The 57,671-nt window shown below is 56.8% G+C and carries 52 protein-coding genes (1 of these 52 running past the window's edge); 33 read left to right on the top strand and 19 right to left on the bottom strand.

Annotated elements, in window-relative coordinates; genetic code table 11:
* The 6 genes from L881_RS0111115 to L881_RS0111090 form a co-directional block, all read right to left on the bottom strand.
* On the bottom strand, positions 1 to 494 hold the 5' portion of the coding sequence (locus L881_RS0111115; RefSeq protein ID WP_025733770.1) for an alpha-ketoglutarate-dependent dioxygenase AlkB family protein. It extends 157 nt beyond the left edge of the window; the window shows 494 of its 651 coding nt (coding positions 1-494); its start codon is at positions 492 to 494; the stop codon falls past the left edge of the window.
* A 12-nt stretch (positions 495 to 506) separates the two neighbouring features.
* Positions 507 to 1,067 carry a phosphatase PAP2 family protein gene (locus tag L881_RS0111110; RefSeq protein WP_025733769.1) on the bottom strand — a complete coding sequence of 187 codons (561 nt, stop codon included), beginning with the start codon at positions 1,065 to 1,067 and terminating at the stop codon, positions 507 to 509.
* A complete protein-coding gene (locus L881_RS0111105) occupies positions 1,060 to 2,265 on the bottom strand; it encodes a glycosyltransferase family 4 protein (protein WP_025733768.1) in 1,206 nt (401 codons plus the stop codon). The genes L881_RS0111110 and L881_RS0111105 overlap by 8 nt, the downstream gene beginning before the upstream one ends.
* Positions 2,265 to 3,200: a M23 family metallopeptidase gene (locus tag L881_RS13265; RefSeq protein WP_025733767.1), complete on the bottom strand. Its 936-nt coding sequence runs from the start codon at positions 3,198 to 3,200 to the stop codon at positions 2,265 to 2,267. The genes L881_RS0111105 and L881_RS13265 overlap by 1 nt, the downstream gene beginning before the upstream one ends.
* A 435-nt stretch (positions 3,201 to 3,635) precedes the next feature.
* The gene (locus tag L881_RS0111095; RefSeq protein WP_025733766.1) at positions 3,636 to 4,172 is read right to left on the bottom strand and encodes a response regulator transcription factor; all 537 of its coding nucleotides are present in this window, start codon (positions 4,170 to 4,172) and stop codon (positions 3,636 to 3,638) included.
* Positions 4,173 to 4,520: 348 nt separating this feature from the next.
* Entirely contained in the window at positions 4,521 to 5,789 is a 1,269-nt protein-coding gene (locus L881_RS0111090) for an ATP-binding protein (RefSeq protein ID WP_025733765.1), read from the bottom strand.
* 768 nt (positions 5,790 to 6,557) lie between these two features.
* On the opposite strand from L881_RS0111090, the gene L881_RS0111080 reads away from it, so the two are divergent.
* The 3 genes from L881_RS0111080 (at position 6,558) to L881_RS0111065 (ending at position 9,988) form a co-directional block, all read left to right on the top strand.
* On the top strand, positions 6,558 to 8,144 hold the full coding sequence (locus L881_RS0111080; RefSeq protein ID WP_025733764.1) for a peptide chain release factor 3: 1,587 nt from the start codon (positions 6,558 to 6,560) through the stop codon (positions 8,142 to 8,144).
* 346 nt (positions 8,145 to 8,490) lie between these two features.
* Complete coding sequence (gene mscL / locus L881_RS0111075; RefSeq protein WP_025733763.1) at positions 8,491 to 8,961, top strand: large conductance mechanosensitive channel protein MscL; 471 nt, start codon at positions 8,491 to 8,493, stop codon at positions 8,959 to 8,961.
* A 262-nt stretch (positions 8,962 to 9,223) separates the two neighbouring features.
* Positions 9,224 to 9,988, top strand: a complete 765-nt coding sequence (locus L881_RS0111065) for a TatD family hydrolase (RefSeq protein ID WP_025733762.1) — start codon at positions 9,224 to 9,226, stop codon at positions 9,986 to 9,988.
* A 42-nt stretch (positions 9,989 to 10,030) separates the two neighbouring features.
* Here L881_RS0111065 and ygfZ read toward each other — a convergent pair whose 3' ends face one another.
* Entirely contained in the window at positions 10,031 to 10,972 is a 942-nt protein-coding gene (gene ygfZ, locus L881_RS0111060; RefSeq protein WP_025733761.1) for a CAF17-like 4Fe-4S cluster assembly/insertion protein YgfZ, read from the bottom strand.
* Between the two features lie 156 nt (positions 10,973 to 11,128).
* Between ygfZ and L881_RS0111055 the strand changes: the two genes are divergently transcribed.
* The 5 genes from L881_RS0111055 (at position 11,129) to L881_RS0111035 (ending at position 17,216) form a co-directional block, all read left to right on the top strand.
* Complete coding sequence (locus L881_RS0111055) at positions 11,129 to 11,317, top strand: heavy-metal-associated domain-containing protein (RefSeq protein WP_025733760.1); 189 nt, start codon at positions 11,129 to 11,131, stop codon at positions 11,315 to 11,317.
* Between the two features lie 160 nt (positions 11,318 to 11,477).
* Entirely contained in the window at positions 11,478 to 13,508 is a 2,031-nt protein-coding gene (uvrB, locus tag L881_RS0111050) for an excinuclease ABC subunit UvrB (RefSeq protein ID WP_025733759.1), read from the top strand.
* Positions 13,508 to 14,326, top strand: a complete 819-nt coding sequence (gene nei / locus L881_RS0111045; protein ID WP_025733758.1) for an endonuclease VIII — start codon at positions 13,508 to 13,510, stop codon at positions 14,324 to 14,326. Before uvrB ends, nei begins: the two co-directional genes overlap by 1 nt.
* A 280-nt stretch (positions 14,327 to 14,606) precedes the next feature.
* Positions 14,607 to 16,031: a cardiolipin synthase gene (gene cls, locus L881_RS0111040; protein WP_025733757.1), complete on the top strand. Its 1,425-nt coding sequence runs from the start codon at positions 14,607 to 14,609 to the stop codon at positions 16,029 to 16,031.
* Between the two features lie 264 nt (positions 16,032 to 16,295).
* Positions 16,296 to 17,216 (top strand): LysR substrate-binding domain-containing protein, encoded by a 921-nt coding sequence (locus tag L881_RS0111035; RefSeq protein ID WP_025733756.1) that lies wholly within the window; start codon positions 16,296 to 16,298, stop codon positions 17,214 to 17,216.
* A gap of 92 nt (positions 17,217 to 17,308) precedes the next feature.
* Here L881_RS0111035 and L881_RS0111030 read toward each other — a convergent pair whose 3' ends face one another.
* The 5 genes from L881_RS0111030 to L881_RS0111010 form a co-directional block, all read right to left on the bottom strand.
* Complete coding sequence (locus tag L881_RS0111030; protein WP_025733755.1) at positions 17,309 to 18,253, bottom strand: nucleoside hydrolase; 945 nt, start codon at positions 18,251 to 18,253, stop codon at positions 17,309 to 17,311.
* 88 nt (positions 18,254 to 18,341) lie between these two features.
* Entirely contained in the window at positions 18,342 to 19,259 is a 918-nt protein-coding gene (locus tag L881_RS0111025; protein WP_025733754.1) for a ribokinase, read from the bottom strand.
* Positions 19,260 to 19,500: 241 nt separating this feature from the next.
* A complete protein-coding gene (locus L881_RS0111020) occupies positions 19,501 to 20,097 on the bottom strand; it encodes a phosphatase PAP2 family protein (protein WP_025733753.1) in 597 nt (198 codons plus the stop codon).
* Positions 20,098 to 20,250: 153 nt separating this feature from the next.
* Positions 20,251 to 21,594 carry a magnesium transporter gene (gene mgtE, locus L881_RS0111015; protein ID WP_025733752.1) on the bottom strand — a complete coding sequence of 448 codons (1,344 nt, stop codon included), beginning with the start codon at positions 21,592 to 21,594 and terminating at the stop codon, positions 20,251 to 20,253.
* 340 nt (positions 21,595 to 21,934) lie between these two features.
* Positions 21,935 to 22,873: a D-2-hydroxyacid dehydrogenase gene (locus L881_RS0111010; protein WP_025733751.1), complete on the bottom strand. Its 939-nt coding sequence runs from the start codon at positions 22,871 to 22,873 to the stop codon at positions 21,935 to 21,937.
* A gap of 390 nt (positions 22,874 to 23,263) precedes the next feature.
* Between L881_RS0111010 and L881_RS0111005 the strand changes: the two genes are divergently transcribed.
* From L881_RS0111005 to L881_RS0110940, 14 genes are all read left to right on the top strand, one after another.
* Entirely contained in the window at positions 23,264 to 23,506 is a 243-nt protein-coding gene (locus L881_RS0111005; RefSeq protein WP_025733750.1) for an FmdB family zinc ribbon protein, read from the top strand.
* 234 nt (positions 23,507 to 23,740) lie between these two features.
* The gene (gene aspS, locus L881_RS0111000; protein WP_025733749.1) at positions 23,741 to 25,507 is read left to right on the top strand and encodes an aspartate--tRNA ligase; all 1,767 of its coding nucleotides are present in this window, start codon (positions 23,741 to 23,743) and stop codon (positions 25,505 to 25,507) included.
* Between the two features lie 173 nt (positions 25,508 to 25,680).
* Complete coding sequence (locus tag L881_RS0110995) at positions 25,681 to 26,430, top strand: YebC/PmpR family DNA-binding transcriptional regulator (RefSeq protein WP_025733748.1); 750 nt, start codon at positions 25,681 to 25,683, stop codon at positions 26,428 to 26,430.
* Complete coding sequence (gene ruvC / locus L881_RS0110990; RefSeq protein WP_025733747.1) at positions 26,427 to 26,972, top strand: crossover junction endodeoxyribonuclease RuvC; 546 nt, start codon at positions 26,427 to 26,429, stop codon at positions 26,970 to 26,972. The genes L881_RS0110995 and ruvC overlap by 4 nt, the downstream gene beginning before the upstream one ends.
* A 155-nt stretch (positions 26,973 to 27,127) precedes the next feature.
* The gene (ruvA, locus tag L881_RS0110985) at positions 27,128 to 27,784 is read left to right on the top strand and encodes a Holliday junction branch migration protein RuvA (RefSeq protein WP_025733746.1); all 657 of its coding nucleotides are present in this window, start codon (positions 27,128 to 27,130) and stop codon (positions 27,782 to 27,784) included.
* Complete coding sequence (ruvB, locus tag L881_RS0110980) at positions 27,781 to 28,812, top strand: Holliday junction branch migration DNA helicase RuvB (RefSeq protein ID WP_025733745.1); 1,032 nt, start codon at positions 27,781 to 27,783, stop codon at positions 28,810 to 28,812. Before ruvA ends, ruvB begins: the two co-directional genes overlap by 4 nt.
* Entirely contained in the window at positions 28,813 to 29,220 is a 408-nt protein-coding gene (ybgC, locus tag L881_RS0110975; protein ID WP_025733744.1) for a tol-pal system-associated acyl-CoA thioesterase, read from the top strand.
* Between the two features lie 91 nt (positions 29,221 to 29,311).
* Positions 29,312 to 30,019: a protein TolQ gene (gene tolQ / locus L881_RS0110970; protein ID WP_034579482.1), complete on the top strand. Its 708-nt coding sequence runs from the start codon at positions 29,312 to 29,314 to the stop codon at positions 30,017 to 30,019.
* A 54-nt stretch (positions 30,020 to 30,073) separates the two neighbouring features.
* A complete protein-coding gene (gene tolA, locus L881_RS0110965; RefSeq protein WP_025733742.1) occupies positions 30,074 to 31,162 on the top strand; it encodes a cell envelope integrity protein TolA in 1,089 nt (362 codons plus the stop codon).
* The gene (gene tolB, locus L881_RS0110960; protein WP_025733741.1) at positions 31,162 to 32,451 is read left to right on the top strand and encodes a Tol-Pal system beta propeller repeat protein TolB; all 1,290 of its coding nucleotides are present in this window, start codon (positions 31,162 to 31,164) and stop codon (positions 32,449 to 32,451) included. Before tolA ends, tolB begins: the two co-directional genes overlap by 1 nt.
* A gap of 51 nt (positions 32,452 to 32,502) precedes the next feature.
* Positions 32,503 to 33,030, top strand: a complete 528-nt coding sequence (pal, locus tag L881_RS0110955; RefSeq protein ID WP_025733740.1) for a peptidoglycan-associated lipoprotein Pal — start codon at positions 32,503 to 32,505, stop codon at positions 33,028 to 33,030.
* Positions 33,031 to 33,045: 15 nt separating this feature from the next.
* The gene (gene ybgF / locus L881_RS0110950) at positions 33,046 to 33,831 is read left to right on the top strand and encodes a tol-pal system protein YbgF (protein WP_025733739.1); all 786 of its coding nucleotides are present in this window, start codon (positions 33,046 to 33,048) and stop codon (positions 33,829 to 33,831) included.
* A 481-nt stretch (positions 33,832 to 34,312) separates the two neighbouring features.
* Positions 34,313 to 35,728, top strand: a complete 1,416-nt coding sequence (locus L881_RS0110945; protein WP_025733738.1) for an aminotransferase-like domain-containing protein — start codon at positions 34,313 to 34,315, stop codon at positions 35,726 to 35,728.
* A gap of 68 nt (positions 35,729 to 35,796) precedes the next feature.
* Positions 35,797 to 36,144 (top strand): hypothetical protein, encoded by a 348-nt coding sequence (locus L881_RS0110940; RefSeq protein WP_025733737.1) that lies wholly within the window; start codon positions 35,797 to 35,799, stop codon positions 36,142 to 36,144.
* Positions 36,145 to 36,283: 139 nt separating this feature from the next.
* Here L881_RS0110940 and L881_RS0110935 read toward each other — a convergent pair whose 3' ends face one another.
* Positions 36,284 to 37,009, bottom strand: a complete 726-nt coding sequence (locus L881_RS0110935) for an HAD family hydrolase (RefSeq protein ID WP_025733736.1) — start codon at positions 37,007 to 37,009, stop codon at positions 36,284 to 36,286.
* Positions 37,006 to 37,761 carry a bifunctional 2-polyprenyl-6-hydroxyphenol methylase/3-demethylubiquinol 3-O-methyltransferase UbiG gene (gene ubiG, locus L881_RS0110930; RefSeq protein WP_025733735.1) on the bottom strand — a complete coding sequence of 252 codons (756 nt, stop codon included), beginning with the start codon at positions 37,759 to 37,761 and terminating at the stop codon, positions 37,006 to 37,008. Before ubiG ends, L881_RS0110935 begins: the two co-directional genes overlap by 4 nt.
* A gap of 264 nt (positions 37,762 to 38,025) precedes the next feature.
* Here ubiG and L881_RS0110925 point away from each other — a divergent pair, with 264 nt between their 5' ends.
* The 8 genes from L881_RS0110925 (at position 38,026) to L881_RS0110890 (ending at position 49,330) form a co-directional block, all read left to right on the top strand.
* The gene (locus L881_RS0110925) at positions 38,026 to 38,595 is read left to right on the top strand and encodes a hypothetical protein (RefSeq protein ID WP_025733734.1); all 570 of its coding nucleotides are present in this window, start codon (positions 38,026 to 38,028) and stop codon (positions 38,593 to 38,595) included.
* A 2-nt stretch (positions 38,596 to 38,597) separates the two neighbouring features.
* A complete protein-coding gene (gene tamA, locus L881_RS0110920) occupies positions 38,598 to 40,439 on the top strand; it encodes an autotransporter assembly complex protein TamA (RefSeq protein WP_025733733.1) in 1,842 nt (613 codons plus the stop codon).
* A complete protein-coding gene (gene tamB / locus L881_RS0110915; protein ID WP_025733732.1) occupies positions 40,439 to 44,557 on the top strand; it encodes an autotransporter assembly complex protein TamB in 4,119 nt (1,372 codons plus the stop codon). Before tamA ends, tamB begins: the two co-directional genes overlap by 1 nt.
* A 31-nt stretch (positions 44,558 to 44,588) precedes the next feature.
* Entirely contained in the window at positions 44,589 to 45,215 is a 627-nt protein-coding gene (gene msrA / locus L881_RS0110910) for a peptide-methionine (S)-S-oxide reductase MsrA (protein WP_025733731.1), read from the top strand.
* Between the two features lie 156 nt (positions 45,216 to 45,371).
* Positions 45,372 to 45,566, top strand: coding sequence for a hypothetical protein (locus tag L881_RS13480; protein WP_025733730.1), 195 nt, complete (start codon positions 45,372 to 45,374; stop codon positions 45,564 to 45,566).
* Positions 45,567 to 45,915: 349 nt separating this feature from the next.
* The gene (gene rbsK / locus L881_RS0110900) at positions 45,916 to 46,878 is read left to right on the top strand and encodes a ribokinase (protein WP_025733729.1); all 963 of its coding nucleotides are present in this window, start codon (positions 45,916 to 45,918) and stop codon (positions 46,876 to 46,878) included.
* A 4-nt stretch (positions 46,879 to 46,882) separates the two neighbouring features.
* Positions 46,883 to 48,250 (top strand): L-fucose:H+ symporter permease, encoded by a 1,368-nt coding sequence (gene fucP, locus L881_RS0110895; RefSeq protein WP_025733728.1) that lies wholly within the window; start codon positions 46,883 to 46,885, stop codon positions 48,248 to 48,250.
* 3 nt (positions 48,251 to 48,253) lie between these two features.
* The gene (locus tag L881_RS0110890; protein WP_025733727.1) at positions 48,254 to 49,330 is read left to right on the top strand and encodes an aldose 1-epimerase family protein; all 1,077 of its coding nucleotides are present in this window, start codon (positions 48,254 to 48,256) and stop codon (positions 49,328 to 49,330) included.
* Between the two features lie 2 nt (positions 49,331 to 49,332).
* Here the strand turns inward: L881_RS0110890 and deoR are convergent, their stop codons facing one another.
* Positions 49,333 to 50,115: a DNA-binding transcriptional repressor DeoR gene (gene deoR, locus L881_RS0110885; protein ID WP_034579529.1), complete on the bottom strand. Its 783-nt coding sequence runs from the start codon at positions 50,113 to 50,115 to the stop codon at positions 49,333 to 49,335.
* A 117-nt stretch (positions 50,116 to 50,232) separates the two neighbouring features.
* On the opposite strand from deoR, the gene deoC reads away from it, so the two are divergent.
* A complete protein-coding gene (deoC, locus tag L881_RS0110880; protein ID WP_025733725.1) occupies positions 50,233 to 50,922 on the top strand; it encodes a deoxyribose-phosphate aldolase in 690 nt (229 codons plus the stop codon).
* 499 nt (positions 50,923 to 51,421) lie between these two features.
* Here deoC and L881_RS0110870 read toward each other — a convergent pair whose 3' ends face one another.
* Both L881_RS0110870 and L881_RS0110865 read right to left on the bottom strand, forming a co-directional pair.
* The gene (locus tag L881_RS0110870; RefSeq protein ID WP_025733724.1) at positions 51,422 to 52,438 is read right to left on the bottom strand and encodes a hydrolase; all 1,017 of its coding nucleotides are present in this window, start codon (positions 52,436 to 52,438) and stop codon (positions 51,422 to 51,424) included.
* A gap of 163 nt (positions 52,439 to 52,601) precedes the next feature.
* Positions 52,602 to 53,255, bottom strand: coding sequence for a carbonic anhydrase (locus L881_RS0110865; RefSeq protein ID WP_025733723.1), 654 nt, complete (start codon positions 53,253 to 53,255; stop codon positions 52,602 to 52,604).
* 210 nt (positions 53,256 to 53,465) lie between these two features.
* On the opposite strand from L881_RS0110865, the gene gorA reads away from it, so the two are divergent.
* The gene (gene gorA, locus L881_RS0110860; RefSeq protein ID WP_025733722.1) at positions 53,466 to 54,821 is read left to right on the top strand and encodes a glutathione-disulfide reductase; all 1,356 of its coding nucleotides are present in this window, start codon (positions 53,466 to 53,468) and stop codon (positions 54,819 to 54,821) included.
* A 392-nt stretch (positions 54,822 to 55,213) separates the two neighbouring features.
* Here gorA and L881_RS13475 read toward each other — a convergent pair whose 3' ends face one another.
* Positions 55,214 to 55,663: a DUF1161 domain-containing protein gene (locus tag L881_RS13475; protein ID WP_025733721.1), complete on the bottom strand. Its 450-nt coding sequence runs from the start codon at positions 55,661 to 55,663 to the stop codon at positions 55,214 to 55,216.
* A 193-nt stretch (positions 55,664 to 55,856) separates the two neighbouring features.
* On the opposite strand from L881_RS13475, the gene L881_RS0110850 reads away from it, so the two are divergent.
* The gene (locus L881_RS0110850) at positions 55,857 to 56,738 is read left to right on the top strand and encodes a hypothetical protein (protein WP_025733720.1); all 882 of its coding nucleotides are present in this window, start codon (positions 55,857 to 55,859) and stop codon (positions 56,736 to 56,738) included.
* 646 nt (positions 56,739 to 57,384) lie between these two features.
* On the opposite strand, the gene L881_RS13635 is transcribed toward L881_RS0110850, so the two are convergent.
* Positions 57,385 to 57,671: integrase core domain-containing protein (locus L881_RS13635; RefSeq protein ID WP_156926553.1), on the bottom strand; the 287-nt coding region annotated here is incomplete at its 5' end.

The raw sequence follows: 57,671 nt of genomic DNA, 5'->3' as shown, positions 1-57,671 counted from the left end.
TTGACGGGCTTGAAGCGCATATCGCGCGCTTCTCCCAGACTAAGCGACCAGATCACAGGGTTCGGGCCGAGTTCAGGTTCATTGTCGCGATGAAATCCCATCTTGTGCTTGCCGTCCTGATAGCGGTTCAGCAGCACGCTATTCAGCGCTGGCAATGTGTGCCAGCCCTGGCGCTGGGCGACTTCCTGCTGAATTGCCTCCAGCCGTTGACGAAGCGCCAATAGCTGGGGCGTCCAGGGTTCAGGCTCAAAGTGGGTGCCGGAGTAGCGATAAGCGCTGCCAGCATCACCTACCCACACCTGATGGCGAGGTATCGGATGCTGTTTGCCGTAAAGGGTGATGGAGGGCTGCTGCCATGGCAGCTCACGGTCGAATTGCGCCAGCAGTTGGTCGGCGTCTGTGGCGGGTAGCCATTGAGGGAGAAACCACAACGGCCAGGGAGCCAAGGCCGTTTGCGTGGTAAGAGCGCAGGCATCCTGCTGCGGTGTGTTCATCAGGCTGGCAGATCAGAACCAGCCGACAAATGCCGAATCAATGGCATAGATGCCAAGATGGGCGATAGCGAAGCCCAGTAGAGCACCGGCAGCCACGTCAGTGAGATAGTGCAAGCCAAGCACTACCCGTGATGCCATGACGATAACGGCGAAGGGAGCCACAATCGGCAGCAGATGCGGCACGTAGTTATGTGTCAGGGTCAGGAACATCACCGCATGCAGCGTATGGCCGCTGGGAAAGCTGTAGCGATCAAGCGGCGGCATGGTGCAGGGGATGACGTTGTATGAAATATACGGGCGTTCGCGCGCCAGCAGGTTTTTCAGGAAGCGGTATACAAGCCCGCCGAAGGCGGCGCACAGCCCCCAGCCAACCGCCAAAGCCCAATAGCGGGTGCCATAAATCATGGGCAGAGTGACACACAGCGCAATCCAGGCCGGATAGTCACCCAACCAACTGGCCTTGCGCAGAATCCACAGCAAGGGTTTGTATGCGCCGAGGCGGGCTATGCGGTTACAGGCTCGCCACTCAAGCATGTCAAGGCGCTTGAACAAGGGATACATCTTTTCACGCATCCTTCACCTCCTGAGCCTCATGTAAGTAGTGCGTAAATAATACACCAATTTTCTCCCAACTGAGTTCCAGTACTCTCTGGCGAGCACGCTGCCCTTGCAAGCGTACTGCTTCCGGATCAGCGGCGAGCTGTGTCGCTCTTTCGATGAACTCAGCGTTATTGTCGAGCGGGATCGTTACGCCATTGTGACCGTCACTGATCAGTTCACCGGCGGCGGCATAGTGGAAGGCAACGGTTGCCAGACCGCTTGCCATCGCTTCGATCACGACATTGCCGTAGGTCTCTGAACGAGACGGGAAGAGAAACATGTCGGCACTCGCGTAATAGCGCGCCAATTGTTCGTCACGCTTGAAACCGGCAAAGTGCGCCCACGGCAAGCGTTTCTCCATCTCCGCACGCAGCGGGCCATCGCCCACGATCACCGCAATCTGATGAGGGTGAGCTGCTTTCAGCGCTTCCAGCGTACCAATCAGTACTTCAACGTTTTTCTCTACCGCCAGACGGCCTACGTGTAGCGCAACACACTCATCGTCACCGGCGTGCCACTCCTGGCGCAGCGAGGATGAACGGAATTCAGGCGAAAAGCGCGTTGGATCAAGGCCGCGCCCCATCACTTCGACACGTTGAAAGCCGTTATCGTGCATCCGCGTTGCCTGTCTCTGCGTAGGCACCAGGGTAATGGCTGTCTTGTTATGAAAGCGGCGCAAAAAGCTGCGCACAAAAGGCCGTACCATGCGCAGCAGAATGTAATGCTGGCTATAGAAGTCAAAATTGGTATGGAAGCCGCTGACCATCGGAATGCCAAGCTGCCGTGCCGCACGCACTGCCACCATGCCAAGCGGGCCTTCAGTAGCGATGTAAAGCACATCAGGCCGGTGCGCACGCCAGAACTCGCGCAGCGTACCGGGCATAACTCCTCCCATGTGCACGCCATCGTAATCGAAGACCGGCAGGGCGCGAACGTGCAGCTCATGCTCCATGCGTGCGTCGTGACTGCCATCATCCGGGGTCGGGCGCACCAGTTGCAGCGGATAGCCGTGACGATGAAGGTGCTCGACCAGTTGCGACAGCGTATGGGTAACGCCATTGATTTCGGGGTGCCAGGTTTCGCTGACAAAGCACACGTCAAGCACCGCCGCTGGCGTGGTATCTGTCACCGCTGGGCCGGGTGTCTGTCCAGTACCAGTATGAGCAGCCATTACTTTTTCAGCACTCTACGTGGGTCGACGGGTTTGCCTGCGTGACGCACATCGAACAGTAGCTGGCCCGAATAGCTGCCGCTGCTGCCGATGGAACATACCGGCGCGCCCTGGCGTATCTTCTGGCCAACCGACACCTGCAAGGTATCGCACTGCGCATAGACACTCTGCATGTTATTGGCGTGGTGAATAATGACCACGTTGCCGAGCTGACGCATGCTGGCCGCAAATCTGACGGTGCCGGTGTCGGCAGCCTTGACGCGATAGTCAGAAGTGGCACTGAGCAGCATCGGCTCCAGCGTACCGCTGCCATTGACACCGAATTCGCGCACCACTCGGGCATTGGTCAGCGGCCATTGCCAGTTTTTCACTGCGGCAGGAATAGGCGCAGCGGGTGCTGCCCGTGATGCCGCAATCTGACGCTGACGGGCGGCGGAGGCGCCGGTGCCACTGCTGACCCCATGCTGTGGAATCCAGATCAATCGGCCAACGCTCAAATTACTGGCACTGAGGCCCCGGTTGGCACTCTGGATCGAAGAGACCGATGAAGAGAATTGCTGGCTGAGGCCGGCAAGGGTATCGCCCTGGCGAATGCGATAGCGATAGGCACCGCTGCCCGGGGTACGCTCCTCGCTATCAGGCAATCTGATGCGCTGTCCCACTTCCAGACGATCAGGGTGAACGCTGGGGTTCATGCGCGTAAGCCGTAGCGCTGGAATGTTATTGCGGCGCGCGATCGTGCCCATGGTGTCGCCACGTTCAACACTGTACCAGCCACCAGGCCCCTGACCGCCGCCGGACGTTGCACAGGCCCCCAGGGTGAGCAGGGTCACTAATGCAACCGCCGCTGTCAGAGGGCGAACGAGGCGCTGAGTAGCAGTAGTCAAGGCATTACCCGGCAAAGCAGTACGGTAGCGAGGCGAAGCGTAGTTCATGCGGTAACGTCGATCCTTGATGTGGTATGCGCAGTGAGGGCAGTACGCAATATCGTGCTGTTGGTAATGTGGAAGACTAATCAAGCGAGTGTAGTAGCAAAATCGCCACCTGTACGCTGGGCGGCGCATTATTTGGGTTGCCCACCGGCCGGCTTGCCTGCATCCATGCACGAATAACCTGCCTTGACCCATTGATGGCCCTCAGGATAGCCAACAATTGTCGCATAAGCAGAGTTTTCCTTCATTACTGAATCTCGCCACTGGCGGTCGTAGCCAGTGTCTGGAGATATCACAGTAACGGCATGATAGCGCGCAGGCACTCACTCAATCGTCGCGTTTTCCACGCTGGTTATTGTGCTCGCTCACTTCGACAGCGCTACACCGAGTGTCGGGCACAGTGGCCGCTTGTCTGCCGCGACGCGAGAAAACGTTTTTCTAACGCTTGACGGGCCGTTTCTGCAATTTTCGCTGCAATGTGCGGCGGTGCATGCCCAGACTGCGCGCTGCTGCCGAGATATTGCCGTCGTTCTCTTGCAGGACGCGCTGAATATGCTCCCAGGTCAGACGGTTGACGGAAGGAGGGTGGCTGGCGATTTCTGTATCGGGGTCAGGATCGACCTGCAACAGCGAATTCAGTACATCTTCCGCGTCTACTGGCTTGCACAGGTAATTGACAGCGCCCAGCTTGATGGCTTCCACAGCGGTGGAAATGCTTGAGTAACCGGTCAGAATCACTGCCTTGCAGTAGGGGCTGATGCGCAGCAGTTCAGGCAGAAGTTTAAGCCCTGAGCTGCGCTCCAGCTTGAGATCGACCGTGGCGTAGGCAGGAGGATGCCGGTTGGCTAACAGAAGCGCGTCGTCGGCGGTATGGGCGACCTGAACCTCAAAGCCACGCCGCTTGATGGAGCGCTCCAGTACGCGACAGAACAGTTCATCGTCATCGACGATCAGAAAGGTGTTTTCCGGTGCCATTACAGTCATCCTTGTATTGCCAGCCCGTTTACGGTGTAGGTGCACGGCGTGCTGCCGGTGCTTGCTGAAAACTCATACGGTGGAAGAGTAATCGTTCGGTTAGCGTCGTGTGTCGCTCGACTGTTTCACTCACGTGTGAAAGATAACGTCTCCTCGCGTTAGCCAGAAGCAGTTAATCGTAATAGTGGCGTTGCCATTTGTTACGCAGCTGCTCAACGGTGGATGAACTGCCGTGATCCTTCGAACCTGTTCAACGTCTGTTGCGCGTCGGCCCTACTGCGTCAGAAAAAGGCGCTGACCGCACGATGGCCGCCGAGCGAAGTAATGAGTATACGCTTGATGGCACCGCTATAGGGCCGAGTATGCCACCGGCAGTCTCACCTCGGTCAGGGTACCGCCGCCTTCGTGATTATAAAGCCTGACGCTGCCGCCGAAACGATCCAGCGTAGAGTGGGTGAGAAAGAGGCCGATGCCCATCCCTTTCGAATGGGTAGAGATAAAGGTATCCCCCAACTGATCGGCGATCTCCAGCGGCACGCCGGCCCCGTGATCGCGAATATCAAAGATGACTTCCTGATTTTCCCAGTAAAGCTGTATCTCGATATTGCTTGGATCGGCATCGGCAGCGTTGTTGAGCAGATTCATCATGGCCTGCTCAAGCGTGGCATCCACCTCGATCTGCGGGGCGCGCCCCTTGGCGATATCGAGCTGAAACTCCATATCGTGGCGCATTACGGTCCAGCGATTGATGACGCGCTTGAACCACTCACTGACATCAGCCTCTTCCATACTGCCTGCCTGCCGTCGCGCGCTATCGGCAAGGGTGCGTAAATGCGCCTTGCAGGTATCCACCTGCTGCTTTATCAAGCGGATATCTTCCTGCAACTGGGGTTGCCCTTCGGCGTCTTCCAGCATGTCGCTGACAATCACCGAGATGGTCGAGAGCGGCGTTCCCAGCTCGTGCGCCGTGCCGGCCGCTTGACTGGCCACCGCCAGAATCTGTTCGCTTCTGAGTGCCGCTTCGCGTGTGCGTGCGAGGGTACGATCACGCACGCGCAGTGCCAGTGCCATTTTGGAGATAAAGAAGATCACCAGCGCGGTGCTCAGCAGGAAGGTAATGCCCATGCCGATAACGTGCAGATTGAACGGTAGATTGGGAAGCTGGCGGGACAGCTCCGGCACTGGCACGTAGTAAAACATCAGCAGCAGATAGCTGAGAATCGCTACAGCCGCGATCAAAAGAGCGCTGCGCCAACGCAGGGTAGCGGCTGCAATGGTCACTGGCACCAGCAAATAGCTGATAGCGGGATTGGTCGCGCCTCCTGTCAGGGCGAACAGCAGCGTCAACCCCGCGATATCGACCAGCAGGTGCAGCTCATACTCTTGATCGCTGACCGCACTGGGCCTGCCCAGACGCCACCAGGTCAGCAGATTGATAATTCCCATCGCCATGATGCAAGTAATCACCAGCAGCACATTAAGGTGGAACTGCAACACATTGATGCCGAAGGTGATCACCAGCAGAAAGCCTGTCCAGGTGATGCCGCGCATCATGGTCAAGCGCACCAGGTTTTGATTGGGCGTTGAAAGGGCAATGGGCGGAGAGATGTGCGGCATGATGATCTCGACACTGACAAGGGGTTAACACTGGTCACGCAGCGTGGGGAAGGGCGCGAGCGAAGGGAGCAGTGTAGAGACTATTGCATCATGCGGCTATGCAAGAAGGGGTAATGCCAGTGTTCATGGCATCAAGGCGTGGTGTTCAATGTGTGGCGTGAAGAATAAATGGTCACGGTGTTGTAATAAAACAACACTGCCTGAGCGGTCGTCTATCTATGCCCTGTTCCCGCTTTCCATGATCGCGGTGGAGAGACCATCAAAAAAAAGCCGACCTCCAATGAGATCGGCTTTTGAATATTCTGTGGCACTGCCAGGTAGTAGTAACAAGGCTGCGCTGTGCAAGAACGCTTGTGTTATGCGGCCTTGGCCGTTGCAGTACCTTCTCTGGCAGCTTTTTCAGCCGCGCGAAGTTCGCGCATACGCTGATCTTCTTTGAGCATTACTTCGTGAGCGCATCTCATGATAGGCAGCCTCGCGTGGGTGATGTGTGATGATGGGTGTCATATTAGACTAAGGTAGTGCTCTTGTAAATTTGTTACGTACTTTTATTTCGCGGCAAAGTGTCGCGCATTGGCGCGGGTATGTTTGCTGATAGAGAAGGGCTGGACGCATGTGGGAAAATCAGTAGCCTTGGCCGGAAGCCCTCAATGCGAACCGTGCCTGGCTCGTATCCTTGCTGTACAATTTCCGCCATTCCTCGCCCCGGCACTCATGTCGATGGGCTATTTCCGATTTTTTGGCATACGCACGGTACCTACATCATCAATGGCTGATTTAACTCAGGCGCATGAAGCCTCCATACGTCGCACGTTCGCTATCATTTCACACCCTGACGCCGGTAAAACCACGTTGACCGAGAAACTGCTGCTGTTTGGTAATGCCATTCAGGTAGCGGGCGCGGTCAAAAGCAAAAAGGAAGATCGCCACGCCACTTCTGACTGGATGAAGATGGAGCAGGAGCGCGGCATCTCGGTGACCACCTCGGTCATGCAGTTTCCCTACCGCGACCGTATCGTCAATCTGCTTGATACTCCCGGGCACGAGGATTTCTCGGAGGATACCTACCGCACCCTGACCGCGGTCGATTCGGCGCTGATGGTGGTGGATGCCGCCAAGGGTGTTGAGGATCGCACCATCAAGCTGATGGAAGTGTGCCGGCTGCGGGATACGCCGATTCTTACCTTCATCAACAAGATGGATCGTGAAACCCGTGATCCTATCGAAGTGATGGATGAGATCGAGACGGTGCTGTCGATCCAGTGCGCGCCAGTGACCTGGCCGGTGGGAATGGGCAAAGCTTTCAAGGGGGTGTATCACCTGCTTGAAGATCGCGTCTATCTCTACACCCAGGGGCAGGGCAATCGTATTCCTGATGAAAAATTCATCGAAGGGCTTGCCAGCAGTGAGCTGGATGATGTGTTGGGCAGCTATGCAGCAGAAGAGCTGCGCGATGAAATCGAGCTGGTGCGCGGTGCGTCCAACGAGTTTGATCTGGACGCCTATCGGCGTGGCGAGCTGACCCCTGTGTTTTTCGGTACGGCCATGGGCAATTTTGGCGTTCGCGAAATGCTCAACGGCTTTGTCGAATATGCTCCGGCGCCGCAGGTGTATCACACCGATGCGCGTGAAGTGCGGGCAGAGGATGAGCAGTTCAGCGGATTCGTGTTCAAGATTCAGGCCAATATGGACCCGCGCCACCGCGACCGCGTGGCCTTCCTGCGCGTCTGTTCCGGGCGTTACACCCGCAATATGAAGATGCGCCATGTGCGTATCGGCAAGGATGTGAAAATTGCCGACGCGCTCACCTTTATGGCTTCTGACCGCTCCCATGTGGAAGAAGCGTGGCCGGGCGACATTATTGGTCTGCACAACCACGGCACCATTCAGATCGGTGATACCTTCAGCGATGGCGAGGATATGCGCTTCACCGGTATTCCTCACTTTGCGCCGGAGCTGTTCCGCCGCGTGCGTCTCAAGGACCCGCTGAAGACCAAGGCGCTGCACAAGGGGCTACAGCAGCTCTCCGAAGAGGGCGCTACCCAGATGTTCATGCCGCTCAACAATAACGACCTGATTGTCGGTGCCGTCGGCATGTTGCAGTTTGATGTGGTGGCTCACCGCTTGCTCAATGAGTACAAGGTGGAGTGCATTTACGAGCCGGTCAATGTGCACACGGCGCGCTGGTTGCAGGCTGATAGCCGCAAGCTTGACGAATTGAAGCGTAAGTCGAGTGAGAACCTTGCCATCGACGGCGGGGGCTTCCTCACGTATCTGGCACCTACGCGCGTCAATTTGCAATTGATGGAAGAGCGCTGGCCTGACGTTAACTTCCGCGCTACCCGAGAGCATTGACAGGCTATTTGCCACGGCATGCGTCTCGCGATTAGAGGGGGCGAGCGAATGCGTTTGCCGTGGGGTGACTGTGGTTGAAGTGAAGACGCTCTACGTTTTTGGCTGCACAAGGGGAAGTGCGCTGTTTCTTCGCTGAAGGTTAAGATGCGTGGAAATAGTGTGTAAACTTCAGGTATCGGTGTTTCCCGTTCCTGGATAGGGAAAGGAGCGGGGTTCACAGCGACATACCGTTTTTCCAGTGTTTTCGGGTCAAATGAACGGCATCCCGGCATGAGAAAAACGGGTGAAAATCCCCGGTAACAACTAAAACGAAAGAGTGTCTTCCACATCACCTTGAGGAGCAGCCATGAAAGGTTTTTTGAAAGATTTCCGCGAGTTTGCGGTCAAGGGCAACGTCATCGACATGGCGATTGGTATCGTGATCGGTGCCGCCTTCACAGCCATCGTCAATAATCTGGTCAAGAACATTCTGACCCCCTTTATTGGGCTGTTGACCGGCGGTATCGACTTCACCAACCTCTTCATTACCCTGAAAGAGGGCGCGACAGCAGGCCCCTACCCGACCCTGGAAGCTGCTCAGCAGGCGGGCGCGGTGACCATTAACCTGGGGCTTTTCATCAACTCGGTCATCTCCTTTGTGATCGTGGCATTTGTCTGCTTCCTGCTGGTGCGCGGTATTGCCAAGCTGCACCGTGAGAAAGCTGCGGAAGTCGCCGCTGCCGAACCAACCACCAAGGTGTGCGGCTATTGCTTTACCGATGTGCCGATCAAAGCGACTCGCTGCCCGCACTGCACTTCCGAGCTTGGCACGGCCTAGTTTCCGCTACTATTCAGGCGAGTACCTCACTCGCTGATAAGCGCGCAGTAACCAACAACGCCGCAGGGATTCATCTCTCTGCGGCTTTTATATGGATGAAGCAAAAGTGGAAGGAAGCGCTGATGTTGCCCTGTCGCTGACAATCATGGGGAGCAGCGTCACTGGCATGTGGTGCATTGCGCCTGCCAATGGTGGGTGTGTAAAAGGTTCTGATAGGCTGGCAGCCTGATGGATCATTTGCCTGGCGCGTTAGGAGCTGCACATGTTGATTGATGCACACTGCCACCTTACTGCCTTTGCCGATACCAGCGCGGTGTTGGCCGAATCGCGGGCAGCGGGCGTTTCGGCATTTGTGTCGGCGGCTACTGACAGGGCCAGTTGGAAACCGCTTGTGACGCTGAGGAATCAGGCTCCGAACGTCGCTATCGCCCTTGGCTTGCATCCATTGTTCGAGCATCGCCTGATCGGGGCTGATCACGATCTCGATGCGTTGGAAGCGCTGTTGGATTCGACTCCTTCACCCATGGTTGCGGTGGGGGAATGTGGGGTAGACAAGCGTTTTGAAAGCGATGCCCAGTGGCGGTTGTTTGATGCCCAGCTAGGGTTGGCCGAGCAGTATGGGGTGCCGATAGTGGTGCACTGCGTCCAGCTTAACGATCAGGTAGCCAAGCTGCTGCGCGCCCATCCTCGGCTGGTGGGCGGGCTGATTCATGGCTTCAGCGGCAGCCCCGTGCAGGCGCAGCGGTTCATTGATCAAGGCTACGTAATAGGCATTGGCGGTGCTGTTACCTTCGAGCGCGCCCAAAAGCTGAAGCGGGTGGTCAAGGCACTGCCCGAACACGGTTTCGTGCTGGAAACTGACGCTCCCGATATGCTGCCCGCCTCCCTGCGCGGGCGCGCCGAATATAATGTGCCCGCGAATCTGCGTATCGTAGCTAAAGAGGTGGCCGCGTTGCGCCAGATAACGCTGGAGCAACTGGGCGAATGCACAACTGCCAATGTGCGGCGTGTGTTTGGTGACTGGTAGGAAGAAGTCTCGCCACAGGGCTGGCGAGACATGCAGGGAAGGCTACTGTTCGTCGAGCGCCGCCACTCTGGTTTCGGGGTCGAGACGCTCGATGGCATAGGGCAGCGGTTGCTCGCTCAACAGAACATCTCCGACGTACAGCTCACGAGGCTCCTCGCTTAACGAAACCACTGCCAGCAGTTCGGTAATGCCCTGATAGTGTTGAGCCGCGACCACGCTACCTACCGAGCGCTGCCGAGCGTTATCCATCACGGCGGCATCGCGCTCAATGGCATCGCTGGCGGCACTGAAGCGCGCCAGACGCTTCTTGACCTGCCCACGATAGTGAGCGCGTGCGACCACTTCCTGCCCGGTATAACAGCCCTTTTTGAAGCTGATACCGCCCAGCGCCTCCCAGTTGATCATTTGCGGAAGCCAGGCATCGGATTGGCTGGCACCGATCCACACGAAGCCTGCGCGAATATCCTCAAACCACCAGTGGGCCTGAGCGCCATCGGTTTCAATCGGCGTTTCACTGATGATCAGCCAGCGCTGCGTGCCTAATGCTGCCAGCGCAATGCGGTGCTGCTCGGCTGTCATGGCGCCCGCCATTTCAGGCAGCTCCGTCATTCCCAGAGTGGTTTGCAACGCTTTTTGATCACCGCTGGCGCCTGCAATGTACAGATCGTTGCGCAGGCTCAGGGTGGCCTTGAAAAACACGCCGTACTTGGTCAGGTGGGCCTTGAGGGTTTCCGCGATACTGGCGTCGCACAGCAGCCAATAGCGCTCCGGCTCAGGCCGAATCAGTTGCACGTTCGCGATAACGCGGCCTTTCGGCGTGCAAAATACCCCCAGCGGAGCATAGTGCCCATTGGCGTGGGCAAGATTGGCACTGACCTGACCCTGCAAAAAGCGCTCGGCATCCTTGCCGGCGACTTCGACAATGCTTAAACCTGACAGCAAAGCGACTTCGTTCGCGTTAGAGATAGCGGTGGTATCGCTCATCGCGCTACGCACTCCTTGAAAGAAATAGTAGAAACATTGCGTCACACTATCAGGGCGCGGGCGGCCTATTTCAATCGCTCTGGAAGGAGAGGGGCGCTAAAATGGGCGGGTGCCTGCGGTGCGGGCGGTAACATTTTTGGCAAAGAGGACAATGGCATGGCGACAACGCTGACACTGGAAGGGCTGACCTCAGTAGCAGACGTGAACAAGGTAACGGCGGCGCTGATCGAACAGGATGGCGTTGATAACGTGGAAGTTGGGCGCGAGTGGGCGCAGGTAGAAGGGCAGGCGCGTCGCGATGCTCTGATAAAGGCAGTCCACAAGGCCGGTTTCAAGGCAAAGTAGTAAAGGCAGCCACCGACGGGTTGTAATTGGTCGTTTCGGCCTATATGTAGTGAGTCCTTCCCTATATTTGGTGCTTTTGGGTGCGGCATCCGCTTTGGCGGTGGGTGCCGCACATAAGTGACAGCACGCAAGTCTATCCCGTTTCGATTAGGAGAGAGCGATGAACAAGCCTTTCAGCATCCAGTCGCGTTACCAACCGGCCGGTGATCAGCCTGCGGCAATCGACGCTCTCGTCAATGGCATCGAAGCGGGGCTGGCGCACCAAACGCTTTTGGGGGTTACCGGTTCGGGCAAAACCTTCACCATGGCTAACGTGGTGGAGCGCTTGCAGCGTCCGACCATCGTGCTGGCGCCCAACAAAACGCTGGCCGCTCAGCTCTATGGCGAGTTCAAGTCGTTTTTCCCCGACAATGCGGTGGAATATTTCGTCTCCTACTACGACTACTATCAGCCGGAAGCCTATGTGCCGTCGTCGGATACCTTTATCGAAAAGGACGCTTCCATCAATGACCATATCGAGCAGATGCGGCTATCGGCCACCAAGGCGCTGCTGGAGCGTCGTGATGCGCTGATCGTGGTGTCGGTATCGGCCATTTATGGTCTGGGCGACCCTGACCAATATAAGCAGATGCGCCTGCACTTCAACCGTGGCGAGCAGATTGATCAGCGCACCTTCCTGCGCCGTCTGGCGGAGCTGCAATACACCCGCAACGATATGGATTTCAGCCGCGGTACCTACCGGGTACGCGGTGATGTGATCGACATCTTCCCCGCCGATGCCGAGGATGAAGCGGTGCGTGTCGAGCTGTTTGACGATGAGATCGACACCATTAGCCTGTTCGATCCGCTCACGGGCGAGGTTCGCAGCAAGGTGCCGCGCATGACGGTCTACCCGAAATCCCACTACGTGACGCCGCGCGAGACCATTCTTGGTGCCATTGATCACATCAAGGACGAATTGAAGGAGCGCCTCGAACAGCTGCGTGACAGCAATAAGCTGGTAGAAGCGCAGCGCCTTGAACAGCGTTCGCTCTACGATATCGAAATGATGCTGGAGCTGGGGTACTGCAACGGTATCGAAAACTACTCACGCTATCTGTCGGGGCGTCAGCCCGGTGAGGCGCCGCCTACCTTCTTCGATTATCTGCCCAATGATGCGCTGCTGTTTATTGATGAATCCCACGTCAGCGTGCCGCAGGTGGGGGGCATGTATCGCGGCGACCGCTCGCGCAAGGAGACGCTGGTGGAATATGGCTTCCGCCTGCCTTCCGCGCTGGATAACCGACCGATGAAGTTCGAGGAGTGGGAGGGCATTATTCCGCAGACCATCTTTGTCTCTGCAACGCCCGGTACCTATGAAGAGGAGCACGCGGGGCAGGTGGTCGAGCAGGTGGTAAGGCCCACCGGATTGCTTGACCCTGAAGTGGAGGTGCGTCCAGCCACGACCCAGGTCGATGATCTGCTCTCCGAGGCGCGTGCGCGCATTGAAGTCGGCGAGCGCGTGCTGGTGACCACGCTAACCAAGCGCATGGCCGAAGATCTCACCGAATATCTCGACGAGCACGATATTCGTGTCCGCTATCTGCACTCCGATATAGATACCGTTGAGCGCGTGGAGATTATCCGTGATCTGCGCCTCGGTAAATTTGACGTGCTGGTCGGGATTAACCTGCTGCGTGAAGGTCTGGATATTCCTGAAGTGTCGCTGGTCGCGATCCTTGATGCCGACAAGGAAGGTTTCCTGCGTGCGACTCGCTCGCTGATTCAGACCATCGGGCGTGCGGCGCGTAATGCTCACGGCAAGGCGATTCTTTACGGTGATCGCATCACTGACTCGATGCGGAGAGCGATGGATGAAACCGAGCGGCGTCGCGCCAAACAGATCGCCTTCAATGAAGAGCATGGCATCGTGCCTAAAACGGTGCACAAAAGTGTTGCGGATATCATGGAAGGAGCACGCGCACCCGGTACTCGAAGAGGCAAGAAACGCGGCGACAGCTCCAGCGCGGCAAGTGCCGAGCAGCAGCCGCTTGAAGCGATGTCACAGCAGCAGTTGGAGCGTGAGCGTAGTCGTCTTGAGGATGAAATGCGCAAGGCAGCCCAGCAGCTGGAGTTCGAACAGGCGGCCCAGCTTCGTGATCGCCTGCATCAGCTTAACGAGCGCATGCTCGCTGAAGGCGTTGCGCCCTGATGCCGGAAGGCCCCGAAATTCGGCGTCTTGCGGATCGTCTGGACAAGGTGCTGGCGAATTATCCGCTGGAGCGTGTGTGGTGCGCCTTTGAGGGCATTCAACGACGCGCTGCCCATCTGCAAGGACGGCGCATTCTGCGAATAGAGAGCCGTGGCAAGGCGCTGTTGACGCACTTTGATGAAGGCTCGGTGATCTATAGCCATAACCAGCTATACGGTGTGTGGCGCGTGGTGGCCCACGGTGCTGAAGTTATCGGCAAGCGCTCGCCGCGTCTGCTGCTGGCGACCCAGCGGCACGATGCCTGGCTGTTGAGTGCTTCGGATATTGAGCTGCTGGATGAGCGTGAGCTTTGCCAGCACCGCTTTATTGCAGCGCTTGGCCCCGATCCGCTCGCAGCCGACACCGATGCGGATCGTCTACTGGCGCATATGACCCAGCCGTGTTTTGCCTCGCGCCAGTTCGGCCCGCTGCTGCTGGAGCAGCGCTTTATCGCTGGTGTGGGCAACTATCTGCGCTCAGAGATCCTGTTTTTTGCCGGCTTGTTGCCCACTCATCGCATCAAGGAGCTTGTGCCGCAGCAGCAGCGTCAGTTGGCGGAGATTATCCTTACCGTCTGTCGGCGCGCCTATCGCCATGCCGGTGTCACCAATACTCAGGCGTGGCGTGAGCCGATGATCGCAGCAGGGCAGCCACGGCAACGCTGGCGTCATGCGGTCTTCAATCGTGCCGGTGAGCCGTGCCACGCCTGCGGCTCGCTCATTCAGCGCTGTAATGTCGCCACGCGGCGGCTGTACTACTGCCCGGCCTGCCAACGCTGACGAAGGGCATCGTCTTGTAAGTCGAGATCGGGAAAAAAGAGGGGTGTCGTTGGGCGGCGTTGAGCGATGGTAGCGTCGAAAGCATCCTGCCAAGGGCTATTCTCATACTCGGCGGTGAGAAAAATGTTTCCGGCCCGCGTTCGCCGCAATACGGAGCTGCGGCGAAGAATACCATCCTGTCCAGCGAATCAGGGTGATTCCATTCACCAGCTCGGTTATCCTCTAGCAATCTTTATTCGGCTGCTGTCAGTGCAGCGTGATTTACGGCGGCTGGAAGTGCATGACGGCGATTATCGGTGGGTTATTCATCCTTGTAGTGCATGTGCTGGGCGTTGCCTCAGCCATGCGTGCGCTTATGTCGAGCCGCACGTCTCAAGGCGCAATCGCGTGGATTATCTCGCTGATTACCTTCCCCTATATTGCACTTCCCGCGTTCTGGATTCTCGGACGGCCGCGCTTTTACGGTTACGTTAGCGCGCGTGAAGAGCGTGAGAATGAGCTGCGCGACGCACTTGAGGGGGTGGCCGAGCGCTTTACGCCGTTCCTGCCGCACCTGCATACCCACAATGGTCGGGTGAGAGCTGTAGAGCGTCTTGCCATGATGCCACTCACCAGCGGTAATCAGGTTGAACTGCTGATAGATGGCACCCCCGCCTTTGAGAGCATGTTTCAGGGCCTGGAAAATGCTCGGGAATATGTGCTGATTCAGTTTTTCATTATTCGCCATGATCGCCTCGGGCTAGCGCTACAGCAGCAAATGAAAGCCTGCGCCGAACGAGGGGTGCGGGTCTGTTTTATCTACGATGAGATTGGCAGCCACCAGATGCCGGAGCGCTTTTTCACCGAGCTGCGTTCGGCGGGCGTTGAAGTAACGCCATTTGGTTCGTCGCGAGGTTGGCGGCATCGCTTTCAGGTCAATTTCCGCAATCATCGCAAGCTGATGGTGGTCGATGGCCGTCAGGGCTGGGTAGGTGGTCTTAATGTAGGCGTTGAGTACCTGGGCGAAAAGCGTCGTGTTGGTGCGTGGCGCGATACCCATATGTCACTGCTTGGCCCTTCGGTACTGGGGTTGCAGGCAGCATTCTGGGAGGACTGGTACTGGGCCACCGGTGATGTTCTGCCGCTTGAATGGCAGCCGCAGGCCGCGCCGCAAAGCGATCAGCATGTGATTATTGTGCCTTCCGGGCCGGCGGATCGCATTGATACCGCGGGCCTGATGGTGCAGAACGCCATTCATACGGCCAAGCACCGTATCTGGATTACCAGCCCCTATTTCGTGCCGGATCAGAGCGTGCAGGATGCGCTTAAGCTGGCAGCGCTGCGTGGGGTTGAGGTGCGTATCATGATTCCTGAGCGCCCCGATCATCTGCTGGTCTATCTTTCAGCGTTCTCCTTTCTTGGTGACATGATTCGTGCAGGCGTGGGCATTTACCGCTATCAGCCGGGCTTTTTGCACCAGAAGGTGATGCTGATTGATGACCACACCGGTGCGGTCGGGACGGTCAACCTGGATAATCGTTCCTTCCGACTCAACTTCGAGATTACCGGTTATGTGATTGATCACCATTTTGCCGCTGAAGTAGAAGCGATGCTCAGCGAGGATTTTGCCAATAGTCGCCGCGTGGATATCAGTGAAATCTCGGAGCGCCCCATCTGGCGCAAGCTGATGTCGCGCGCGGCCTATTTGCTGGCGCCGGTACAGTAACGAATATAGCGGTGAAGAGAGGATCAGCTTGCCCCTGAGGCTTGTCGATGTTCGTGGAGCTTGCCGTAGCTGGCTTCAGCCAGTAGGGTGCGTCAGCCGCTGGTTCATAAACGGTTTAAGCCAGGTACGCCACCCTTTCCCGGTGCATGCGACCCACCCGAGCGGCAGTCAATAACAATAGTGAATGGCGGGAATGTGTCATTGTTACGCTTATTGTTGGCAGCGATACCATTTTTCAAGAAGCAGCGGTAAGCGAGTGAACAGATGAATTTGGAAACCAAGTGGCTGGAAGATCTAGTGGCACTCGCTGCTGCGCGCAGTTTCTCTGCGGCGGCGCGCAAGCGCTATGTCACTCAGCCCGCTTTCAGTCGCCGTATTCGCTCGCTGGAGCAGGCGGTGGGGGCCAGGCTGGTGGATCGCTCGACAACGCCCGTTAGCCTGACCGCCGAAGGCCAGCTGTTCTTGATTACGGCGCGCAATCTGGTCGGGCAGCTCAATGAGTGTATCCACCACTTGCATGGCCTTGAAAGTGCCAATGAAAAGCTGGATGTTGCCGCGGCGCACTCATTGGCGCTTGCGTTCTATCCGAAGTGGATTTCGCGCTTGCAGAAGGGGGTGGGCGAGCTGCCGACCCGCCTGCTGGCGATGAATGTAGGTGACGCCACGCGCCTGCTGCGTGAGGGCAATTGCGACCTGATGCTGGCGTATTACGATCCTGACGCCAATATGCAGCTTGATAGCGAGGTCTTTCCTTCCTTTTCGATCGGGCATGCGCGGATGATTCCCGTCTCAGCTCCCAGCGAAGAAGGAGCGCCGCTGTTCAGTCTGGAAGGCGATAAAACCGACGTGCCCTATCTTGCCTATACCAGCGACGCACTGTTGGGCCGCAGTGTTGCCACCATGCTCAAGAACAACCCCTTGCGCCGTCGGTTGCGTATTGTCTATGAGACCGCGATGGCGGAAGGGCTAAAGGCGATGGCGATACAGGGCAGTGGGGTTGCCTGGATACCCGATTTCAGCGCCCGCGATGATCTACAGGCGGGGCGTTTGGTGCGCGCAGGCGGCGATCAGTGGGATATTCCGCTGGAAGTGCGCCTCTATCGCTGCTCCCTGGTACACAAACCGGGGGTAGAGCAGCTTTGGCGTCGTTTGCAAAAGCTGCCCAGGGATATGCTGAAAGCCTGATCTCGGTGGGTAGAGTGCAAAAAACCGTGATCCCCAAGTATCGGAGATCACGGTTTTTTAGTGGGGCGAGATTGGTCGCTTTCCTGTGCGGTTTAACTCACCAGCACGCTCTCCATCCAGTCAACGGCAGCCTTGCCATCCACATCAACGCAAACATCAACCAACCCGCCTTGCTGCCAGCGTTGGTCAGGGGTGGGGCGATCCTCAGCGGCAAAGATGGTCTGGCCCTCTGCCGGCCCTTCGGTGACTACGCTCAGATAGCCTCGTTGGGTCTTGAACAGATCAGGGCGGCGTAGCCAGGTAACGGCGACGCTATCGTGAGGGCAGCAGCCATCAAGCTGAATGGCGTTGCGATAAAACTCAGCGTAGAAGTCGTAGCTGTGCTGCAACAGGGGGCCAAGCTTGCCCTGGCGGGCAGCAATGCGCTTCATGCGCTCGGGTTCGATCACGGTCTTCAGGGTAACATCCAGCCCTACCATGGTGAGCGGCCAGCCCGCCGTCAGCACTCGTGCTGCCGCGTGAGGGTCCGAGAATATATTGGCTTCGGCCACTGGTGTGACATTGCCGCCCTTGGCGACCGAGCCACCCATGATAACCACCTGTTTCACGCGATCCTTCACGCTGGGGTCGAGCTGTAGTGCGGTCGCCAGATTGCCCAGCGGCCCTACGGCGACCAGAGTGATTTCCCCTGGCCGTTTGCGGGTTTCGTCGATAATGAATTCAGCCGCTGTCTTGTCGACGGCGCGGCCAGTCACCTCAGGCAGCTCCTGGTTGCCCAGGCCATCGGCGCCGTGAATCCAGTCGGGTACTGGGAAGGGCTTCTTCAAAAGCGGGGCGGCAGCGCCCTGTGCGACGGGAATATCGTGTCCCGCCAGTTCGCTGAGCAGCAGCGCATTGCGCGTCGCGGTGTCGATATGCACGTTACCGAACGTCGTCGTCAGGCCGACCACCTCAATCTCGGGATCAGCCATGATAATCGCAATTGCTTGCGCATCATCAACGCCCGGGTCGGTATCAAAAATAATCGGTATAGACATGATGGCTCCCATATAAAGACCGCTTCATTATTGAAGCGGCTGGTCTCTTGTTGGCGGTAGTGATTGTTCTCAAGGGTAACCCAGTGGCCTACTGGTTGTGCTGCTCATGAAAACGATCAACGTCGTTGTATTTGGGAATACTGCTTGAAGCACCTTCCTTCTGCACACATAGCGCTGATGCTGCTCGGGCGCGGGTCAACGCGGCGGCGGCATCCAGCCCTGCTTCGCGGGCAGCCAGATAGTAGCCGACAAAGGTGTCACCGGCACCCGTGGTATCCCGGGCATTTACCTTGAAGATAGCTTGTTCGATATGGCAGTTGCCGTGACCATAGAGCACGCCGTCGCTGCCCAGGGTGAGGATGATTTCAGGTTCGGGGAAGCGCGCCATCAGCGCTGCCAGCAAGGCGTCGTTCGTGTCGGCGTCAGGCGTTGCGTTGAGGGCGCTCAGCAGAGCCACCGCCTCGCCACGGTTAACGCACAGTACAGACAAGCGATTGAGCGGCAGCGCCGCAATGGCATCATTCATGGGAGCTGGGTTCAGGGCGACCTTGAGGCCCTTGTCCAGCGCCTTGTCGAGCAGAGCGGAGAGATCGCCGCATTCATTCTGGGCCAGCAGCCAATCTCCCGCCTTCGCACTGCCCAGTGCCTCATCAATCACCCGCGAGGGGACAGCATGGTTGGCACCGGGATAGAGCACGATGCAGTTCTCGGCGTTATTATCGACCTGAATAAAGGTATGCCCACTGGCAACGTCATCCAGCAGGGCCAGATGGTCTGTGTTGACGCCGGATGCTTCAAGCAGTTCGCCTATCCAGCTATCGCCTTGTGCAATGGCACCGATGTGACTGACCTCTGCGCCAGCGCGGGCAATGGCGAGGCTCTGATTCGATCCCTTGCCGCCCAGAATCTGTGAATAGGAGAGGCTGGCGAGGGTTTCGCCCGGCGCTACCAAATGGGGCACACGGTACACGTTGTCGATATTGATCGAGCCGAAATTGTAAATCATCTTGCACAGTGCCCCTTCAGGAAATTACTGCGAAGAGTACCACGGCGACGCCGCTCTTCGGTATGTCACCGAACGATTAGTTAGCGTACTGATTGCCTCTTTCCGCCCGACTATCTGCCCAACGGCATTTGGCTCTTGGCATTATCGGGCGAGGCGGGCACGGAAGCGTTGCACTTAACAAAAACCGCTCGATGCGTCAGCAGTCGAGCGGTGTTCATGAGGAATGGCGCGGAGCAGCAGGTTAGCGGGATATCCAGCCACGCCGAATCAGCGCGGCAAACAGACGCCGGTGCACACCGCGCGCGAGCCGGTAGAGCGGCTTGATATAAAGCGGTTTGGTCAGGCGTGCCACGCTGGCACCAAACAGCGCCACCAGCATGCCGCCCATCATGTCGATAGGGAAATGCACGCCCAGATAGATGCGTGACCAGCCTACCGCGAGGGCAATGGCAAACATGAGCGCCCCCATGATGCGGGTTTCACGCGCCATCAAGAGACTGAGCGCGACGGTCATGGAGATGGTCATGTGGTCGCTGGGGAAGGAGGCGTCGGGGGAGTGATGCAGGAAGGTGTAGCCTACCGGCATCACGAAGGGGCGCGGGTGAAACCACAGCAGCCCGATCACACCGTTGATGGCGAGCGCTACGCCGCATCCCATCAGCGCAGCGAGCATCAAGCGGTGACGCTCCTCGTCGCGGCGCAGCCAGCCAATCACCATCACCAGCGGCACCAGAAAAATCGCATATACCGCCAGCATATTGGCGAGTCCCAGCAGCCACTGAGGGCTTTGGGGTGTCGCATTCATCATTGAAAAGAGGTAGAGGTTAAGCGCTTCCATTCGCAGCCCGCCGTCCGTCACATTGTGGATGATGTATAAGTGACACCAAAAGTGATCAGTTTACTTCATCAAGACGATTAAAATTACCAACACAAGGTAGCAGCAGGCGCTTTTGTCGCATCAACCACTGACCGTTGCATGACGTAGCAGTCATCACAGCGACAGTACCATCGAGGCGATGGAGAAATAGATCAGTACACCACAGCAGTCGCACAGGGTGGAGACGAGCGGGGCGCTGGCTGTCGCGGGATCGACCTTGAGGCGGTCAAGCAGGAAGGGCAGCGACATGCCCAAAAGGCTTCCGCACACCACGATCACCACCATGCTGATGGCGACCACTTCAGAGACGCCGAAGCCGCCGCGGAACGCGCTGATCGGGGAGATGGCGATCGCCATGGTGATACCCAGAAATGCAGAGACCAGCACTTCGCGGCTCAGCAGACGCGTCCAGTCGCGAATATTGACCTCACCTGTGCCCAGCCCTCGCACCATCAGAGTGGCCGCCTGGGAACCGGCATTGCCGCCACTGCCGATCAATAGCGGCAGGAAGAACACCAGCGCCACATGGGCGGAGATGGTGTCTTCGAAGTGCGCAATGCCCGCGCCTGAGAAGAGGTTGCCGAAGACCAGCAGTACCAACCAGAACACGCGGCTTCGGTAGAGATGGAACAGGCTGGAACGCCCGATGCCACGCACCAGCGAGCCAACACTCCCGGACTTGTGGAAGTCATCGGTGGTTTCGCGCTCGACAACATCCATCGCATCGTCATAGGTCACAATGCCCACCAGAACACGGTCCTGGTTGACCACTGGCAATGCCAGCAGGTCATAGCGGGAGATCGCCTTGGCGACATCTTCCTGCGGGGTATCGACGCCCATCGAGATCACATCAGAGATCATCACCGATTCAAGGGAAGCCTGCGGATCTGCCAGAATCAGCTGACGCAGCGACATGGTGCCGGTCAGGTGCAGGGCATCGTCAAGGAAATAGATCTGATAGATGGTTTCAGCGTCCGGGGCGGTCTGACGTACCCGGGAGAGGGCTTCCGATACGGTCAGGTGCTGCGGCACCGCCACATAATCGGTGGTCATCAACGCGCCCGCAGTGCCTTCATCATAGCTGGCGAGGTGGCGAATTTCTGCACGCTCACTGCTGGCGACGCGACGCAAAATGGCTTCACGGCGTACCGGCGGGAAGAAGTTCAGCACGTCGGCGATATCGTCGGGTTCCATCTGGGTAAACAGCTGCGCAAGCTGGGCATCATCCAGCTCTATCGCGATATCACGCTGATAGCCTTCCGGCAGGTAGGAAAAGACGCGGCCCCGGCGTTCCAGCGGTAGCCGTTCAAGTACGCGCAGCGCGGTATCATCATCTTCATGGGAGATGACCTCCGCGATATCAGCGCTGCGTGCTTCGCTGAACAAGGCGTCAAGGCGTGCGTCATCGCCATCTTCGATGGCCTCGCGCACGTCCGGGAGGAGGTCTTTAAAATTCATTATAAGTGTTCTCCTGCACGCTATCACTGCGCACAGGCACTCTGACACGAGGGGGATCGTTGCGATCAACCCGCTCGCGGGGCGGAGTGGCTACGGCGTGGTAGCGAGGTGTATGTGGGAGCAGCAAATGACCGCGAAGTCGGGGCTACGCCTGTGAGGATCCATTGAGAAAAGTCTCTTGTTTCACCCGTAGAAAAGGCGGTCGAACATTAGTCGTATAGACCTGCGACGTCAACACAATTATGTGCTGCCGAGGGCGTCGCAGGCATCGTCATGATCGGGCCGCGAAGTCAGGGGGCACCGGCGTTGCTCGCTGCTTGCTATGCGCTCAGGAAGACGGTTATTCGCACCCGTCCAAGTGTATTTTAATATTCTCTGAAGTCAGTTCGATGACGCGCTGCCGGGCTTCCTGTGTGCCCCATGCCATGTGGGGCGTTACCAGCAGGTTCAGGTCTTCGTTGAGTGCTTCGAGCAGCGGGTGGCCGCCACGCGGAGGTTCTTCAGGCAGTACATCAACGGCAAGCCCGCCGAGATGACCACTGCGCAGGGCGGCAAGGGCGTCGGTTTCGTTGATGACGCCGCCACGGGCGCAGTTGACGAGCAGCGCGCCAGGCTTCAATAGCGTCAGGTTGTCGGCGTTGATTAACCCACGGGTCGCTTCGGTTAACGGGCAGTGCAGGCTCAGCACGTCGGTGTCGGGCAATACGTCCTGTAATGGCGGTCGCGTGTCATCGTTGTTACCAGGCCGTGCGGTAAAGACCACTTGCATATCAAATGCCTCCGCCAGCTTTGCCACTGCTCGGCCAAGCTCGCCGCTGCCCACAATCGTGAGCTGTTTGCCAGCCAATTGCGTCATGGGGTGAAGGAAGGCAAAAATGGTGGCGCTGCGCTGCCATGCACCGGCAGCCATCTCGCGGTCTACCTGCTTGAGGCGATTGGCAAGCGCAATAATCAGTCCGAAGGTGTGCTGCGAAATGCTGGGGGTGCCATAAGCCGTGACATTCCTGACCGGGATGCCCGCTGCTTCAGCCGCTTGCATGTCGATGTTGTTGGTGCCCGTTGCCAGTACGCAAATCAGTGACAGGGCGGGCGCTTCCTTTATGACCTCGGCGCTGATGGGTACCTTGTTGGTGATAACAATTTCGGCACCGGCGATGCGCTCCTTCACCTGTTCCGCTGAAGTGGCGGACCATTGAACAAGTTCGACGCCACACTCTTTGAGTGGGTCGAGGCTGATGTCTGCGCCCATGGTATCGAGATCAAGAATCACCGCTCTCATTGCTGCTTCCTCTTGTTTAGGCTTGCCCGTCACTAGTGGCAACACGCTATAATGCGCGGCTGGAGCGATGCAACTGCTTTTATCGCTGGCGGTGCCATGGGGGAATTCACGGCAACCAACGGGTATCGGTGCGCTCGCTGCTGATGGGGTTTCAGTGCTCGCTCTCACTCGCGTCTGCGTCATCGCTTGTAGCGCATTAGCGTTCGCGATGGGGCGGCGCGGTGTTATGCAACCGCCCGGCGATAATGCGGAGGCCTTGCAGAGATGGAATTTCGACAAAACGCCCTTATATAAGCGGCTGGCCATGGGGTGCCTACTCCATATGCCGAGCCGTGGAATCGCTGGATGGCTGCACGCAGCGATCGTTAATCAGTGTTCAGGTACAAGATCATGCCTATATACGAATATGAATGCCGCGATTGCGGTCATCATGTAGAAAAATTGCAGCGCATGAATGCTGCTCCCTTAACGGAATGCCCAGGGTGCCACCACTCTGCATTGCAGCGCATGGTGTCGGCCCCCGGTTTTCGTCTGGCCGGCAGCGGCTGGTATGAGACCGATTTTAAAACCTCGGGCAAGCATAATCTGGCCAGCGACAGCGGCGCCTCTGCAACTGGCAAAGGCAGCGACTAACGCCTTTGCCGGTCACGCATAACGCCGGTGCCAATAGATGGCATCGGCCTGTTTTATATATCGTCCTGCGCTATAGCACGCCTTTTGTTATACCGCTACAACGTGAGCAGGCGCCGCCGCCGGACGATACGCGGGGTAGGTTCAAGTCCCTCCTGCGCGGTCATATCTGGTAATATCTACAAAACGTACAAGAGGCGGAGAGCCTCGATTAATGTCTCGGTAATAGGAAATAACATGCGCAGCCACTATTGCGGCCAGTTGAACGAAGGTCTGGTCGACCAGCACGTGACCCTGTGTGGGTGGGTCCATCGTCGTCGTGACCACGGCGGCGTCATCTTCCTTGATCTACGGGATCGTGACGGTGTGGCGCAGGTAGTCGTTGATCCTGACACCCCCGACGCATTTGCCAATGCTGACCGCGCGCGCAGTGAATATGTGCTGAAAATTGAAGGTCGGGTGCGGATGCGTCCCGAGGGCACACAAAACCCTGACAAGCCGACCGGTATGGTAGAAGTGCTGGCCAAGCAGGTAGAAGTGCTCAACACCGCCCAGACACCGCCGTTCCCCCTGGATGAACACATCAAGGTGGGCGAGGATGTGCGTCTGAAGTATCGCTATATTGATCTGCGTCGTCCTGAAATGATCGAACGCCTGCGGCTGCGTTCTCGCGCCACTCACAGCGTGCGCGCGTTCCTTGAAGACAACGGCTTCCTGGACATCGAAACGCCTACCCTGACGCGTGCGACTCCTGAAGGCGCACGTGACTATCTGGTGCCGAGCCGCGTTTATCCCGGCAGCTTCTATGCACTGCCGCAGTCACCGCAGCTATTCAAGCAGCTACTGATGGTGGGCGGTATTGATCGCTACTACCAGATCGTCAAGTGCTTCCGTGATGAAGACCTGCGTGCAGATCGCCAGCCGGAATTTACCCAGATCGACATCGAGGCGTCCTTTATCGACGAAACTCACATCATGTCGATTACCGAGCAGATGACGCGCACGCTGTTCAAGGACGTGATCGGCGTGGAGCTTCCCGACTTCCCGCACATGCCCTACTCGGAAGCGATGTCACGCTATGGCTCCGACAAGCCTGACCTGCGTATTCCGCTTGAGCTGGTCGATGTCTCCGATTTGATGACCAACGTTGACTTCAAGGTGTTCTCGGCACCGGCCAACGCTGACAACGGTCGTGTAGCGGCGCTGAAAGTGAGCGGTGGAGCCAGCCTGTCACGTAAGCAGATCGACGACTATACCCGCTTCGTCAGTGTTTACGGCGCCAAGGGGCTGGCCTGGATCAAGGTCAACGAACGTGCCAAGGGGCTCGACGGGCTGCAATCACCGATCGTCAAGTTCATGGATGGCATCATTGAAGAGCTGCTTGATCGCGTTGACGCCAAGGATGGTGACATCATCTTCTTTGGTGCCGACAAGACCAGCGTCGTCAACGATGCACTGGGTGCGCTGCGCTCCAAACTGGGTGAAGACCTTGATCTTTACACCTGTGAATGGGCGCCGCTGTGGGTGGTTGACTTCCCGATGTTTGAAGTGGATGACGCTGGCAAGCTTTCTGCCATTCACCACCCCTTCACCGCGCCTTCCGGCAGCGTTGAAGAAGTGCGCAAGGACCCGGCCAATGCGCTGTCGCGCGCCTACGATATGGTGCTGAACGGCTACGAAGTGGGCGGCGGCTCAGTGCGTATTCATCATCAGGATATGCAGAGCGCAGTGTTCGATATTCTCGGTATCGGTGCAGAAGAGGCAGAAGAGAAGTTTGGCTTCCTGCTCAATGCCCTGCGTTATGGTGCGCCGCCCCATGGTGGCCTGGCGTTCGGTCTCGACCGTCTGGTGATGCTGATGGCCGGCGCGAAGAGCATTCGCGACGTGATCGCCTTCCCCAAAACCCAGAATGCTTCCGATCCGCTTACCGAAGCGCCGGGAGATGTTCCTGCCCAATCGCTGCGTGAGCTGGGCTTGCGCCTGCGGCAGAAAAACGCCGAATAACGTGAACCGGTCGTTTGCACAGGCAAGCGGCCGGAGCGTTGCCCGCAACGGGCGTTGATAGATGACAGATAGATGGCAGGCCGACGACGCTTTACAGTGTCGGCGGCCTGTTCTGTTTCAAGCTGGCAGTAAAGCATGTGTGGTGCTGCCAGCAGCAATAAGCGGAGGTTCTTATGGCAGGTCATAGCAAATGGGCTAATACCAAACACCGTAAGGCGGCGCAGGATGCCAAGCGCGGCAAGGTGTTTACCAAGCTGATTCGCGAATTGACGGTAGCAGCGCGACAGGGCGGCGGTGATCCTGATGCGAACCCGCGCCTGCGTGCTGCCGTGGATAAGGCTCTGGGTGCCAATATGACCAAGGACACCGTGCAGCGCGCGATTGATCGCGGCGCCGGTGATACCGAAAGCGATAACGTTGAAGAGCTGACCTACGAAGGCTATGGGCCGGAAGGGGTGGCGATTCTGGTTGAGTGCATGACCGATAACCGCAACCGTACCGCCTCCGATGTGCGTCATGCTTTCAGCAAGTTTGGTGGCAATCTGGGCACCGCTAACTCAGTAGCCTTCCTCTTTTCACAGCAGGGACGGATTGGCTTTTCAAGCGACTGCGATGAAGAGCAGCTGCTGGAGCTGGCTCTGGAGGCGGGCGCCGATGATGTGGAAGAGGGCGACAGCGGCGAACACACGGTCGTGACCTCACCTGCGGCATTCGGTGCCGTGCGCGATGCCTTTGACAAGGCGGGGCTTGAGCCTGAGTTCAGCGAAGTGGGCAAATACCCTGCCAATTACACCCCTATTACTGATAGTGATCTGGCGACCCGCGTTGTGAAATTGATTGATTGGCTGGAAGAGCTGGATGACGTGCAAAACGTCTATACCAATGCTGATTTCAGTGATGATGTATTGGAGGCACTGGCGTGATTCTGCTTGGCATCGACCCCGGCTCACGGCGTACCGGTTACGGTGTGATCGACGCCTCGGGGCGGGTGCCGCGCTATATTGCCAGTGGCTTTATTCGCATTACTGCCGAAGAGCTTGCCCAGCGTCTGGCGCAGGTGTATGCCGGTATCGGTGAGCTGATTGGCGAATATCGACCGGCAGAAGTGGCGATCGAACGTGTCTTTGTAGCCAAGAATGCTGATTCGGCGCTCAAGCTGGGGCAGGCGCGCGGCAGTGCCATTGTGTGCGCCGCCAATCATGGCCTGCCCGTGTTTGAGTATGCCGCCACCCTGGTCAAGCAGACCGTTACCGGACATGGCGGTGCCGATAAAGCCACCATGCAACATATGGTCGCCTCTACGCTCAAGCTCGATGGCCTGCCGCAGTCCGATGCCGCCGATGCGCTGGGGATCGCACTGACCCACTGTTTCAGCCAGCGCGGGCTTGTTACCCGAGGGAACGCCTCCAGTGCGCGCAGCCGCAAGAGCCGTAGCAGCAGCTGGCGCTCCTACACACCTCAATAGCCGCATGGCCGTCTCATTGAGGCCCTCACTGGCGGTCACCCACGCATACATTCCCTCACACTATTGTTTTCGATTAATTGTGCTTCCGTTGTTATGATTCCCCCTGGAATTTGCCGCTCATGGCACTGTTTTACCCTGAAGGAATACCCGGCACGATGATAGGACGTCTACGCGGCACGCTGATCGAAAAACAACCTCCGTGGCTTGTGATTGATGTCAATGGCGTCGGCTATGAGCTGGAAGCATCAATGAATACCATTGTCGGCCTACCGCCGGCAGGGGAAGAAGTACGCCTGCATACCCATTTGGTGGTGCGCGAAGATGCTCACTTGTTGTACGGCTTTGGCGATGAGGTGGAGCGCCGCCTGTTTCGCGAGCTGATCCGTATTTCCGGGGTGGGGCCACGCATGGCGCTGGCGATTCTCTCCGGTATGGATCGCATTCAGTTTGTGCGCTGCCTGAAGGAGCAGAACGCCAGTGCGCTAACGCGCTTGCCGGGCGTGGGCAAAAAGACCGCCGAACGTTTGATTATCGAAATGAGCGATAGATTGGCGAAATGGCCCGAGCTATCCCGTGACGCTAACCCTGGCGATCTTGCTGGCGCTGAACAGCTCTTCGACGGTAACGACGCGCCAGCGCCTGTCGTTGAAGACAACTATGCCGATGCGGAATCTGCCCTGATCGCGCTGGGCTATCGTCCTACCGAAGCCGCTAAGATGCTTAACGGGCTGGATATTACGCTGGCTACGGAGCAACTGATCAAGACCGCGCTGACCTCACGCATCAGCGGTGAGCGTGGAGGCAAGCGATGATCGAGTCGGATCGGTTGATCTCCTCCGATACCAAAAATACCAGCGAATCGCGGGTCGATTACGCTATTCGTCCCCGCAAGCTGGCCGAATACGTGGGCCAGCCCGCGGTGCGCGAGCAATTGGGTATCTTTATTGATGCGGCGCGCGGGCGCAGTGAAAGCCTCGATCACACCCTCGTTTTTGGCCCTCCCGGCCTCGGCAAGACCACCCTCGCCAATATTATTGCTGAAGAGATGCAGGTCGATATCAAGTCAACCTCGGGGCCAGTGCTTGAGCGCCCCGGTGATCTCGCCGCGATGCTGACCAGTCTTGAACCCGGCGATGTGCTTTTTATTGATGAAATTCACCGTCTCTCCTCCACGGTGGAAGAGGTGCTGTACCCCGCCATGGAGGACTTCCAGCTCGATATCATGATCGGCGAAGGCCCTGCGGCGCGCTCCATCAAGGTGGATTTGCCGCGCTTTACGCTGGTGGGCGCGACGACGCGCGCGGGACTGTTGACTTCCCCCTTGCGTGATCGTTTTGGCATTGTGCAGCGGCTTGAATTTTATTCCGTTGAAGAGTTGACCAGCATTGTGGCGCGCTCTGCTGCGCTGCTGGGGCTTGAATCCGATCATGCTGGCGCGCAGGAGATCGCCCGCCGTTCGCGAGGCACGCCACGAATTGCCAATCGTCTGCTGCGCCGGGTGCGCGATTTTGCTCAGGTAAAGGGCAATGGGCAGGTCAACAGTGAGATCGCCTCGCGCGCCCTTGATATGCTGCACGTCGATCAGCACGGCCTTGATCACATGGACCGTCGCCTGCTTCTGATGATGATCGAGAAGTTTGAAGGCGGGCCGGTGGGCGTCGATAGTCTGGCGGCTGCCATTGGCGAAGAGCGCGATACCATTGAAGATGTGCTGGAACCTTATCTGATTCAGCAAGGCTTTATCCTGCGTACCGCCCGTGGTCGTATGGTAACGCCTACGGCATATCGCCATTTTGGTGTTGAGCCTAACGAGCAAGGCAGTGCCCCAGGAGAGTGTTGAATGAGTGAGTTTGTGTGGCCGGTGCGGGTCTACTTCGAGGATACCGATGCCGGCGGTATCGTCTATCACGCCCAGTACCTGAACTTCATGGAACGCGCGCGTACCGAGTGGTTGCGCTACCATCAGTTCGAACAGCAGGCACTTTTGCAAAGCGACGTGCAACTGGTGGTCAGCTCGCTGAGCTGCCGCTATCTGCGCCCGGCGGTGCTCGACGATGCCCTGGATATTGTCGTTAGTATCAGCGCACTGGGCGCGTGCAGAATGACATTTCGCCAGCAAGTGATGCGCAGCGGCGAACTGCTGTGCGAAGCAAGTGTCGATATAGCGTGTATCGGTGCGTCATCTCAACGTCCGCAGCGCTGGCCTGGTGCCATGCGTGACGTTCTTGAGCGCGAGATCAACTCATAAGGAACAGCCGTCACCGGCAGGCGACCGCGTCCATGCTAACGCTACTGGTCGCGCCTGAGTGAAGAAACGAGAGGTAGCTGTGGAAGACTCGATGTCAATCGTCTCGCTGGTCGTGAATGCCGGCATAGTAGTGAAACTGGTACTGCTGTTATTGCTAGGCTTCTCGATGGTGTCATGGATGGTGATTTTCCAGCGTGCAGTCAGTCTGCGACGCGCCGATAGAGGCTTTCGCGAATTTGAGGCAACGTTTTGGTCGGGCATCGACGTGCGTCAGCTTGAAGAGCGGCTGGGCGATAGCCATGAAGGTGTGGCAGCGGTGTTTCAGGCGGGCATGGCGTCGTTCAGGCGGCTGCGCAGCGGTATCGTCAAGGAGAGCCGCGTGGTAACGCCCAAGCAGGCATCGGCGGTGCTGGTCGATGTGGAGCGTTCCATGCGTATTGCTGTGGCGGAGGAAGAAGGGCGTCTTACCCGCTATCTGCCGGTGCTGGCGACGATCAGCTCTGCTAGCCCGTATATCGGTCTCTTTGGCACGGTGTGGGGGATTATGGGTTCCTTCCTGACCCTCTCCTCGACGACGCGCGCGGATCTCTCCACGGTTGCTCCCTGGGTGGCGGAGGCGCTGGTTGCCACCGCCATGGGCCTTTTTGCCGCGATTCCCGCCGTTATCGCATACAACCGCTTTACTGCGACGACTGAGCGTCTGGTGCTGGGCTACCGCGATTTTGCAGAAGAGTTCCATACGCTTTTGTATCGCAGTCTTCTATCACCCAGATCAAGCGCAGCCAAACGGGATCAATAAGCGCATGCCAATGTACATCCAGTTGACGCTCCCATGCCGGTCAGGAGGCTTTTGATGGCCGACAAGCCCCAGGAAATTCGCTTCAAGGCACCGATCATCTGTGCCGTTATACTGCATGTGATTATCGCCGTGGCACTGCTGGTGGACTGGCCGAGTTCGCACGAGCCGCCGCAGGATAATTCATACGTGCAGGCCACACTGATCTCCTCGCAGACGCGCACACCTTCGCCAAGTCCTGAAAATGACACCGCGAAGGGTGAAGCGCGCCAGGCCCAGCCGCAAGCTGAGGAACAGGAACAGGAACAGGAACAGGAACAGGAACAGGAACAGCAGCAAGCGGCTGCCGAACAACAGCAACAGGAAGCCGCTGAGCAACAGCAGCAGGAGCAACAGGCGGCGGCTGCCCAGCAGCAACAGCAAGAACAACAAGCGGCCGCAGCAGCCGCTGCCGCTGCTGCGGCCAAAAAGGAAGAACAGCAGCGCCAGCAGGCGGAAAATGCGCGCCAGGCGCGTGAGCAGGCGGCCAAGGAAGCTGAGCAGAAAGCAGCGGCAGATAAAGCAGCCAAAGAGAAGGCGGCACAGGAAAAGGCCGCTGCCGAGAAAGCTCAGGCTGACAAGGCTGCTAAAGAGAAAGCCGCGAAGGAAAAAGCCGCTGCCGAGAAGGCTCAGGCTGACAAGGCCGCCAAAGAGAAAGCTGCGAAAGAAAAGGCTGCCAAGGAAAAAGCTGCTGCTGATGCCGCTGCGCGCAAGAAACGCATGGCTGCCGCTGCCGCCAGTGATAACTCAGCGCTCTCTTCGGCGTCGGGTAGTGGCGAAAAGAACTCGTCCAAGGCCGCACAAGGCGCGCAAGCAGCTAACAGCATGATGAACGTGATTCGTCATGCCGTAGAGCAGAACTGGAACAAACCCGATAATCTGCCGTCAGGCATTAAAACCACCCTGCGAGTGCGGCTCATACCGGCTACCGGTGAGCTGATCAATGTCAGCGTCTCCAGCAGCAGTGGGGATAGCTCGTTCGATCAATCGGCGGTGCAGGCCGTGCAACGTGCCGCACCTTTCAATGAATTGGGCAATGCGCCAGCGAGTGTGCAGCGCCAGTTCCGTAGCTTCACCCTGACATTCAACCCAGAGGACGTACGCTGATGAGACGTTTAGCGGCCTTTACCGGCTTGTTTTTGATGCTTGCGATAAGCGCGGTGGCCCGCGCTGATCTAGACATTCAGATTACACGCGGCAGCAATGATGCCATTCCCATTGCAGTGACATCGTTTAATGCCAACGGCCAGCAAGTGCCTCAGAACGTAAGCGATATCATCACCAATGACTTGCGTAACAGCGGCAAGTTTGCACCGCTGTCCAGCAGCAACCTGATCGCCACGCCTGCGCCCGGTGATCAGATTGACTACGCTGCGTGGCAGAATACCCGCGCCAGCTATCTGGTGGATGGGCGTGTCGAATCGACCGGCAATGGCTACAAAATCGTCTATGAGCTGCACGACGTATTTGGCAACAAGCGCGAAATCAGCGCCAATGTCACGGGTAGCGAAGCGCAGCTGCGCCAAAGCGCGCACTACGTTGCTGACCAGATCTTTGAGAAGATCACCGGTATTCGCGGCGCCTTCCGCACCAAAATCGCCTACGTTATCTCGACTGGCGTCGATCCCAACATGAGCTTCTCGCTCTATGTGGCTGATCAGGATGGCTATAACCCGCGCCGCGTGCTCAGCTCCAATGAGCCAATCCTGTCGCCGGCCTGGTCGCCTGATGGCAGCAAACTGGCCTACGTCTCCTTTGAAGGAAAGCGTCCTTCCATCTACGTTCAGCAGCTTGCGACCGGTAATCGCATCAAGCTGACGTCGTTCAAGGGAATCAATGGGGCACCTGCGTGGTCGCCGGATGGCCGCAAGCTGGCCATGTCACTGTCGAAAGGCGGTTCGCCCGACATCTATGTGATGGATCTTGGCTCGCGCCAGCTTAGCCAGCTTACTCACGGCAGCTCCATCAACACTGAACCCAACTACGCGCCTGACGGTGCCAGCCTGATTTACACCTCTGATCAGTCGGGGCAGCCACAGATTTACCGTTACAACTTTGGTAGCGGACAATCCCAGCGCGTGACCTTTACAAACCGATACAATGCAGCTGGGCATTTTGCTCCGGACGGTTCTGCTATATTCTTCGTAACGCGCACCAGTCAGGGGTTCCAGGCAGCCAAGCAGGATCTTGCCAGCGGACGCCTGACGGTGTTGAGCAAAACTCGTTTCGATGAGGCACCCACTGTTGCGCCCAACGGCACTATGGTGGTATATGCCACAGAGAAAGGAGGCCGTGGTATTCTGGGAGCGACTTCAGCGGATGGCCGTGCGTCTTTCGAGATTCCGGTCCCCGATGGAAATGTTCAGGAACCTTCCTGGTCGCCGTTCACTAAATAAATGACTAGAATAAATCAGTCATCAGTGTTCTTAAAAAGCAAGGAGAAAACCATGCAATTTTCCACTTACGCCAAAACACTGGCTGCAGCTCTCTCGGTGGTTGTCATCGCTGGCTGCTCCAGCGGCGGCGGTACCCAAGAGGGCACCGACGGTGGTATGAGCTCTGGTCAGCAAGGCACTGCTACTACTGGCGGCGCAACTGGCTATGGTAATGGTTCAGGAGCAGGGAACGCCGGTGCACAGAACGAAATTCCTTCTGTTCGCACTATCTACTTTGACTTTGACCACGACACCATCCGTCCTGAGTTTGAATCCGTTCTTAACCAGCACGCTGCCTACCTGCAGTCTCACCCTGATGCACACGTAGTGCTCCAGGGCCACACTGACCCGCAGGGTACTCGTGAGTACAACCTGGGTCTGGGTGAGCGTCGTGCCAACTCTGTTCGCCAGTACCTGGCGGTGCAGGGCGTGAACGGTTCACAGGTTGAAGTTGTCAGCTACGGTGAAGAACGTCCGGCATCCACTGGTAACAGCCAGGAAGCCTACGCTCAGGATCGTCGTGTAGTATTTGACTACTGAAACCAGAGGTAAGTCATGAAACACAGTTTGAAAAAACTGTGCGGTGCGGGAGCCTTGTTGCTCCCGCTTTCCGTATGGGCCCAGAATGCAACTATTCCCAGCGATCAGACTGGCGGCCAGCAGCAAACCGCTTCCGGCAATCTGGCGCTGTTCAACCAGCTCCAGGATCAGCAGCAGGCGATCAACGCTCTGCGCGGTCAGATTGAAGAGCTTCAGCATCAGCTTCAGCAGACTCAGGATCAGGGGCAAAAACGCTATCTTGATCTGGATTCACGCCTGGCTGATCTTGAGGGCAATGGCGATGGCGGTGCATCCGATAATGATGCGCAGTCTGATGGCGGCGACGAGTCAAATGATGCCGGTACTGCCAGTGCGGGAGCCGCAGCCGCCACTTCCAATGCCAATGGAGCAGGCGATGCGAACGTCAGCGATCGTCAAGCCTACAACGATGCTTTCGACCAGATTCGTGACAAGCACTACGATGACGCCGAGCAAGCGTTCAAGGCATTCAACCGTAACTACCCTGATTCACCGCTGCTGGCGAATTCATATTATTGGTTAGGGCAGATCTACACCAACAAGTCACAGAGTGATGGTGCGGCGCACGCCTTTGAAGCGGTGCTGAAAAAGTACCCCAACAGCGGTAAGGCTCCGGACTCTGCCTATGCGCTCGCCATGATTAAAGCGCAGCAGGGCGATGATACCGGCGCTCAAAAGCTGCTCGATAATCTGATCAAACAGCATCCCGATTCCGAGGCCGGTCAAAAAGCCAAGGCGTTCCTCGCCAAGGTCAACGGCTAGCAGACACGTATGAGCGTATCCCCATAATTGTTGGCGGTAGCGTCGCTGCTGCCAACAGCACTGACCTCGCCGGATCGCTCGCAGCCTCTCTCTTCTCTCTATCCTGCTTCTCCCCGTTCTTCCTGTATGGAATTACCACTTTTTCTCCCTCGTTTTCGTCATCTTCCGCTGGCCTGATCCTGTTGCATACAATTGTTTGTATGATTTGTATGGAATTCGGGTGGGTATATAAAAACCAAGGAAATAAAGGGTAAAAATCTGGATTTCATGCCTAGTGAAGGGGTAGTATTGCCTGCATTGAAGATCGAAAAGCATCTGAATGTATGTATTATTTAGATTATTGTATGCATTTGGTCGGCATGTGTTTCATCAGTAGCTAGTGCATCAATAGATATTTCATAAAGAGAAGCAGGCCGCTCTCATTCAGGCACATGAGTTCATGCCCATACGAGGGTGATTGCTTCAAGAGAAGGGAACAGGTATGCCAGCCTCACATTGGCGTCCAGTCATCCAGAATGCGTCTGGTCCCAAATATTTAGCGATCGTGAATGCGATAGCAGCGGATATTGCCAGCGGTGTGTTGGCGCCTCTGCAAAAGCTGCCCGCCCAGCGGCAGTTGGCCGAAACGCTTGGCATCCACTTTACTACCGTGACCCGCGCGTATAGGGAAGCACACGCCCGAGGACTGCTTGAGGCGCGCGTGGGGGCTGGCAGCTTCGTTTCCGAAAAGGCCGCACGCAATATCGAACAGACAAGCAGCGCGCAGCCGCAGCGCTCGGTCAGTGAGGATCGCGCGGCCATTGATATGAGCATGAATCTGCCGCCCGAGCCTTGTGATGTGCTGCTTCAGCAGCGCTTGCGTGACAATTTCGATGCCCTTGGGCGACAACTGCGCGAACTGATGCGCTATCAGCAGGCGGGGGGAACGCTGACGGACAGGGCGGTTGCCTGTGAATGGCTTGCGCCATGTATCACCTGTACGCCTGAGCAACTGGTGGTGGTGCCCGGTGCCCAGGCTGCGCTGCTGGCAATCTTCATGCTGCTAAAACTGTCACCCGGCAGGCCGCTCTACTGTGCCGAGCTGACTTACCCCGGTGTCAAGCGCGCGGCTGCCCAGCTCAATATTCCGCTTTACGGCTTGCCTTTCGATGCTGATGGCATTGACCCCGTGGCTTTCGAGAGGGCGTGTCAGCAACAGCAGGTGGGGGCGCTTTATCTCAATCCGGTACTGCATAACCCTACCGCGATCACCATGTCGCTCAAGCGCCGCCATCAGATAGCGGAGCTGGCGCTGCGTTATCAGGTGACGATTATCGAAGACGATGCCTACGGGATGCTGCCGCGCTATCCGCTGCCGCCCGTGGCGACGCTTGCGCCTCATAACACCTGGTACATTGCTGGATTGGCCAAATGCCTGGGAGCAGGATTGCGGGTTGCCTATACCGTCGCGCCGTCAGCCGCTGAAGCGCAGCGCTTGCTCGGTGTCTTGCGGGCAACTTCGGTTATGGCATCGCCGCTTACGACGGCACTGGCGAGCCAGTGGATCGCAAGTGGTACGGCTACGCAGCTGCTTGAAGCCATTCGCACTGAAACCCGCTACCGCCGGGAGATTGCCGAACAGTTGCTGCCCAATACAGCACTGTCGGGGGAAAGCGATGCCTTCCACCTATGGCTCAGGCTGCCTGCCAATTGGACGCGAGCGGCCTTTGCGCACCATTTGACGCGCCGCGGTGTCTCGGTGGTGCCCAGCGATAGCTTCGCGGTAATGGACGTGCCGCCTGAAGCTGTACGGCTTTCACTGGGGGGCGCCATCTCCCGGGAAGAGCTTGGTGTCGCGCTGACCGATATTGCTGCAACCCTTACCGAAGATCCGGCGAGCGGGGCGGTGGTGATTTAGACATTGCTGCTCAATCTCATGCGCGCCGCATTTCGGCGTTATTCATACCATCAACGAGGAGTACCCCTATGACTTCCCTACGGCATTTCAGGCTTGGTCTGTTGCCCTTCACCATTATGAATATTGTCGCGGCGCTGGTGCTGGTGATCGGTTTTCAGTCGCTGGAAGCCTTTATGAGCAACACCACCGTGTGGCTGATACTCACGCCACTGTTTGTGGTTACGCTGGTGCCGCGTATTCATGATACTGGACTGTCATTGCTGGCAAGCTGGCTGTGGGGCGTGGTGACGGCTGCATTGATCCTGCTGTTTCTGGTCAATCAGCCTGCGGCTGGCGTTGCTGGTATCTGCTTCTGGACATTCGCCGCAATGATGCCGGCAGATATCTGCCATACCCTTGGACGCGCCTTGAATTAGGCGGTGCAAGAACGGGCGCTGAGCGCTTTCGTACTAAAGCATTCACGCTATTGCAGTTTGAATGCCGCGATACAACAACGCCACGCATGATGCGTGGCGTTGTGCGTTGAGGAATCCCAACCAGCCGGTGCAAGTCTCGTTACTTATCGAGCGCGCTTGCCGCAGCAGGCTCCGCTTCTGCATGTCGCTGAGGTGCCGAATAATGTTGCTCAAGCCGAGCAGTCAGCAGTGCACTCAACTGATCTGGCGTATCGCAACATTGGTCAGCGGGCCACTGACGAATATCATCGGTGGGGCTTAGATAGCCATATCCAGCAGCGATGGCGAACATGCCGGCTGCGCGCGCGGCCACCATATCGCGCTGATGGTCGCCGATATAGCAGCACTGCTGGCAGGGGAGATTCAACGCAGCGGCGGCGGCAATCAGGCTTTCAGGATGAGGTTTGGCATGAGATACATCATCACCGCAGACCAGTACAGGAGGCGCGAGGGATAGCGCTGCCAGAAGGGGTTCCGCGAAACGCCGCTCCTTGTTGGTGACCACGCCCCATGGGTGTTGGTGCCGTTGCAGCAGCGCCAATAGCGGCGGTAAGCCCGTAAAGATCTGGCTATGCTGCCCCAGGCAAGCGGCATAATCGGTCAGAAGCTGATCGAGGGCCGGGTCATCAGCGCTATCGCCCAGCGCCAGCCGCGTCAATGCTCTTCCGCCCATGGATACCTCAGCACGTACCTGATCGTGCGGCAGTGCCGCTAACCCATGACGCTGGCGCAACTGATTGGTAGCACGAATCAGGTCGGGCGCTGTATCGACAAGGGTGCCGTCGAGATCGAACAGCACCGCTTTAGCAGGGAAACCTTCGCTCACGCCTCTTCCTGAGGGCGCTGGCAGTGCACCATATAGTTCACATCAATGTTGCCGCTCAGCCAGTAGTGGCGCGTCAGCGGGTTATAGTGAAGGCCGCCCTGATGACGTGTATTCAACCCCGCGTGCCGAGTCCAGTGCGCCAGTTCCGAGGGGCGGATAAAGCGCTGGTACTCATGAGTGCCAGCGGGCAGCAGCTTGAGAATGCGTTCGGCACCGATAATCGCAAACAGGTAAGACTTCGGATTGCGGTTGATGGTACTGAAAAATGCCTGACCGCCCGGTTTTACCAGTCGGGTACAGGCGGCAACGATGGCAGCAGGATCGGGCACATGCTCAAGCATCTCCATGCAGGTGACTACATCGAAGCTGCCCGGCTGCTGCTCGGCCAGATCTTCCACGCTAATCAGCTGGTAATCGACCTCAACACCGCTTTCAGCCAGATGCAGTTGAGCAACCGCCAGCGGCGCTTCGCTCAGGTCAATGGCAGTCACCTCAGCACCACGCTGGGCCATCGACTCGCTGAGAATACCGCCACCGCAGCCCACATCGAGCACCTTCTTGCCCGCCAGCGAACCGCTATGTTCTTCAATGTAGCCAAGGCGCAGCGGGTTGATATCGTGAAGCGGTTTGAAATTGCCGTCGCGATCCCACCACTGCTGGGCCAGTGCGCCAAACTTGTCTAGCTCGGCCTGATCAAAATTGTTGCTGGGACGTTGCGCGCCTTGAGCTGTCTGGGAAGCGTTGAGGGTCATAACCTGCTCCGTGAATGATGAGGCTGCCATTGGAAAATCAGAGAGATTCGCGCTGGCTCAATAATTGGGGCCAAGTTTACCCTCCGAAGGCAGTTGGTTTCATCCTGCTATTCGCTTCAATGTGGTAACCCGTTATCATCGTCCCCTCATTTGCACCACAATGGTCTAGTGTATATAGGCTGGCGGGTAACAACATCCTGCTTGAAAAAACGCAGCCAATGGAGCTTGCGAGCCGCTGCCGCACTGTATCTATGGAGGAGCACCATGCCTGAGCCTGATATCCACTCCCGTGATCCTTATGCGATTGTGCCGGGTGAGGACGAACTCATGGCGCGCCCGCGCCCCGGTCAGCGTCCCGTCAAGCGCATAAGCTGGCCGGGCGTGCTGTTGGGAATCGTGGCATTGGCGGGCGTTATCGCGCTGGCGGCGTTTTACGTCAATGATCGCCAGCAGCTTCTTTCAAGCAACGGCCACTATCAGCAGCAGCTTCAGCAAGCGACCCGCAATATCGAGGCGCTGCAACGCCAGCAGGCGGCCCTTGCCGATAAACTCAACGATCATCAGCATCGCCTCGATGCACTGCCCGAGATTGAACCTCAACGCCTTGATGCGATGGAGGTGCAGCTTGGGGCGCTGGGTACAGCGCTGCGCGCACTGCAACAGCAGCAAGGTAATGTTGGTCTGACCACCAATGACAATAGCGGTAACAGTCCGCAACAAGCGGTGAATAACCATCAGCAAACCCTGAGCTTTCGTTTGGCGGCGCTGGAAGATCAGCTGCATTCGCTTAATGAGCGCGTCTCTTCCCTGGAATCGGATAACGCTTCTCACTGACTATGATGCTATTCCTTACGTTGAACAATCAGCGGGCAATCTCTTCGCTCAAGCGTATGGCGGGTGGCGTTGGAGCGCTATCGGCCTGCGCGCTATGGCCCCTGCACGCGCAGGCGCTGGAAGCCCATGTGCACGGTGTGGATGGCGTGGTACGCAATAACGTCGTCGCTTATCTGACACCGCTCAAGATTCCCAGCGAATCCCGTCCAGAGCTTTATAGCAATAGCGTGCACACTGATGTGGTCAACGCGCTCAAGGCGTATGGCTACTATACCCCGACCATCGGCGTGACGTTCCGTGACCGGCAGCATGTCGATGTGCATATCGACAAAGGGCCGCGTACCCACGTCAACGTGCTTGATGTGCGGATTGTGGGCGAAGCGAAGGATGATCCGGAAGTAAAGAAGCTGCTCGCCGACAGTGCGCTGATGAAGGATCAGGGCAAGCCGCTCTCTCATGAGCATTACGAGTATCTGAAAAAGCAGCTCGACACGCTGGCGCTCAGCCGCGGCTACTTCGATGCCAGCTATCCGCTGCACCGTATTGAAGTGAGACCGTGGGAGCAGCGCGCCGATATCTATCTGGTCTATGTGTCGGGCAAGCGCTATCGCTATGGGGATGTATCGGTGCAGGGCAGCCAGATTCGCCGCTCAAGCATTGATGCGCTACAGCCCTTCAAAAAGGGCGATCCTTACCAGACCAGTGATATTGCTGAATTCAACAACCGCCTGGGGCGCACCAACTGGTTCCGTAGCGTCTCGGTACGGCCCCAGCTCGATCAGCAGCAGGGCGACGAGGATCAGGTCACACGCCCCTCAAACGATGATTCGACGGTTGCTTCGGCACAACAGAACGCCGCAGAGCAGCATGCGGTTGCACCGGTCAGCGTGCATCTGATCGCTGCCGACCGTGATCAGTTCAAGACCGGTATTGGCTACTCGACGGATGATGGCCCGCATGCCCAGTTTGGCTGGACGCGCCCATGGATGAATGAGCGCGGCGATTCGCTGACCAATAGCCTCTATTTTTCCCAGCCTCGGCAGTCGTTGGCAGGGCAGTATCGAATTCCTCTTGAACATCCGCTGGATGATGCCTACGAGTTCAACTACGGCTTCGACTACATTGATGACAACGATACGCGCAGCCGCAACCTGTGGTTTACCCCGACGCGAGCCTGGCATTTCGCCAACGGTTGGGATCAGCGTCTCTATGTGCGCTTTAGTCAGGAAAACTTTACCCAGGCGAGCGACAGCGCCAATGTCTTTCTGGTGACGCCGGGCGTCTCGTGGAACCGCACCGCGGTGGATAATGAGCAGTTCCCCATGCATGGGAATCGGCAGGACCTGACCCTGGAAGGCACCACCAAGCAGTTCGGTTCGGATATTTCATTCATGCGCGCAGTGGCAACCACGCGCTGGATAGAGAGCATCGGCGACAACAACCGGTTCTTCCTGCGCGGTAATATCGGCGCCACCCAAACCGACTCCTTCTCCAAGATGCCGCCCAGCCTGCGCTTCTTTACCGGTGGTGATTCAAGCGTGCGCGGCTACTCCTACGAAACCCTCGCACCCCGCGATGGCGATGACGATCTGCTGGGGGGCAAGAACATGCTGACCGGTACCTTTGAGTACCAGCGGCGTCTCTCCGGCGCATGGTGGGGGGCCACCTTCTATGATGTGGGTAACGCCTTCAATAGCTGGTCGGATCAATCGTTGAAGCGCTCCGCCGGGGTGGGTATCCGCTGGATATCGCCGGTAGGCCCGATTCGCTTCGATCTGGCGCACCCCTTTGATGATGATCGCTCTTCGTGGCGCGTTCACTTTGCCATTGGACCGGAGTTCTAATGCGACTACTGCGATATATCATTTGGTCTCTGGTAGCACTTATCGGCGTGGTGTTGATTTTGCTCGGTACGGTGCTTTCGCCGTGGGGCACCAGCTGGGCGCTCAATCAGGCCAAATCCCATGGGCTGATCGACTTCTCTCGGGTAGAAGGTACGCTGCTGGAGCACTTCGAGCTGGATGACCTGCACCTTGAGGTGGCGGGCACCCAGATCAGCGCCCGCACGTTGCGCCTTGACTGGCTGAATAATGCGCTGATTAAAGGCACGGTGGGCCTGGAAAATCTGAGCGCCGATCAATTGGTCATTACGCTGGCCCCTGCTGACCCCGATCAGCCGCAAAGCGATGAATCCACAGGCATGCCTGAGCGTATCTCGCTGCCGGTGGATATTGATATTCGCCAACTGGCGATCAACGACTTCACTCTGGAGATACCTGCCGCTACCCGTGCTGATACCACCTCTGACACTACCTCTGATACCACCACTGACACTACCTCTGACACCACAGCATCAGCGGCGACGGCACAGAACAGCACCCGAATCCATTGGCAGCGCTTTACCAGCTCGGTGGCTTTTTCAAACAGCCAGCTTCGTTTGGGAGAAACGCACCTCGACTCGCCCCATATAGCGCTGGCGCAGAGCGAACAGGAAGAGACTGACGAGGCCGCTGATACCGTGGAGACTGCGACGCTTGACAGCGATATTAACGTGGCTGCTGCGACGACGGTTGCCGATGCTATCGCTCGTCCCACCCGCAGTGATGGCAGCGCGATTGCCAACCCGCTGGCAGCGTTTGCGAGCAACGCTCTTACGGATGCCAGTCAGCAGATTGAATTGCCCGATATTGAGCTGCCGATTGATATCGAAGCGCCCAAACTGGAAGTCAGCGATTTTGTGCTTGAAGGGGAACAACCGCTCAGACTCGATAGCATAGCGCTGGCGCTCAAGGCGCAGGATTCACGGGTCGAAGTGCAAAAACTTGCGCTGGCAGGGCCTGATCTTAATGCCGAACTGACGGCGGATATTGCCCTCAAGGATCAATACCCCATTACCCTGCACCTGGCGGGTACGTCACAACTGGCGCCTTTGCCAGGCGAGCAGTTAAGCGTAGATGTCAGCGGTTCACTGGCGGCGCTGGATATTGCGATAGCCGCCAGTGGCCCCCAGCAGGCCGATATCACCGCGCAGCTGAATGCGCTCGACCAGCGCTTACCGTTCAAGGCGACCCTGCGCTCGCCCCATGTGCAATGGCCGCTGCCCGGCATGCCTGAAGAGGATGAGGAAGGACAGCCCATTGCGATCTATCGCGTCGATGACCTCGCCCTTGAAGCGAGCGGTAATCTTGATCGCTATGCGCTATCGCTGGCGGGCAAGGCGTCAGGCTCCCAGCTCAAGCCGCTTGCGATTGCCTTGACGGGCAGCGGAGATTATCAGCACTTTGACTGGCAGCCGTTAAAGGTGGATGCCGGTCAGGGCGGCAGTGTGCAGAGTAGCGGCACCGTCAACTGGGCCACGGGGCTTTGGGTGAAGGCCGCGCTGGAGCTTCAGCACCTCAAGCCGCAGACGTTCACGCCAGCGGTAACGGGCGATATCAGTGGCAGCGGTGAAGTGGCCTTTAATCTTCAGAATAACAACGGCTGGAATGTCAGCGTGCCCGGCTTGAAGCTGACCGGCCAGCTGGAAGGCAAGCCATTGAGCGCCGATGCGCGTTTTGCAGCCAATAGCGATCTGGAGCTACAGATCGAGCGGCTAGACGTGCGACAGGGCGCTAACAGTGTTCAGGCCAGAGGCCAGGTCAACCAGCAGCTTGATCTCAGCGCGGATATCAATGCGCCTGCGCTGGGGGCGTTGCTGCCGCAGCTGGGCGGTGCCATTAACGGCAAGATTCGTCTGGGAGGCTCGCTCAAGCAACCGCGCGGCGATATCACGCTGAATGGACGTAGCGTGAAATATGGCGATAACCGCCTTGGCTCGCTGGCCCTGAACGCTCATAGCGAAGGTATAGATGACCCGAGCATGCGGCTGGTGCTGAAAGCCGCCAACATCGTGGCGGGCGGGCAGCAGCTTGCCGGTGTCAACGCGAATCTGGATGGACGCTTGAGCCAGCACCGTCTGAGTCTTGAGGTCGATGGCAACAGCAAGGGGCCGCTTCTTGGGCTTACGGCGCAACTGGCGGGCGGTTACGATCTGAACGCTGGCCGCTACCGCGGTACTCTCAGCACCCTTACCACGGATCTCGGCCAGGCGGGTACGCTGGCGCTCGATTCACCGCTGCGCTTTGTCGCTAACATCAATGACAGTTCAGCCACTGTTGAACCTTTCTGTATCAATCGGCAGCAGGGCGGCGGCTTGTGTCTGACCCGTCAGATGAAGGCGTCAGCCGAGCAGGGGTCGGCTTCTTTGGCGCTCAACCGGATTCCCATCGAGACCGTTAACCAATTCCTGCCGCCCCCGTGGAAGCTGGCGGGCAGTGCTGCGGGTAATGTCGATGCGCGCTGGTCTAACGGTGGGCAACGCTTCAGCGCTACCGGCGCTCTCAACGGCAATCTCGTGGTGAGCGGTGAAGATACCGCCGGCAATGCCTTCCAGGTGCCTGCGATCTCGCTTGATACGCGCTTTGAAGCGGATCAGCGCAACGCGCACTTGGCCTTGACGACACAGCTTGAACAGGCGGGCAGCCTCACGCTGGAAGCCGATGTGCGCGATCCGTTAGGGCAGCGCAACCTTGCCGGCCGCTTGCAGCTCAATGCCTTGCAGCTTGGCCCTTATCGGCCGCTGGTGCCGGGCATGCGCAAGTTTACCGGTGAATTGAACGGTGACGTGCGTCTGGCGGGGAGTGCCGAGCAGCCGTTATTGAATGGTCAGATAGTGCTCAACAAGGTGAGCGCGCAGGGCGAACAGCTACCGCTGGAGCTTAACGATGCACGTCTCGCCGTGGCGTTGAATGGTAACAGTGGCATTATCGACGGCTACCTGACGTCGGGGCGCGCACGCTGGAATCTGGGCGGTGAAGCGAACTGGCCGAGTAGCGGTGACTGGCATGCCACGCTCGCTCTTGATGGCAAGAATTCGCCTCTTGAAGCTCAGGCGCTTGAATATGGCCGGGTTCGCATTGCGCCAGATATTCACGTTGATGCGACACCTGCGCGGCTCGCGATTACCGGTGCGGTCACGATTCCATGGGCGCGTATCGCCGTGGCCCAGTTGCCTGCCTTCGCGCAGGCACCTTCCACCGATGAGGTGATATTGACCCAGCAGCAGGCGTCGGAACTGGATGAAGCGCGCCAGCGGCTGGCGCCTGACCAGGCCGCAGAGAGTGTAGAGAGCACCAGAGCGGTATGGGCCACTACTCAGGATCTCAACAAGGTGGGCATGGCGCTTGATCTCAACGTGGCGCTGCGCATGGGCGATGACGTGCGTCTGGCAGCCTATGGGTTGAATACACGCCTTGCCGGTCAGGTGAATATTCGTGAGAACTCACAAGGCGCGGGCGCGCTCCAGATGTTTGGTGACATCAGCCTTGAAGATGGCCGCTTCTCGTCCTTCGGACAAAACCTGACCATCAATCGCGGCAAGATTACCTTCAACGGGCCTCCTTCAACGCCGGTACTGGACTTCGAAGCCATTCGTAACCCCGATGCCACCGAAGATGACGTGACGGCAGGTATTCGGGTCACGGGAACAGCGCTGGCACCGCAGCTTAAAATCTTCTCGGACCCCGCGATGAACGAATCCACCGCGCTCTCCTACCTGCTGCGTGGCCGAGCGCCGGATGCCGACAGCGATGATAACGCCCTGACCTCGGCCCTGATTGGCCTGTCGGTATCGCAGAGCGGTCGCGCAGTAGGGGCGTTGGGTGAAGCCTTCGGTATTCAGGATATGGCGCTGGATACCGCAGGCAGTGGTGATACCAGTCAGGTGGTTGTAAGTGGCTATATCAACCCCAACCTCAAGATCAGCTACGGCGTGGGCGTATTCTCTTCGATTGCGGAACTGACGCTGCGCTATCGACTGCTGCAAAATCTCTATGTGCAGGCGGTGTCCGGCGGTAATCAGGCGCTCGATCTGCTTTATTCATTCAGCTTTGGTCGCACGCCTGACCCTCATACCGAACAGTAGGGCAGCGATCACTATTTCAAGGAGATGTGGCATGACACGTTCAACTTCACTGCCAGACCCAGATCAGGCGCTTGCCGGCAGAAGCGAGCCTTTGGTGATTAGCGGCGTACATGTGGTGAATGGTTACTCCATGCTGCCGCCATGGGTGAACGGCGCGGAGCAAATCGTATTCGGCGCAGGGTGCTTTTGGGGTGCCGAACGGCTCTTCTGGCAACTGCCGGGAGTGCTGGTAACCGCGGTTGGCTATGCAGGCGGCATCACCCCCAATCCCACCTACGAGGAGGTGTGCAGTGGTCAGACCGGCCATGCCGAAGTGGTAAGAGTGGTGTTCGACCCCGAGCAGATAACCCTCGATACCCTGCTCAAGCACTTCTGGGAAGCGCATGACCCCACTCAGGGCATGCGGCAGGGAAACGATATCGGCTCACAGTACCGCTCGGCCATCTATTACACGAGCGAAGCGCAGCGTCAGACAGCGCTTGCTTCACGCACTCAGTACAACGCCGCACTGAAGGAAGCGGGCAAGGGCGAAGTGACCACCGAAATAGAACCGCTGTCGCGCTTCTACTACGCAGAAGAGTATCACCAGCAATATCTGGTCAAGAACCCTGATGGTTATTGCGGATTGAAAGGTACCGGCGTGGCGTGTGCCATTTAAGCAGGTTCAAAAGGCACAGCGGTAAACAAGTGAAAACGGCTGCATCATCTCGTGCAGCCGTTTTTATTGGTGGGATGTCTAACCTTATTTCTTTGCTCCTGTTACACAGACTACTGCAGCAAGCGTGACTATCAGCATCGCTCAGCTCACTTTTTCATGGAGCAGGAGCAGGAGCAGGAGCAGGAGCAGGAGCAGGAGCAGGAGCAGGAGCAGGAGCAGGAGCAGGAGCAGGAGCAGGAGCAGGAGCAGGAGCAGGAGCAGGAGCAGGAGCAGGAGCGCGGCCAAGCCACCCCCATCTCTACGTATTCAATGAAAGCTGTGTCCCTTCAGCATAACCCAATCCGCACATAGCGCCTCGCTTTGCGGCCTCTCCTGCGTTATTCACATTGGCAGTTTTTCCAGGACTATCTCGCGACACGATCGTTAACCTTGGTGCCATGCCCACCTATTTCACCTCCTAAAACAGCAGTCATTGGATCTGCTCGGCGCCATAGTCGTCGGGGAGTAGGCACGGTATTACTGGGTGGATTCATGGGGGCAGGGCCGACCCCCACACACTGCGCAGGCACGGATGTCAGAAAAACGTTGCAAACGTAACACTAAAGTCTTCTTAAAAAACATAAAAAGTTAAAATATTATCAATTTTGTGATTTGGTACTCATTTTTACATTCACCTTGGTTATTAATGCGAGCTATACAGATGGCAAAAATAGCGGTTATCGGTAGCAATATGGTTGATCTCATGACCTACGTAACCCGCATGCCAATGCGTGGAGAAACGATCGAGGCGCCTGAGTTCCATCTGGGATGCGGTGGAAAGGGAAGCAATCAGGCTGTAGCCGCCGCACGTCTTGGTGCTTGTGTAGCTATGGTGACCAAGGTGGGGGACGATATATTCGCCGCCAATACCATCGACAACCTGAAGCGACAGGGAATTGATACCGCCCATGTCAGTAGGCAGGAAAATGTTAATAGTGGTGTTGCGCCTATCTTCGTTGAGCCGGACTCAAGCAACAGTATCCTTATCGTCAAGGGCGCCAACCTGTATCTGACTCCGTCCGATATAGATAATGCGGCAGATACGTTGCTCCAATGTTCTCTTATTGTCCTGCAACTCGAAATCGACCTTGAGACCGTTTACTACGCCATTGAGTTTGCGGCCAGGCACGATATTCCTGTCCTTTTCAATCCGGCTCCAGCCATTGATAGCCTGGATTTCGAACGTATCCGCACGGTTGAGTTTTTCGTACCGAACGAAACAGAGCTTGCCATGGTGACAGGGATGCCGGTGACAACGGTTGATGAGGCAAAAGTCGCGGCAGGTTCTCTTGTTGATAGAGGGTTGAAACAGGTCATCGTAACGCTTGGCGAAAACGGTTCACTTCTGGTCACGAAAGACCACGTTCAACATATCCCGGGCATGTCAGTCAATGCGAAAGATACCACTGGTGCCGGAGATGCCTATATAGGATGTTTCGCCGCTACCTGGGCCGAAAGGAAAAACGTCTCCGAGGCAATGAAGAGAGCATCTGCATATGCCGCTCACTCGGTAACCGGGATGGGGACTCAAACTTCCTATGCAGACAATGCCACCTTCGAGGACTTCTTGCGTGACCAGAACTCGGATGAGCCTCCGGCACTTTGTGATACAAGGAATACCTGACATCATGAAAAAAGAGCCCATCCGTCAAGCGGTTGACGGTTACTACCTGAACCGCACTCCCTTGTTTGCCTTTACTCTCCTCTGTTGCCTTTTTGCACTTTGGGGAGGGGCGGCCACCATGAATGATGTTCTTATCGCTCAGTTCAGGAAATCATTCTTTCTCACTGACTTTGAATCGGCATTCGTCCAGTCAGCCTTTTACCTGGGCTATTTTGTTCTCGCTATTCCGGCAGCTACCGTGGTCAGGAAGTTCAGTTACAAGAAAACGATTCTTATCGGCCTGTTCCTCTATATATGCGGTTGCTTACTGTTTTTCCCCGCCGCGTCATTTGCGCGCTACGGACTATTTCTCATTGCGCTTTTCGTTATTGCAGCCGGACTCTCGTTCCTTGAAACCGCAGCCAACACTTATTCGACGCTGCTCGGCCCCCAGGCCAGCAGTACACGAAGGATAAACATTTCCCAGACGTTTTACCCGGTAGGTGCCATGTTTGGTGTCTTCATGGGCAGCATGCTTATATTCAAGGAAGGCGATGCATCTCACGCGCAGCTTGCCGCGATGAGTGCAGTGGAAGCACACGTCCACCAGCTTGCCATGATTCGTGCGACCCTCTCCCCTTACAAATGGATGGTGGCCGTCCTGGTTCTTGTATTCATTATTTTTGCGCTCACGCGCTACCCCGCGTGCAAGGGGAATAACACTTCAGGCGCGTCTCACAAAATTGACCTACTGGGAACAGTCACCAGGCTTTCCAGAAACAGACGTTTCGTGATTGGCGTTATTGCTGAATTTCTATACGTTGGCGCTCAGGTGGGCATATGGAGTTTCACTATCCGGCTTGCCATGCAGATTGGCGACCTGTCGGAGCGTCATGCGTCTTACTACCTTCTGCTTACATTCTTTGCCTTCTTCGTTGGCAAGTTCACTGCCAACCTGTTCATGAAACGCTATAGCCCCGCTAAGGTACTGATTGTCTATAGCGTGCTGTGTATCGCTATGCTTGCCTACACGCTCAGCGTACACAACATAACCGCCATCTATACAGCCATTGGTGCAAGCCTGTTTTTGGGGCCGGGATGGGCAACAATTTACGGTCTCACACTAACGGGGCTCGGCAGGGATACTGAATACGGTGGTTCGATTCTCGTGATGAGTATCATCGGGGGAGCGATCATTCCGCTGATCCAGGGGCTTATTTCCGACCACACTGACGGCAACATGCAGCTAGCCTTTATCGTCCCACTTATCTGCTACATAGCTGTCGTCCTCTTCGGTTTCTACTGTCTGCGCAACCCAGGGCCTCAGGTCGCCAGTACACCTGCGCCGGCTACACAAGCCATGGATACACATAACACCACGGCAGGAGTCTGAAACATGGATGTCAGGATTGAGATCAGGCGCGATATTTTCACGGATAACCCCAAAAGTATCTGCACAACAGAAGGAATGGCAGCCACGGCCTTTCGATATTCGTCCGGTGTAGAGGCACTAAGGATAGAGAATCACAGGGGGTATATCGTCGTGCTGCCGTTTATGGGGCAGATAATATGGCAGGCGGTATTGGACGGTCATGATCTGACCATGAAAAACATGTTTGATGAACCACGGCAGGTAGACTCGATTATAGATACCTACGGTTGTTTCATGTTCCACAGCGGGCTACTTGCAAACGGTTGTCCGGGGCCAGAGGATGACTACCCGTTGCATGGTGAAATGCCATGCGCTCGCATGGATAGCGCTACCCTGGTGGTGGGCATGGATCATTCTCAAGGTAATGGCTACATGGAGATAACCGGGGAGTATGAATATGTCAAAGGATTTGGCAGTCATTACCGGGCGTCACCGTCGGTTCGCCTTGGTGCCTATGATTCACAAATGCAAATACGCATGGATGTAAAAAATCTTGGCGCCATGCCAATGAACCTCATGTACATGATGCACATGAACTACGCCTATATACCAAATGGCCGGTTCGTTGACTTGCAAAAGGGTAATACAAGGGTACGGGAGAGCATTCCTGGCCATGTCAAGCCGACGCAGGAATGGCGGGATTACCTGCAGGGGCTGGCAAGAGAGCCGGAAAAATTCGTTCACCTTGATACGCCACGTTTCTACGATCCGGAAATCTGCTTCTTCATGGATGGCATCGAGGCTGACAGTGAAGGTCTTGCCCATTTCCTGCTGGTTCATCCGGATGGAGGTGCATTCCATACGGCATGCAATCCACAGCAGTTTCCGCATGTCACGCGATGGATACTGCATAACGGTGACCAAACGGTGGCAGCGTTTGCGTTACCGGCAACATGTGAGCCGGAAGGCTACACGGCAGAGAAACGTAAGGGCAACGTCATTGAGCTTGGTTCAGGGGAGACAAGGCAATTTCAGGTGACCACAGGGTATCTTGATACAGAGAAGACAGCGAACATAATGGCACGGCCAGTGTCGTCATGAGGTCACTGGTCGGTAACAACATGGGCGTCGTGTTCCAGGAGCAGGGTTGTATACGCATTAGGCAACGGCTTGTCGCTGATGACAAAGTCAAAGCGGTCGAGATCCGCAATATAGGCGGCCCTGACCTTATCCAGTTTGGTGTGGTCTGCAAGAAGGATGTTGGTTTGCGAATTTTGCATCACCTTGGTCTTTGCAGGTACCTCATGCAGGTTGAAACAGGTTATGCCAAACCTGTCACTGACCCCGCCAGCGCTAATAAATGCCTTGGAAAAACGTATCGTATCAAGGACTTGTGCGCCAATGTATTCAAACACCATGTCCTCTCGGTAGTAGGTGCCGCCACAGAGGATCAGGTTGCAGTTTGGTTTTTCCTGAAGTTTGAGGAAGACGTTCAGGGAATTGCAGACGGCTGTAAATTCAAGGTCTGTGGGAATAAAGTCAATTACAAAGGGAGTAGTAGAGCCACAGTCAAAGAAGATGGTGTCTCCCTTTTGTACGAGAGCAGCGGCAAGTTTGCCGATACGACGTTTTTCCTCGGTATTCCTGCTGTTCTCTGCACTGACCAGGTATTTGCCGATCTCATTACGCTGTGCAGAAATATCACGGGTCACGTATCCCCCCATCAGGCTGAGACCGTCCGGGTTGTTGGCAATATCGCGGCGGATCGTCATTTCGGATACATCCAACAGCTCGGCGGCTTCGCTGATATGAATAGCGATCTGGCCCTGGAGAACGTTGGTAAGAGATTTGATGCGATCGGATTTTCTACTTTTCGGTATTTCCATGAAGCATCCCCAGTATGTAAATGAAAATAACATTTACATGTTCTATTCTAAAAATTCGTGTGACAATAGCAACTAAACAATCACTGCAAGATGTTAATTTAGAGGTGTTTCTCACAAATGTCACTTACAAGCACACAACTCGTCAAATTTATCGACCATACGTTGCTGTTAGCGGATGCCAGTGATGACAAAATCCGGGAACTCTGCCAACAGGCTGCCGAATACCGGTTCTACTCGGTATGTGTCAACTCGGCCAATGTTCCCTTGGCTTATAGTGAGCTTAAGGGAACCGAGGTGATTGTCTGTTCTGTTATTGGTTTCCCCTTAGGAGCACAGCTATCGACGGTAAAGGCATTCGAGGCATCGGAAGCCATCCGGGAAGGAGCCGGGGAAATCGACATGGTTATCAATATCGGGGCGCTCAAGAGCGGTCGCATTGATGACGTGAAAAAGGATATCGAGGCAGTCTATGATGCCTGCGGCAAGATTCCGCTAAAAGTTATCCTGGAAACAGGACTGCTGACCAATGAAGAAAAAGTGGCGGTTTGCTCCATATGTAGAGAGGTAGGCGTTGCCTTCGTCAAGACATCCACGGGCTTCGGTCATGGTGGTGCCACGGTTGCCGACGTTAAGCTCATGCGCGAAACGGTGGGGGACAAGGTAGGTGTCAAGGCATCCGGTGGAGTACGTGACCGTGCCGCAGCCTTGACCATGATCGAGGCCGGCGCTACAAGGCTGGGTACGAGTTCGGGTATCGCCATTGTTACTGGTGAAAGCGCCGAGGGGGGAGCTGCAACCAATTATTAAACAAATTATTAAACAATACGATGGTTCAGCCGCAGGATGTCATGTGTCAATGCGGTTCCCATAATCTGGCAGGATTGGATCATGCAATCCTTTCCTGTCGGATGAGCGTGTCATCCTGGCGTTTGGGGCGAGCAATAGAGGTAAAACGAACTTTGTTCAGTGGCAAGATCAGGAGGGTGTTGAAATCCGCCCCATTCAGCATCTGAATTTTGAAGGCCATACCTCAACGATCGAATGATCCATGGGCATGCTAGACCGCATGTTTCTATTACACGGTTGGTCAAGAAGACTGAAAGGCCGTTGGAAGACGTGGTTCTTGGACCTCACGTTCTCATCAAAAAGGGAATGGATTTATCCATCGCTAAAGCTATTCACCACAAAATACATCAGATCTTTTTTATTGCGCGCTCGGTTAATTTTCCGGTGAAATATGGGCCTTCCTTCGGTCTCGATAGTTGATAGGGCTTCTGATATGAAAGCTCACTTCAACACTGCGAAACTACGGATAAACCACGTGCAGCTCGGGCATTTCTACCCAGCGTTCCACCTGCGCCATGATGCGATCAATCATCCACGAATGCGGTAGCCCCTTGTGCTGCTCGACAAAGCCGAGGTGGCCGCCGTGTCGTGCCAGTTCGATACGTACATTGGCAGAAGGCAGCGGTAGGCGCATGAAGATATCGCCGGGCACGTAAGGGTCATCCTGGGCATGCAGAATCAGGGTGGGCAGCTCAAGCCGGTCGAGCAGGGCGCCGGCGGAGGCGCGGCGGTAATAGTCGGTAGCGGAGCTGAAGCCGTACAGGGGCGCCGTGATTTCATTGTCAAACGCCCATAGCGTGTCAAAGCGTTGCAGCTGCTTGGCGCTGATCTCCAGGGGCAGCATTTTTTCTTCACGCTTGCGCTCGATGCGCCGCCGCATGCGCTGCAAGATACGTTGCTGATGGCGGCGTGCCTGGCCGAGATTGAGGGCATCGGAATGGCTGGCGAGATCCAGCGGTGCGCTCACCGAAATCGCACCGGCAATATCAAGGCCATCACCGCCTTGCTCGGCAGCCAGTTTTAGCAGCACATTGCCGCCTACCGAGAAACCTACGGCCACCTTGGGTGCCTGGGGAAAGCGTCGCGCCAGAACGCTCATCAGCCAATAGGCATCGGCAGTATCGCCGGCGTGATAACCGCGTGACGAACGGTTTTGTATCTTGCCGCAGCCTCTGAAGTGCATTACCACCGCACGCCAGCCCTTGCGCGCTGTTGAGGTCAGCAAGGCACGGGTTGAAGGCGAGCGTAGCAGCGACGACTCTTCTTCCGTCAGGATCACCAGCAGGGGGGTATTGTCTTTGGCAGTGGGTGGAACGCTCCACCCCAGCTCCAGTACATCACCATCAGGAAGATCCAGCAGCTCGGTATCGCAGCGCGGCGTCTTGCGCCACAAAAAATGCGGGGCCAGCGTTTGCAACTGACGGTTTTTTAACCAGCGCGGAGCAACGAAGTCAGCATTGAAGAGCGTTCTAGCCATAAGCGGCGTACAAGTCCTGGAAGGTAGAGCAGCTACCGTGAAGTCGACGTGACTTCAGCATAAGACCGTAAAGGGGGGGGCGAGAGTTCTATTCGTAGTGCGTGATACTGCCACGCCGGTGATTCCGCAATCGGAGGGCGTGGCAGCAGAGTAAAACAGGTACTTAATCGAGACGGTAAAGCTGGGGCACCTTGTCGAATCCGGAGACCGTGCACTCAAGGTTGTTGATCAGGCCGTCCTTGAGGCTATGGCACCAGCCGTGAATGGTGAGCGGCTGTCCGCGCAGCCAGGCGCGCTGCACGATACGTGTGCTGGCAAGGTTGCGTACCTGCATCCGTACATTGATCTCGCACATGCGGTCATGCTGCTCTTGATTGGGCAGATGGGACAGTTCCTCACGGCGGCGTACATATTCCTGACGAATAGGATGCAGCCAGTCATCAAGAATGCCGCCATTGCCGGGCGCATTCATCGAAGCGTTAACGCCGCCGCAACCATAATGGCCGACCACGAGAATATCGCGCACTTTCAGGGAATCTACCGCAAACTCCACGGCAGCCATGGTGTTCACGTCATTGTTGTAAATGACGTTAGCGACGCTTCTGTGTACGAACACCGTTCCCGGCGGTACGTCGAGTACCGTTTCTGCCGGAACGCGACTGTCGCCACAGCCGATCCATAAATAGCCGGGGCTTTGTCCATCCACCAGGCGTGTAAAAAATTCGGGGTCCCGCTCCTGCATGCGGCGCGACCAATCGCGATTATTGTTGATCAGATCGGAAATACTGATTGATTGCGGTGCGGATTTTTCGCACATGAAGGATATCCACCTTTCTGCCAAGTCGTGTGGAGCATCTTTTACCGTGGCTCGCACAGCGGGTCAAATATAACGGACTTCCACGAACGCCTCTTTAGTGCTGTTTCGCTGCGTTACCAGGCTCCGGTTATGTTAGCCTCACGGGTAATTTTAAATGGTTCGACGGTGGCGGATCGCGACGCGTCGCCCTGTAGGATAAAGAGGTGATAAATGTCTGATTTTCAATATGATCTCATTGTGATTGGCGGCGGCTCCGGGGGTGTCCGAGCGGCGCGAGTGGCGGCCAAAAGCGGCGCAAGAGTGGCTTTGGCCGAGCAGTCACGGCTGGGCGGCACCTGCGTTAATGTGGGGTGCGTGCCGAAAAAATTCTTCTCCTATGCGGCTCACTTCGCCGAAGGTTTCGAGCAGAGCCGCGGCTATGGCTTCCACAGCGACAATCGCTTCGACTGGGCGACGCTGCGCGATAATACGGCCAGCGAAATCGAGCGCCTGAATGGTATCTATCGCTCACTGCTTGATAAGGCCGGTGTCGAGCTGTTGTCGGGGCACGCGCGTATTGAAGGGCCAAATGAGGTCACCGTTGATGGGCAGCAGGTCACGGCTGAACGCATTCTGATCGCCGTGGGCGGAACGCCGCGTCAGCTCGACTTCCCCGGTGCAGAGCATATGGTCAGTTCTAATGAGATGTTCACGCTGGCAACGCTGCCCAAGCGCATGGTGGTTTACGGGGGCGGCTATATTGCGGTGGAATTTGCCAGCATTCTTAATGGTCTGGGGGTAGAGACCACCCTGGTATATCGCGGCGAGCTGTTCCTGAAAGGTTTCGATCACGAACTGCGCGAGTTTTTACGCGATGAAATCAGTGGCAAGGGCGTGAAGCTGCATTTCAATGCCAGCATCAGTGCCATTGAGAAGAGTGAAGGTGTGAAGCACATCACCCTCGACGATGGCACTTCCATCGACGCTGATCTGGTGCTTAGCGCCGTGGGCCGTGAGCCTAACTTTGAAGGGCTAGGGCTTGATAACGTCGATGTTGCCCTTGATGGAGGCGGTTTTATCAAGGTAGATGATGCCTACCAAACTTCAACGCCCTCCATTCTGGCACTCGGCGATGTCATCAATACGCCGCAGCTCACTCCGGTCGCCATTGCCGAAGCGATCCATATGGTGGCTATTCACTTCGAGCAGCGCACCCCCGAGCCGATCAACTATGAAGCAGTCGCCACCGCGGTGTTCTGTTCCCCCAATGCTGCAACCGTGGGCCTTACCGAAGAAGAGGCGCGCCAGCGCTTTGAAGGGCTGCGTATCTATGTGACAGCGTTCCGCCCCTTGCTGCACACGCTGGCGCAAGACCCGGGGCGCTGCTTCATGAAACTCGTCGTGGATGATGCCAGTGACAAAGTGGTGGGCGTACACGTAGCGGGCGCTGATGCGGGTGAGCTGGTGCAGGGGCTGGCCATTGGAGTGCAGTCGGGCATTACCAAGCAGCAGTATGACGCCACGATTGGCATTCACCCGACCAGTGCCGAAGAGATCGTCACCCTGCGTGAAGTGACACGCCGCTGATTTTCCTGTGCGCATCAAAAGCGCTGGGCAGTGCTGCATCGTGTTGGTGTGGCGCTGTTTGCCGTCAGCGGCCCTGTAGGAAGAAGGCTTCACTCTTACCCTCACTATGCAGCCTGTGTGAAGAAGGGTAGGGAAATCATCTCTTTCATCTACGAGCCTGTTCGACGTCTGCTGCGGGTCGGCTCTATTGCGTTAAAGTTAGGCTGTAAGGACGTTAGATGAAGCAAGCCGGTGGGCGCTTTATTCCTGAATGAGTGCCTACGCTGTGAAAGTGGAGCCAAACGGTCGGTTATTCCTGCCGGATACTGGATAGGCGCATAAAAATCCCCCGATTATCCGTAAGCCAGATAACCGGGGGATGTGTTTATGCGCAGATGACGCTGTGGTGGCGCTTAGTCGTCGGAGTGTGCGCTTTCTATCGCTTCGTTGGGCGCTTCGCCTGACATCGGTGTAGTGGAAGAGCCGTTTCCTGATCCCGCAGGCTGTACGCTGCCCTTGAAGGAACCCGGTTTGCTGCCAGGTACCGGTGCGGCCTGGTCATCGCTGGGGTTGGGAGCGCTGTCTGATTCCTGGCTGTTATCGGAGGCATCGCTGCTGTGGCCGCCGCCGTTGCGGTGATAAACGACCTGGTGCGTCTGGCCTTCGCAGGTACCGATGATTTTGCCATCGGCCTGTTTTGCTTCAGCGGTGGGAAGTACCTCAAGGCTATATTGGCTCTCTGGGATGCCCTTGCCTTGAATCTGTTGCGACAAACGATCGACCAGACTGTCACAGCTGGCGTGTGCCTGAGTGGTAGTGACTACGGCTGCTGACAGCAGCGCTACCGCTAAACTCTTTTTCATTGCAATGACTCCTTTAATGTGGAGGAAAACGCGCATAGCGTGCCTTCCCGCTCGCACCGACTGCATGGTACAGGTGCTCGTGTACCGTTATGATCAGTAGCAGCGACGATGCTTGTCGCGGTATTGATCCGGTATTTTTATTTCAAGGCTACTTTCATGCGCAGAGTTGCCACTTGTTCAGGCTTACCACTGCATGGGCGTTAGTAAAGCACATCCCTTCAAGGGCATCCAGAATTCGGCAGGCTTGCGCCTTGCGGCGCGTCTTGGGCACAGTGTCACGCCCATTCCCTTGCGGTTTTACGATGCTGCCAACTGGTTAGGGTATAGCCAGGGGCGCGTTTACAAACTGGCGCGACAGGCGCAGCGAAATGCCCCCTTTTGGCATGGTGCCAACGCCCTCTTTGGCGTGGATCGTTGGCGCGACGCGCAGCGGCTTCCCGCTATTCCCGCTCATTTGCCGACCGGTTTGCCCATGCCTGCCGAACCGATGCGCTATGAAGGTCAACTGGCGGGGGCACCATGGTGGTCGCAGCGCTGGGTAACCGGTCAGGTCGCCGTGTGGTCAAACACGTTTGCGCGCACGCTAGGGCAGCAATGTGCGCTGCTTGAGCGGCGCAGATCTACTTGCTTTGGCCGCTTTCCCCGAGCTGATTTCTCTCTCTCTGACTGGAATCGCCGCGTTGCGCGCTATGTGGAAAGCGTTTCACCGCATCCGTACCTGCCGGATATTCAGCCACTGCTGGCGTCAATGCCTGCTCCGCCTAAAAGTGCCGTGCCGCTGCTGCTCGACTTGCGCGAAGATCAGTTCATGCACGTTAACGATGGTTATCGCTGGCTGGATTGGGAAGCGATGGTGTGGGCGCCGGTAGAGTTTGCCTGGGCGCTGATCGAGATACTGGTGCCTGCCGCTTATCGAGATGCGTTTTTGCAGGGCTATGGCGCGAGTCCAAAGGTGCATCACCTGCCTGAATGGCGACCGCTGTACCGCGCACTGTTTGTAGCGATGGGGTTATGGGGAGATGTGAGCCTTGCAACGCTTGAGCGTTACGACTGCTGGCTAGCGCCGCGCGGCTGAGGGGCTACGATAGCCAAACGGAGCAGGGGAGTTGTGTGGTTACTTCACGCACAAACTAGGCACTAAACAGCAGACAAAATAAAGCACCTGCCGAGCCGCTAGGCTTCAATCAGGTGCTTTATTTACTTGATTTGGCGGAGGGACAGGCCGTCCTCCATTATCGTTAGGCTATGGCACCACAACAAGACCCACAATACCAAACATAGTCTTTTAAAACAGCAGTCGTTGTGGCTGCCTGCGACAGGTAAACATGAAAGTGGAAACTTTTTCTTGCCATAGCAACAGGCGGGGAGCGAGTGATTGTGCTGGATAACGTGGTCGGCGCTTTTAACGACGTGACTGCCAACCTGACTTCAGACACCATTAGCGCCCGGGTTCTGGGAAAGAGTGAAATTTTGACGCTTTCCAACCGGATACTGATAATAATTACGGTGAACAACTTCACGCCAGCTCACAGTATGGTTCGACGGAAGAGCGTCTCAATTCCCATTGTGAGAACCCCAAAACCCTTAGCATTTCCCCCGCTGCCTACTCCGCCAGCGGCTGGCTTCGGCGGCACTGATGCTATTGTTGCCTACAATAAGGCTGGGCGCCCAAACCTCGGAGAAGGATCATTCGAGATGTGGGAGAAAGCGGTCTGTAGTGGTCAAGTGCTTTTGGCCACCGAGCTTTGAGCATTCCAGTAGTTCTTTTCTGCCAAATTCGGCGGTATCCCATCGTTATGCTTGTGCGGCCGGAGGCTGCTGTAGTAACCGATCATATAATCAGTGACAGATCGCTTCGCCGCAGCAACATCGGGATAGCCGATCTCTGGTATCCATTCCGTTTTCAGGCTTCTGAAGAAGCGCTCTGTTGGGGCATTGTCCCAGCAATTGCCACGGCGACTGAGACTCAGTGTCATTCGGTAGCGCCAGAGCATCTGCCGGAATGCCC

It is taken from the genome of Carnimonas nigrificans ATCC BAA-78 (assembly GCF_000526695.1).
Taxonomy (GTDB): domain Bacteria; phylum Pseudomonadota; class Gammaproteobacteria; order Pseudomonadales; family Halomonadaceae; genus Carnimonas; species Carnimonas nigrificans.
The sequence above is the reverse complement of the archived record's forward strand: the minus strand, read 5'-3'. Positions and strand labels throughout refer to the sequence as shown.

Excerpts from the sequence above, each read along its gene's own strand:
- L881_RS0111110 (WP_025733769.1), bottom strand. The coding sequence starts at position 1,067 with ATGCGTGAAAAGATGTATCCCTTGTTCAAGCGCCTTGACATGCTTGAG.
- L881_RS0111105 (WP_025733768.1), bottom strand. The coding sequence starts at position 2,265 with ATGGCTGCTCATACTGGTACTGGACAGACACCCGGCCCAGCGGTGACA.
- L881_RS13265 (WP_025733767.1), bottom strand. The coding sequence starts at position 3,200 with ATGAACTACGCTTCGCCTCGCTACCGTACTGCTTTGCCGGGTAATGCC.
- L881_RS0111095 (WP_025733766.1), bottom strand. The coding sequence starts at position 4,172 with ATGGCACCGGAAAACACCTTTCTGATCGTCGATGACGATGAACTGTTC.
- L881_RS0111090 (WP_025733765.1), bottom strand. The coding sequence starts at position 5,789 with ATGCCGCACATCTCTCCGCCCATTGCCCTTTCAACGCCCAATCAAAAC.
- L881_RS0111080 (WP_025733764.1), top strand. The coding sequence starts at position 6,558 with ATGGCTGATTTAACTCAGGCGCATGAAGCCTCCATACGTCGCACGTTC.
- mscL (WP_025733763.1), top strand. The coding sequence starts at position 8,491 with ATGAAAGGTTTTTTGAAAGATTTCCGCGAGTTTGCGGTCAAGGGCAAC.
- L881_RS0111065 (WP_025733762.1), top strand. The coding sequence starts at position 9,224 with ATGTTGATTGATGCACACTGCCACCTTACTGCCTTTGCCGATACCAGC.
- ygfZ (WP_025733761.1), bottom strand. The coding sequence starts at position 10,972 with ATGAGCGATACCACCGCTATCTCTAACGCGAACGAAGTCGCTTTGCTG.
- L881_RS0111055 (WP_025733760.1), top strand. The coding sequence starts at position 11,129 with ATGGCGACAACGCTGACACTGGAAGGGCTGACCTCAGTAGCAGACGTG.
- uvrB (WP_025733759.1), top strand. The coding sequence starts at position 11,478 with ATGAACAAGCCTTTCAGCATCCAGTCGCGTTACCAACCGGCCGGTGAT.
- nei (WP_025733758.1), top strand. The coding sequence starts at position 13,508 with ATGCCGGAAGGCCCCGAAATTCGGCGTCTTGCGGATCGTCTGGACAAG.
- cls (WP_025733757.1), top strand. The coding sequence starts at position 14,607 with ATGACGGCGATTATCGGTGGGTTATTCATCCTTGTAGTGCATGTGCTG.
- L881_RS0111035 (WP_025733756.1), top strand. The coding sequence starts at position 16,296 with ATGAATTTGGAAACCAAGTGGCTGGAAGATCTAGTGGCACTCGCTGCT.
- L881_RS0111030 (WP_025733755.1), bottom strand. The coding sequence starts at position 18,253 with ATGTCTATACCGATTATTTTTGATACCGACCCGGGCGTTGATGATGCG.
- L881_RS0111025 (WP_025733754.1), bottom strand. The coding sequence starts at position 19,259 with ATGATTTACAATTTCGGCTCGATCAATATCGACAACGTGTACCGTGTG.
- L881_RS0111020 (WP_025733753.1), bottom strand. The coding sequence starts at position 20,097 with ATGGAAGCGCTTAACCTCTACCTCTTTTCAATGATGAATGCGACACCC.
- mgtE (WP_025733752.1), bottom strand. The coding sequence starts at position 21,594 with ATGAATTTTAAAGACCTCCTCCCGGACGTGCGCGAGGCCATCGAAGAT.
- L881_RS0111010 (WP_025733751.1), bottom strand. The coding sequence starts at position 22,873 with ATGAGAGCGGTGATTCTTGATCTCGATACCATGGGCGCAGACATCAGC.
- L881_RS0111005 (WP_025733750.1), top strand. The coding sequence starts at position 23,264 with ATGCCTATATACGAATATGAATGCCGCGATTGCGGTCATCATGTAGAA.
- aspS (WP_025733749.1), top strand. The coding sequence starts at position 23,741 with ATGCGCAGCCACTATTGCGGCCAGTTGAACGAAGGTCTGGTCGACCAG.
- L881_RS0110995 (WP_025733748.1), top strand. The coding sequence starts at position 25,681 with ATGGCAGGTCATAGCAAATGGGCTAATACCAAACACCGTAAGGCGGCG.
- ruvA (WP_025733746.1), top strand. The coding sequence starts at position 27,128 with ATGATAGGACGTCTACGCGGCACGCTGATCGAAAAACAACCTCCGTGG.
- ruvB (WP_025733745.1), top strand. The coding sequence starts at position 27,781 with ATGATCGAGTCGGATCGGTTGATCTCCTCCGATACCAAAAATACCAGC.
- ybgC (WP_025733744.1), top strand. The coding sequence starts at position 28,813 with ATGAGTGAGTTTGTGTGGCCGGTGCGGGTCTACTTCGAGGATACCGAT.
- tolQ (WP_034579482.1), top strand. The coding sequence starts at position 29,312 with ATGTCAATCGTCTCGCTGGTCGTGAATGCCGGCATAGTAGTGAAACTG.
- tolA (WP_025733742.1), top strand. The coding sequence starts at position 30,074 with ATGGCCGACAAGCCCCAGGAAATTCGCTTCAAGGCACCGATCATCTGT.
- tolB (WP_025733741.1), top strand. The coding sequence starts at position 31,162 with ATGAGACGTTTAGCGGCCTTTACCGGCTTGTTTTTGATGCTTGCGATA.
- pal (WP_025733740.1), top strand. The coding sequence starts at position 32,503 with ATGCAATTTTCCACTTACGCCAAAACACTGGCTGCAGCTCTCTCGGTG.
- ybgF (WP_025733739.1), top strand. The coding sequence starts at position 33,046 with ATGAAACACAGTTTGAAAAAACTGTGCGGTGCGGGAGCCTTGTTGCTC.
- L881_RS0110945 (WP_025733738.1), top strand. The coding sequence starts at position 34,313 with ATGCCAGCCTCACATTGGCGTCCAGTCATCCAGAATGCGTCTGGTCCC.
- L881_RS0110940 (WP_025733737.1), top strand. The coding sequence starts at position 35,797 with ATGACTTCCCTACGGCATTTCAGGCTTGGTCTGTTGCCCTTCACCATT.
- ubiG (WP_025733735.1), bottom strand. The coding sequence starts at position 37,761 with ATGACCCTCAACGCTTCCCAGACAGCTCAAGGCGCGCAACGTCCCAGC.
- L881_RS0110925 (WP_025733734.1), top strand. The coding sequence starts at position 38,026 with ATGCCTGAGCCTGATATCCACTCCCGTGATCCTTATGCGATTGTGCCG.
- tamA (WP_025733733.1), top strand. The coding sequence starts at position 38,598 with ATGATGCTATTCCTTACGTTGAACAATCAGCGGGCAATCTCTTCGCTC.
- tamB (WP_025733732.1), top strand. The coding sequence starts at position 40,439 with ATGCGACTACTGCGATATATCATTTGGTCTCTGGTAGCACTTATCGGC.
- msrA (WP_025733731.1), top strand. The coding sequence starts at position 44,589 with ATGACACGTTCAACTTCACTGCCAGACCCAGATCAGGCGCTTGCCGGC.
- L881_RS13480 (WP_025733730.1), top strand. The coding sequence starts at position 45,372 with ATGGAGCAGGAGCAGGAGCAGGAGCAGGAGCAGGAGCAGGAGCAGGAG.
- rbsK (WP_025733729.1), top strand. The coding sequence starts at position 45,916 with ATGGCAAAAATAGCGGTTATCGGTAGCAATATGGTTGATCTCATGACC.
- fucP (WP_025733728.1), top strand. The coding sequence starts at position 46,883 with ATGAAAAAAGAGCCCATCCGTCAAGCGGTTGACGGTTACTACCTGAAC.
- L881_RS0110890 (WP_025733727.1), top strand. The coding sequence starts at position 48,254 with ATGGATGTCAGGATTGAGATCAGGCGCGATATTTTCACGGATAACCCC.
- deoR (WP_034579529.1), bottom strand. The coding sequence starts at position 50,115 with ATGGAAATACCGAAAAGTAGAAAATCCGATCGCATCAAATCTCTTACC.
- deoC (WP_025733725.1), top strand. The coding sequence starts at position 50,233 with ATGTCACTTACAAGCACACAACTCGTCAAATTTATCGACCATACGTTG.
- L881_RS0110870 (WP_025733724.1), bottom strand. The coding sequence starts at position 52,438 with ATGGCTAGAACGCTCTTCAATGCTGACTTCGTTGCTCCGCGCTGGTTA.
- L881_RS0110865 (WP_025733723.1), bottom strand. The coding sequence starts at position 53,255 with ATGTGCGAAAAATCCGCACCGCAATCAATCAGTATTTCCGATCTGATC.
- gorA (WP_025733722.1), top strand. The coding sequence starts at position 53,466 with ATGTCTGATTTTCAATATGATCTCATTGTGATTGGCGGCGGCTCCGGG.
- L881_RS13475 (WP_025733721.1), bottom strand. The coding sequence starts at position 55,663 with ATGAAAAAGAGTTTAGCGGTAGCGCTGCTGTCAGCAGCCGTAGTCACT.
- L881_RS0110850 (WP_025733720.1), top strand. The coding sequence starts at position 55,857 with ATGGGCGTTAGTAAAGCACATCCCTTCAAGGGCATCCAGAATTCGGCA.